The organism is Pseudoxanthomonas sp. LjRoot206 (genome assembly GCF_056175725.1).
This window is the reverse complement of record NZ_JBGFFI010000001.1, coordinates 167,629-222,774: the sequence shown is the minus strand read 5'-3', so window position 1 is coordinate 222,774 and position 55,146 is coordinate 167,629. Positions and strand designations below refer to the sequence as shown.

Here is a 55,146-nt window from a genome sequence, read left to right as displayed (position 1 = left end):
AGCAGCACGTACATGCCGCGGCGCTGCGATTTCAGCACGACCGCGCGGGTGCGAAGCGGTGCGACGGCGGCGAACAGTGCGGTCAGCGCGCCGCGCCGGTCCTCGTCGGTATTGGGCACGGCCAGCGCGCGCGCCAGCTGCGAGTACAGCCGGTTGAACGCGCGGCCGAACGGGTTCATCGGCCGCTCGACGTCGCACATCAGGATCAGCCGCAGCGTGTCGGTGTCGTTGCGCGCGTAGTGCGGATAGGTCTCGTCGAACACGAAGTCCTGGCCGTCGCGCCACGACAGCGCCTGTCCGTCGACGTCGATGAAGCAGGCATCGTCGTTCGGCGTGACCAGGCCCAGGTGGTAGCGCAACGAACACGCCAGCGGATCCGAGTGCAGCGTCAGTTCCGCGCCCGGCGGCAGCACCGAGAACATCGCCGCGCGGATGCCCGGCACCTGCGCCAGCAGCCACAGCGTTTCCGGGCACAAGCGCTGCGCCGACGCGTGCGGCGTGCCGTACCAGCTGAGGTAGAACTTCTGCCAGCCGCGCTTGTAGAACGTGCGGAAACCGAGGTCGTGGTAGCCGGCCGAGCCGGGCTGGCTGGTCGCTTCCAGCGCGCCGCTGGCGTACAGCGCCAGCGCCTCGCTGCGGATGCGCGGCCAGTGCGCGCGCAGGATGGAGATACCGTCGAGGTAGCGGCTGTCGATCACCGGCCGCCGTGCGAAACGGTGCGTGGCCAGGTACAGCAGGCAGTTGAACGGCGCGAACACCGGCCAGCTCTTGCGCAGGTAGTCGCCGACACCGGCATAGCGCCGCCGGCCGCGCCAACGGTAGACGTAGGCGATGGACGCGGCCGCATAGAGGGCGACCGCGGCCAGCGCGAGCGTGCTGACGTTCATGGGATATCCCGCAGGAAAAAAGGCGCGGACGGGGGCGCTTGCCTGACCCCCGCCGCGCAAAAAGGACCTGCACCGATGCGTATCCCGTGCATCGCATTCACACGCCTGTCTCCACCGCCGGCGTCTGCGGATGCCGGCGCGCGCCGATGACCGTGCGCACGCGGTCGATGGCGTCGTCGACCAGGCTGTAGACCACCGGCACCACCAGCAGGCACAGCACGGTGGAGGTGATCAGTCCGCCGATGACGACGATCGCCATCGGCGCGCGGAAACTCGGATCCGCGCCAATGCCGAGCGCGACCGGCAGCATGCCGGCGCCCATCGCCAGCGTGGTCATCACGATCGGCCGCGCGCGCTTGCGGCAGGCGTCGACGATGGCGTCGCGCAGCTCCATGCCGTGGTCGCGGCGCGCGATGACGATGTAGTCCACCAGCAGGATGGAGTTCTTGGTGGTGATGCCCATCAGCATGATCAGCCCGATCATCGACGGCATCGACAGCGAGGCGCCGGTGAGGAACAGCGCCAGGAACGCGCCGGGAATCGCCAGCACCAGCGCCACCAGCACGGTCAGCGGCTGCGCGAAGTCCTTCAGCAGCAGCACCAGCACGGCGTAGACGCAGAAGATGCCGGCCAGCATCGCGACGGCGAAACCGACCACCAGTTCGCCCATGACCTCGGCTTCGCCGGTGGCGGCGTGGGCCACGCCGCGCGGCAGGTTGCGCAGGCTGGGCAGCGCGTCGGCGGCGGCTTCGACATCGCCCAGCGGTTGTCCGTTGAGTTCGACGGCGAACTCGACGTTGCGCATGCGGTCGTAGCGCGTAAGTTCCGAGGGGCCGGTCAGCAGCTGCAGGTCGGCGACGCTTTCCAGCGGCACCGGGCCGCGCGCGCCGGGCACCGGCAGGCGGCGCAGCGTGTCGAGGTCGTCGCGGCCGCGGTCGGCCAGCCGCACCACCACCGGCACCTGCCGCTCGCTGAGGTTCAACTTGGCCAGGTCCTGGCGGTAGTCGCCGGCGGTGGCGATGCGCAGCGTCTCGGCGATGGCCGCCGAGGTTACGCCCAAGTCGGCGGCACGCGCGAAGTCGGGCCGCACCACCAGCTCCGGCCGCACCAGGCTGGCCGACGAGGTCACCGCGCCGACGCCGGCAATGCCGCGCAGTTCGCGTTCGACCACCGCGGCATGGCGTGCGAGTGCGGCGCCGTCCTCCGAGGTCAGCACCAGTTCGTAGCCCTCGTCGTCGCCACCGCCGACGCGGATGCGCGCGCCCGGCAGGTCGAGCAGATCCTCGCGCAGGCGGGCTTCGATCTGCTGCCGCGTGAGGTCGCGCTCGCCGCGCGGCGCCAGGTTGGCGGTGAGCGTGGCGCGGGTGACGGTGCCGGGCTGCGCGTCCTCGCCGGGTTCGCCGCCGCCGCTGCTCGCGCCGATAGCGGTGTAGACCGAGACCACCTCGGCGTGCGCGGCGATGAAGTCGCGCGCGCGTTCGGCCAGTGCGCGCGTGTCCTGCAGCGTGCTGCCCGGCGGCAGGGTCAGCGTCACCTGCGCCTGGTTGCCGTCGTCGGCGGGGATGAATTCGCCCGGCAACAGCGCGGCCACGCCGAGTCCCGACACCACCAGCAACGCGGCCGCCGCCGCCGTCGCCGCGCGATGGCGCAGGCAGACACCGACCAGATCCAGGTAGCGCGCCAGCCAGCGCGGCGGCGCGTGCACTTTCTTCGGCGCCTTCAACAGATAGGCCGCCATCGTCGGCGTCAGCATGCGCGCGACCACCAGCGAGAAGAACACCGCCACCGCCGCGGTCCAGCCGAACTGCACGAAGTACATGCCCACCTCGCCGCCCATCAGCGAGGTGGGCAGGAACACCGCGATCAGGGTGAACGTGGTGGCCACCACCGCCAGCCCGATCTCGTCGGCCGCTTCGGTCGCTGCGCGCATCGGCGTCTTGCCCATCAGCAGGTGGCGCTCGATGTTCTCGATCTCGACGATGGCGTCGTCCACCAGCACGCCGACCACCAGCGACAGCGACAGCAGCGACACCGTATTGAGGCTGAAGCCCATCAGGTGCATCACCGCGAAGGTCGGGATGGCCGACAGCGGCAGCGCCACCGCGGCGATCAGCGTGGCGCGGCCGTCGCGCAGGAAGCAGAACACCACCAGCACCGCCAGCGCCGCGCCCTCGTACAGCAGCATCATCGAGCCGTGGTAGTTCTCGGCGATGGGCGTCACGTGGTCCACCGCCTCGGCGAAGACGATTTCCGGATGCGCGGTGCGCAGCTCGTCGATCACCGCGCGCGAGGCCTCGGCCACGTCGAGTTCGCCGGCACCGCGCGAACGCAGCACGTCGAACGCCACCACCGGCCGCCCATCCATCAGCGCCAGCGAGCGCGGCTCGGCGACGGTATCGGTGACGTCGGCCACCTGGTCCACGCGCAACCGGCGGCCGTCGCTCAGGGACACATCCAGGCGCGCGATGTCCCGCGCCGTCTCGACCGTGGCGATGGTGCGCACGGACTGTTCGCGGCCGCCGACATCGACGCGGCCGCCGGAGGCTTCCTGCTGCAGTTCGCGCAGCTGCCGCGACAGGTCGGCGGCGGTGGCGTTGAAGGCCAGCAGGCGCACCGGATCGAGATCGACTCGCACCTCGCGGTCGACGCCGCCGACGCGCGACACCGCGCCGACGCCGGGCACCGCCAGCAGCTTCTTGCTGACCTGGCTGTCGACGAACCACGACAGCGCTTCGTCGTCGCGCGTCGCCGAGGACACGGTGTAGGTCAGCACCGGCGCGGAGGCGAGCTCGCGCTTGCGGATGATCGGGTCTTCCAGGTCGGCCGGCAGCATGGCGCGGGTGGCGGAAACGGCATCGCGCACGTCGTCCATCGCCTCCTGCACCGGCTTGCCGACCTGGAACTCGGCGGTGATCGTGGCGGTACCGTCGGTCAGCGTGGTGACGATGTGCTTCAGGCCCTGCACGTTGGCCAGCGAATCCTCGATCCGGCGCGCGACATCATTCTCCAGCTGCGCGGGCGAGGCGCCGGGCAGCGCGGCCGTCACCGTGATGACCGGGAAGTCGATGTCGGGGAAGTTCTGCACCTTCATCGCCAGGAAACCGCCGATGCCGGCCAGTGTCAGCAGGATGAACAGCAGCGTGGTGGCGACCGGGTTGTGGATCGACCAGGTGGAGACGTTGAGGTTCACGGCGCGCTCCGCGCCAGCGCTTCGGCATGGCTGCGCGCGGGCCCGGCCGCCGCGCCGCGCGGCACCTCGACCACGCGCACGGTGTCGCCCTCGCCGAGGAAGCCGAGGCCGGCCGCGATCACCGCATCGGTGGCAGCGAGGCCGGCGGTGATCTCGATGCGGTCGCCGACGCGGCGGCCGACGCGGACCTTCTTCGCGACGACGTCCGAGGCCGGCCCGACCTGCATGACGTAGTGGAAGCCATCGCGCAGCAGCACCGCGGCCTGCGGCAGCGTCAGCGTGGCGGCTTCGTCGACGTCGATGTGGCCGGTGACGAAGGCGCCGGCACGGATCGCATCGGAGCGCGGCAGGTCGACGTAGACCAGGCCGCTGTGGGTCTGCGTGTTGATGTCCGGCGCGACCATGCGCAGCGCGCCGCGCACCGGCGCGTGCCCCGGCAGCTGCAGCTGCACGGCCTGGCCCGCCGACAGCAGGTCGAGGTCGGCGACGGCGACCGTCGCGCGCCATTCCAGCCGGCCGTCCTTGATCAGGCGGAACAGCTCCTGCCCGGCCGGCACCACCGCGCCGACGGTGGCGCTGCGCGCGGTGATGATGCCGTCGCTGGACGCGAGCACGCGCGTATGCGCACGGCGCAGGCGATGGCGCTGTTCGGTCGCGCGGGCGCCGTCGAGGCGCGCCCGCGCCGCGTCGGCGGCGGCGAGGTACTGGCTGATCTGCTGCGCCGACATCGCCCCGGTGCCGTCCAGCTGGCGCGCGCGTTCGGCATTGGCCTGCGCGTCGGCCGACTCGGCGGCGGCCAGCGCCACCGCGGCGCGCGCCTCGGCGAGGTCGGCATCGACCAGGCCGGCGTCGAACGTGGCGAGGATCTGGCCGCGCCGCACCACGTCGCCGACGTTCACCCGCACCTCGGTCAGGCGCAGGCCGTCCGCTTCGGCACCGACGCTGGCCTCCTGCCAGGCGACGACGTTGCCGGTCGCCGGCACCTGCACGGGCAGCGTGGCCACCTGCGGTGTGGTCATGCTCACCGACAGCACCGGCACCGGCGTGGCGGTGGGGTCGGCCGTGTCGTCGCCGCCGGCGACGACGATGAGCGAAGCCACGGCGACGACGCCGATGACGGCCAGGACAACAGCGATGCGACCGCGCTTCATGGGGAAGGCATTCCTCTGACTCCGGTTCCGCAACGCGCATCGACGCGCCACGGCACACGCAGGACGGCGTGTGCGGGGCGGATGATGGCGGGGGGATGTCGTGGGAATGTCGCGCGGAGCCGACGTCGCCGGCGCGCGAAGCGGAGACTCAGTCGCGGAGTTTCAGCGTCGGGTTCTCATCGATCGTGCCGTCTTCGTTGACCACCACGTAGCGATCGCCTTCGCGGTTGAACAGCACGGGGATGGGGGTCTTGAACAACGGGCGGCGCACGAACTTCAGCCGCCAGTGGAAGGCTTCCATGGTCTGCACGGTGGCCTGCTGCGCGGGCGTCAGGCCGGCCAGCAGCGCGGCCTCTTCCATGGTCGGGGCGCCCTTGCGGCGCTCGGGCGTTCGGGGTGCGGTGCCGGCGGTGTCCGGCTCGGGGAGGTCACGGGGGCGTTGCGGATCCGACATCCGGTGGGGGTCTCCTGATGGCGTGGAAGAACACGCGCGCATGCCGCGCGCGCAGGGCTACACCCTGTATCGGCCGGCAGGAACACAACGTGAGGACGGCTTTTCGAAAGCCAGTCGGGGTTCAGCGATGTCGACGCCGCCGGCGTGTCAGACGCGCAGCTTCAGCGTGGGCTGCTCGTTGAGGGTGCCGTCTTCCTCGATGACGACGTAGCGCGTGTCGCCGCTGTCGAACAGCACGGGAATCGGCGCCTGGAACAGCGGACGGCGCACGAAGGCCAGCCGCCAGCGGAAGATCTCCATCGCTTCCAGCGTGGTCAGCTGGGCGGGCGTCAGGCCTGCGCGCATCGCGTCGGGATCCTGTGCCGGCGCGGGCTTGCGGCGCTCGGATGCGACCGGACGGCTGCCCGGCGCGGGGGCGGTCCAAGGTCCAGTGATGACGGCGGCACGGGCGGCGTTGCGGTACATGGGGAAACTCCAGCGATTACGGTCGACACCTGTCAGCGATAACGGCAAGTCGCGGCCGTCATTGAGCGTCGTGATGACCCATGCAAGGCGCATGCCGGAACGGATGGCGCCCTGCGGACAGGCGATGCGCGATCACGAACGCAGCTGCAGCGTGGGCCGTTCATCGATGCTGCCGTCCTCGCGGATCACCACGTAGCGGGTGCCGTCGCGGTTGAACAACACCGGGATAGGGGCCTTGAACACCGGCCAGCGCACGAACGCCAGCCGCCAGTGGAAGCTCTCCATCGTCTCCAGCGTGCCGAGCTGGGCACGCGACAGGCCGGAGCGCAAGGCGACCGGATCGTCTGCGGCCGCGTCGTCGCGGCGATCGATGAGGTCGACAGGCGACTCGGTGCCGTCGACGTCCAGGTCGGGGATATCGTGGGCCGGATCGTGTTGGGCGTGCATGGCGTACTACTCCGCGGAAGCTGGGCGCGCACGTGCCGTCGGCACGGAGGGCCGACGCAGCGCAATCGAAGGGATGGGACGACGGTCCTGGGCGGTGGCGCGGGATCTCCGGCCAGTCGCTGCCGCACAAAAAAGCCCCGCGCTCGCGGGGCTTCCTTTCGGTGCGGCGTGCAATCCCTGCACACCTCACTCTGTCGGGCTGTCCTGCGATAACAGGACAGCCCTGGCTGAACGTCCGTTCGGTTATGCGAACGGATCCTGCAGCACCATGGTGTGCTCGCGGTCCGGACCGGTGCTGACGATGGCGAGCGGGCAGCCCGAGAGTTCCTCCAGCGCGCGCAGGTAGGCGCGTGCGGCCGGCGGCAGCTTGTCCCACTCGGTGACGCCGTGGGTGTTCTCGTCCCAGCCCGGGAATTCCAGGTACACCGGCGTGCATTCTTCCCAGCCGCCCGCATCCAGCGGCGCGTATTCGGTGCGCTTGCCGCGGTACTCGTACGCGATGCAGACCTTCAGCTTCTCCATGCCGTCCAGCACGTCGAGCTTGGTGATGCACAGGCCGGAGATGCCGTTGATGGCGACGGCACGCTTCAGCGCGACGATGTCCATCCAGCCGCAGCGGCGCGGACGGCCGGTGGAGGCGCCGTATTCCTGGCCGCGGTCGCGGATGCCCTGGCCGATCGCGTCGTCCAGTTCGGTCGGGAACGGGCCGCCGCCGACGCGCGTGGCGTAGGCCTTGCAGATGCCCAGCACGTAGTCGATCGCGTCCGCGCCCACGCCGGTGCCGGCGTACGCGCCGCCGACCGTGGTGTTGGAGCTGGTGACGTAGGGATAGGTGCCGTGGTCGATGTCGAGCAGCGCGCCCTGCGCGCCTTCGAACAGCACGCGCTTACCCTGCTTGCGCAGGTCGTGCAGGATGCCGGCCACGTCGGACTTCATCGGCTGCACGTAGTCGCCGAAGGCGAGCGCTTCGTCGTAGGTCTTCTGGAAGTCGACGGCGTCGACGCCCAGGTACTTGGTCAGCACGAAGTTGTGGTAGTCCAGCGCGGTGCGCAGCAGTTCTTCCAGCTGCTTGGGGTAGTGCAGGTCGGCGACGCGGATGCCGCGGCGCGCCACCTTGTCTTCGTACGCCGGGCCGATGCCGCGGCCGGTGGTGCCGATGGCCTTGCCGCCGGCGGCCTTTTCGCGGGCCTGATCGAGGGCGATGTGGTACGGCATGATCAGCGGCGTGGCCGGCGAGATCTTCAGGCGCGAACGCACTTCCACGCCGGCGGTTTCCAGCTCGGCGATTTCCTTCATCAGCGCGGCCGGCGACAGCACCACGCCGTTGCCGATCAGGCACAGCGCGTCGGGTCGCAGGATGCCGGAGGGAATCAGGTGAAGAACGGTCTTCTTGCCACCGATGACCAGCGTGTGGCCGGCATTGTGGCCGCCCTGGAAGCGGACGACGGCACCGATTTCCTCGGTGAGCAGATCGACGATCTTGCCCTTGCCTTCATCGCCCCACTGGGCGCCGAGAACGACGACTGACTGACCCATGACGGGTAACTCCTCGATTGTTGGCGGCCATCGGGGCCGCCGGAAGGGGTCGCGCTGGTCCATGGCGCCGTTGCCGCCGGCAGGCTCCATCGGGGAGCCGCCCGCCACGCCGGGCCCAGACACGGAAAAAGCCGGCGGTCTTCCCACGCAGGGAGCCCGTCCGGCTTTTGTGCATTATCCGGGTTTCCGGGGACGGGGGCTACCCTGGAGGGCGTGGCGCGTTGGGTGTTCAGAAATGGGGTGAAGAGCGGCCCCTGATCCACCTTCGGCACCTTCTCCCCCGTCGGCACGAGGGGAAGGAGAAGCCCATGCCTGCGCTTCCCTTCTCGCTGCGAAGCGGAGAGAAGGTGCCCGGAGGGCGGATGAGGGGCGCTTTCCTATCCGCGTCCACGCCCTTTCCCGATCCCATCGACGCCAATCGCCACCGACGCTGTCTCCATTCCCTCGGAGACCCTCCATGCGCAGCACCCTGGACCACGAACGCGAGCACCGCCTGCGTCGCGAGCAGACCGACGCCGAACGGACACTCTGGCGGCAGCTGAGGAACCGTCGCCTGCTGGGATGGAAATTCCGTCGACAGCACAGGATCGGACCTTACTTTGCGGACTTCGTCTGCCTGGAGGCTGGACTGGTGATCGAACTCGACGGGAGCCAGCACCTCGATGGCGTCGCATACGACGCGGTGCGTACGGCTCGGCTGCGGCGCGAAGGCTTCGGGGTTCTGCGATTCTGGAACGACCTGGTGTTGCGCGAGACGGATGCGGTGCTGGCCGCCATCACCATCGCGCTCGCCCCTCATCCGCCTTCGGCACCTTGTCCCCGCACGCGGGGAGAAGGAGAAGCCAGCGCCGGCTCTCATCAATAAGGATTGTCGTGGCGGATAGGAAAGCGCCCCTCATCCGCCCTCCGGGCACCTTCTCCCCGTTGGCACGGGGAGAAGGAAAAGCCGGCCGCTGCCCTTCGCTTCTCCCTGCAAAGAAAGCCGGCCGTCGCTCTTCCCTTCTCCCTGCGGAGCGGGGAGAAGGTGCCCGGAGGGCGGATGAGGGGCGCTTTCCCGTCCGCTACCGGAAAGACACCAAAGGATCGGACAACAGGCCGACGGCGCGCTCAGGCACACCGCTTGATACGCGCGGTACTCAGCGCTTCAACGCCCATAGAAACGTCAGTCCGAAGATCAGGATGAACCCGCCCACCGCGCGCACCTGGCCGTCGGACATCCGCAGCAGTTGCACGACGGCGCGCTTCCAGCTGGCCGGCACGGCGAACAGCACCAGGCCTTCGAGGATGGCGACCAGGCAGAGGGCGGACCAGAGTTCGGACATGGGCGTGATTCCTGGCTCGCCGGCGATGGCGAGGCAATGAAGACGGAGGGCTGAAACGGCGCCGGCCGCCTCGTGGGCGGCCGGCGCGGAGGACACTCAGCGGTCGCTGCGCATGTACTGGAGGAAGGGATCGTCCTTGTCCAGCACGATCACACCCTGCCCGTCCTTGAACGAGGCCCGATAGGCCTCGAGGCTGCGCTGGAAGGCGTAGAACGAGGCGTCGCGACCGGCGGCCTCGCCGTAGATGCGGGCGGCTTCGGCATCGCCTTCACCGCGCAGCTTCTGCGCATCGCGCTCGGCCTCGGCCAGCAGCACCGCGACGTCGCGGTTGGCCTGCGCCATCACGATCCGCGCCTGTTCGGCGCCCTGTGCGCGCAGCGCACTGGCCACCTGCTTGCGCTCGGCGCTCATGCGGTCGTAGACCTGTCCGATGACTTCGCTGTCGGTGGGCAGGTCGATCTGCTTGAAGCGGATGTCGACGATCTGCATGCCCAGGGTCTTCGCGCCGGCGTTGATGCCCGGCAGCTGCTTCTCGATCAGCTCGTTGCGGTTGCCGGACACCAGCTGGGTCAGCGTGCGCGAGTTGATCTCGTTGCGCAGCGATTCCTTGATGATCGGCGCCAGGCGGTCGGTCGCCGTCTCCGGGTTGCCGCCGGTGGCGCGGTAGAAATCCGCCGCGTTGACGATGAAGCCGATGGCGATGAAGTCGACGCTGACGTCCTTGCGCTCGGAGGTCAGCGAACGCTCCGGCGGGAACTCGTTGGCGGTGAAGCGGCGGTCGAACACGCGCGCGGTTTCGACCAGCGGCAGCTTGAAGTGCAGGCCGGGGCCGATCTCGCTGCGCACCACGCGGCCCAGGTTGAGCACCAGGCCCACCTGCCCTTCGCGCACCACGTACACCGAGCCCATCAGGCCCAGCAGCACGGCCACGACGATACCGACGATCAGGGAATTCCTCATGGCTGCGCCTCCTCGCGGCGGGGGGTGCGCACGGAGCTTCTGGCGCTGGACGGGATGCTCTCCACCTGCGGCAGCACCTCGGTGGGGATGACGCCGGCCGGCGGCTGGGTCGGCGCCGGGGCATTGCCCATCGGCACGTAGAGCACCTGGCGGCCGTCGCTGCCGACGATCTTGCGGTTGCCGGCCAGCACCTGCTGGACGGTATCCAGCCACAGGCGCTTGCGGGTGACTTCCGGCGCGTTGCGGTACTCGTCCAGCAGCAGGCTGAAGCGGGTGGCGTCACCGGTGGCCTTGGCGATGGCGGCGGTCTTGTAACCCTCCGCCGCGGTGCGCACGCCCTGCGCCTGGCCGCGCGCCTCGGGCACGATCTTGGCCGCTTCGGCGCGGGCCTGGCTGACCACGCGCTCGTTTTCCTGCTGGGCGCTGTTGACTTCGTCGAAGGCCGGCTTGACCTGTTCCGGCGGACGCGCGTCCTGCAGGCTCAGTTCGGTGACGACCAGGCCGGTGCGGTAGGCCTCCAGCGAGCCCTGCAGCGCGGTGCTGGCGGCGGCGGACAGCGGGCCACGCGCATTCAGTGCGGCGTCGAGGTTGGAGCGGCCGATCACTTCGCGCACCGCGCTCTGCGCGGTCTGCTCGAGCACGCGGGTGGCGTCCGTGGTGCCGAACAGGAACAGCTTGGGATCGCCGACGCGGTACTGCACGTTGAACGACACGGTGATGATGTTCTCGTCGCGGGTCAGCACCGGCAGGCTGTTGCTGAAGGTGCGCACGCCGGTGGCGTTGACCTTGGTGACGCTTTCGATCGGCCAGGGGAACTTGAAGTTCGGGCCCGGCTGCATGGTGCGCGCGTACTGGCCGAAGCGCAGCACGACGCCGCGGTCCTGTTCGCCGATCAGCTGGAAGCTGGAGAACAGGGCCAGCAGGCCGATGCCCAGCAGGACCCAGCGCAGCGGATTGCCACCGCCGCCGACACCGCCGAACAGGCCGCGCAGGCGTTCGACCACGTCACCGATGCCGCCGCTTCCCTGCGGGTTGCGCGGCTTCCAGTTGTTGTTCCGGTTGCCGTTGTTGCCAGATCCGCCGCTGCCGCTGCCAGGGGTGTTCCAGGCCATGCCCACTCCATTCTGAAAGATTCGCGCGGCCGGGGCCGGCGCAGGTTTCGATTCTACTAGATAGGGGCGGCCCGGCCGGGAGGCAAGGCCGGGAGGTCATGGGCGCCGCCCTCCTGTAGAAGCGACGTCAGTCGCGACCGCGCAGCTTGGCGGGCAGGTCGTTGATCGTGGTGATGACACGCCCCGGTCGCGACTGACGTCGCTCCTACAGACAGCAGGCGGCGCCTCTACTGCCAGTCTTCCCGCTCCGCCTGCGGCAGCAGGGCTTCCAGCGGATGCCCGCCGGCCTGCGAGGCCAGGCGCTGGGCATCGGCCAGGGCGAGGTCGACGGTGACGCGCCAGCCGTTCTCGTCGAAGTCCTCCGCCAGCACCGCGCCGAGCGCGTGCAGGCGCGAGCGCAGGCGCGCGGAATTCGCCGGCAGGACCAGTTCGCCGCGCACGCGCTGGAAGCCCAGCCGCTGCGCCAGCGCGCCCTTCAGCAGGTCGATGCCGATGCCGTCGCGCGCCGACAGCCACACGCGCTCGCGGCCCATGCCGGCGCTGGGCGCATCGCCTTCGTCGACGCCGAGATCGGGCTGGTCGTGACGCGGCGCCGCGCCTTCGATGCGGTCTATCTTGTTGAACACCAGCATCTGCGGCAGGTCGCCGGCACCGATTTCCTGCAGCACTTCGTCGACCTGGGCGATGCGTTCCTCGCGGTGCGGATCGGCGGCATCGATGACGTGCAGCAGCAGGTCGGCCTCGCGCGCTTCGCTCAGGGTGGAACGGAACGCGGCGACCAGTTCGTGCGGCAGGTCGCGCACGAAGCCGACGGTGTCGGCCAGCACCACCGCGCCGCCGGGCAGGTCGATGCGGCGCACGGTCGGGTCCAGCGTGGCGAACAGCTGGTCGGCCGCGTAGGCCTCGGCGCCGGTCAGCACGTTGAACAGCGTGGACTTGCCGGCGTTGGTGTAGCCGACCAGGGCCACGCGCGGCAGTTCGCTGCGCACGCGGGCGCGGCGCATCTGGGTGCGCTGCACTTCGACTTTCTCGAGCCGCTTCTGCAGTTGCTCGACGCGTTTCTGCAGCAGGCGGCGGTCGGTTTCCAGCTGGGTTTCGCCGGGGCCGCGCAGGCCGATCGAGCCGCCGCGCTGGCGCTCCAAGTGGGTCCAGCCGCGCACCAGACGCGTGGCCATGTGGCGCAGTTGCGCCAGTTCCACTTGCAGCTTGCCTTCGTGGCTGCGCGCACGTTGGGCGAAGATGTCGAGGATCAGCCCGGTGCGGTCCAGCACGCGGCGCTGCAGGAGTTTTTCCAGGTTGCGTTCCTGGCCCGGCGACAGCGGGAAATTGACCAGGATCAGGTCGGCGCCGGTGGCATCGGCCGCCGCCTTCACTTCCTCCAGCTTGCCGCTGCCGATCAGCGTGGAGGGATTGGGGCGGTCGATGCGGGCGGTCAGCAGCGCGGCGATGGTCGCGCCGGCCGAGCGCGCCAGGTCGCTGAACTCTTCGGTGATGCCGTCGTCCGGACGGCCGCCGGCATGCGGCTGGATCAGCAACGCATGCTCGCCCTTGCGGGATCTTTCAAACAATGGGGTCGTGCCTCTTCAAGCGAGGCACGCATTATCACGCGGTTTCGTCGTCGCCGCCTTCCGCGTCCTCGTCACCCTGCTGCACGTAGCCGCCGCCCGGACCCACGCGCACGTTGCGCGCCGGCACCACGGTGGAGATGGCGTGCTTGTAGACCATCTGGCTGACCGTGTTGCGCAGCAGGACCACGAACTGGTCGAAGGATTCGATGGTGCCCTGCAGCTTGATGCCGTTGACCAGGTAGACCGACACCGGGACGCGCTCGCGCCGCAGTGCATTCAGGAAAGGATCCTGCAGGGATTGCCCCTTGGACATGACGTACTCCCGCCTTGCGTTCTTATAGTTAGGTATGTGCTGCCGTACCGGGCCGGCGAACTGCTCCCCTGCCGCCCGGAAGCCCCGATGTTACACAACATCGGCCCGCGGGGGCGTTGCCGAGTCAGGCAGCAGGTCCCACTTCCGGTCACTCCGGCACGTAAGGCTCACGAAGTCGGCAGGAACAGGGCCAGCGCCGCATCCAGTCGGGCACGATCCGTGGCCGGATCGAACCAGCGCGCATCGAGCCCGCCGCGCAGCCAGGTCAGCTGGCGCTTGGCGAGCTGGCGCGTGGCGGCGATGGCACGGTCGCGGAAGTCGGCGGCGCTGCCCTGCCCGTCCAGGTATTCCCAGGCCTGGCGATAACCCACGGCGCGCACCGCCGGCAGGTCGAGCGGTGCCGCCACGGCCTGCATGGCAGGCAATGCACGCAGGCGGCGGACTTCTTCCAGGAAGCCCTGCTGCAGCATCAGGTCGAAGCGCAGCGCGATGCGGTCGTGCAGGACGGCGCGATCACTCGGCGCCAGCACCAGCTTCAGCACGCGGAACGGCAGGCGCGCACCGCGGGCGTCCTGTTGCCACTGGCTGATCGGCCTGCCGGTCAGGCGGTACACCTCCAGCGCGCGCTGGATGCGCTGGGGATCGGTGGCATGGATGCGGGCGGCGGCAGCGGGATCGACCTGCGCCAGCTCCGCATGCAGCGCCGGCCAGCCGCGCGCCTGCGCCTGCGCACTGATGTCGGCGCGCACCGCGGCGTCGGCCGCCGGCATCGCGGCCAGGCCTTCGAGCAAGGCCTGGAAATACAGCCCCGTCCCGCCGGCCAGGATCGGCAACCGACCGCGCGCGGTGATGTCGTCCATTGCGCGCCGCGCGTCCTGCGCGAACTCGGCCGCGGAATACGTCTGCCACGGGTCGCGCACATCCAGCAGGTGATGCGGCACGCGCGCCTGTTCCTCCGCCGTGGGCTTGGCCGCACCGATGTCGAGACCGCGGTAGACCAGCGCCGAATCGACGCTGACGATCTCGCCGCCGAGACGTTCGGCCACGTCCAGCGCGAACGCCGTCTTGCCCGAGGCGGTCGGGCCCATGATGGCGATGGCGGAAGGGCGTGCGTCGAGCGGCATGCCGGCATTGTCGCATCCGCCCACGTCACCGCAGGCATTGCGTCAGCGCGAATCGAGGAACAACTTCAGCGCCGCGATTTCGTCGTCGGTCAGTACCTTGTAGCGGTACGCCGCGACGCCGCTCATCATGCCGGTCTTCGATTGTCCGCCCGCGGCAACTTCGCCGGTCCGCATCAACCGGGTGAACTGCTCCAGCGTGTAGGCCTTGGCGACGATGAGCGACGGCGCGGGATCGCCTTCCCAGCCGTTGAGGTCCCAGGCATGGCATTCGGTACACGTCGTCATCGCCAGGTGACGCCCCAGTGCGAGCGGCGGCGTGGGTGGCGTCGCAGGCGGACGGTTGCCGGCATCGGGCTGCATGTCGGGCAGCCACGGATGCGTGCCGTCTTCGGTCGCCTTCACCAGGCCATCGGACCACTTGCCTTCCGGCAACGCAGGGCTCTCGACGGCCGGCAGTGCGCGCAACCATGCGGTGATGTCGCGCACTTCGCGGTCACTGAGGTGCTGGAACATCTTGATCGGCATGCCCCACGGCACGTGCCCGTCGTGCGTGCGCCCTTCGCGCAACAGCGCCGTCAGCGTGTCATCGTCGTACAGCGCGCGTCGCCGGGTCAGGTTGGGCGCGACGATGCGGCCGAGTTCGGGATTCTCCTGGAACACCTTGCCGCCGCCATCGGCGCCGTGGCAGCCGTTGCAGCCCACCCGCGTGGCGACGCGCAGGCCTTCGACGGGATCACCCGGCGGAGGTGCCGGTGCGATGGCCACAGCGGCCGCCGTCGACGGCGGCGGTGCGGGATCGCATGCCGCAAGCGGCAGCAGCAACAGCAGGATGGCGATGCGCATGGCGCGGCTTCCCGCGGTCGACTCCCGGGCCAACGGACCGGATGCCGGCGCCGGCGACTCAGTCGTCGTCAGGCCAGCGGATCGCCGGCGTGGCGGCGGCCTTGCGGGGGGTCGGGATCGCGGCGACGGCGTTCCAGACCTTCAGCGCATCCACGGTGGCGGCCACGTCATGCACCCGCACGATCATGGCACCGCGTTGCGCCGCGATCAGGTGCGCCGCCACGGAACCGAAGATGCGCTCCGCGGGCACATCGCGTCCGGTGAGCTGGCCGATGCTGCGCTTGCGCGACAGGCCGGCCAGCACCGGCACGCCGAGTTCGACGAAGCGTTCGAGTTGCGCCAGCAGCTGCAGGTTGTGCGTGGTGTCCTTGCCGAAACCGAAGCCCGGATCGATGACGAGCCGCTTCTTCGGAATGCCCGCCATCTCGGCCGCGAAGATGCGCTCGGCGAGGAAGCGATGCACGTCGCCGACGACATCGTCATAGTCCGGCGCGGCCTGCATCGAGCGCGGCTCGCCCTGCATGTGCATCAGCACCACCGGCACGCCCAGCGTGGCAGCCGCATCGAGCGCGCCCTCGCGACGCAGCGCGTACACGTCGTTGATCATGCCCGCGCCCGCCTGCACGGCCGCGCGCATCACCTCGGGCTTGGAGGTGTCGATGCTGATCGGCACCTGCACGCGTGCGGCGAGTCGCTCGATCACCGGCAACACGCGGCGCAGTTCCTCTTCCAGCGATACCTCGTCGGCGCCCGGTCGCGTCGATTCGCCGCCGATGTCGAGCAGGTCGGCGCCTTCCTCCACCAGCGCCAGCGCATGCGCGACGGCGGCCTCGGTGGTGTCGTGCGCGCCGCCATCGGAGAACGAATCCGGCGTGACGTTGACGATGCCCATGACCTGCGGGCGATCGAGCTTGAGGATGCGACCGGCGCAGTCCAGCACGGGCGTGGTATCGAACATCACTTCTTCCCTTCCTGGTCGTCGCCGCGGGAGAACGCGCCCGAGCCGACCCCGAACGCGACGCCAAGCGCCAGGCCGATGGCGATACCCGCGCCGATGTTGTCCATCGCCGACCCGATCGCGACACCGATCGCGATGCCTGCTCCGATGCCGACCGGCAGCATCGGATGTTTCGGACGCTTGTCGTCGCCTGCCATGGAATCCCACGCAAAGAAAAAGGCCAGACATCAGTCTGGCCTTTCGTCATCACGCTGGCAACGCGTCTCAGGTCTGCGCGGCCGGTCCCCCGATCGGGGGCAGCGGGCGCGACTCGGGCTTGTCGTCGTCCTTGCCGTTCTTGCCCCAGCCCATCGGCGGCGGCGGCTCGCGGCCTTCCATGATGGCGTCGATCTGCGGCGCATCGATGGTTTCGTACTGCAGCAGCAACTGCGACATGGTGTGCAGCTTGTCCATGTTCTCCGTCAGGATCGTCTTGGTCCGGCCATAGGCGCGGTCCAGGATGATGCGCACGACTTCGTCGATCTTGCGCGCGGTCTCGTTGGAGACGTTCTTGTGCTGCGTCACCGAGCGGCCGAGGAAGACCTCATCCTCTTCCTCGCCATAGGCGATCGGGCCCATCTCGTCGCTCAGGCCCCACTTGGTGACCATGTTGCGGGCCATCTTGGTGGCACGCTCGATGTCGTTGGACGCGCCGGTGGTGACCTTGTCGGCACCAAAGATCAGTTCTTCCGCAACGCGACCGCCGTACAGCGAGCACAGCTGCGATTCGATCGCCACGCGGTTCAGCGAGTACTTGTCGCCTTCCGGCAGGTACATCGTCACGCCCAGCGCGCGGCCACGCGGGATGATGGTGACCTTGTAGACCGGGTCGTGCTCGGGCACCAGGCGGCCGACGATGGCGTGGCCGGCCTCGTGGTAGGCGGTGAGCGTCTTCTCGTCCTCGCTCATCGCCATCGAACGGCGCTCGGCGCCCATCAGGATCTTGTCGCGGGCGCGGTCGAAGTGGTCCATGCGGACTTCCTTCGCGTTCTCGCGTGCGGCGAACAGCGCCGCCTCGTTGCAGAGATTGGCCAGGTCCGCGCCGCTGAAACCCGGCGTACCACGTGCGATGACCATCGGCTCGACGTCGTCGGCCAGCGGGAGCTTGCGCATGTGCACGCGCAGGATCTGCTCGCGGCCCTTCACGTCGGGCAGGCCCACGACGACCTGGCGGTCGAAGCGGCCCGGACGCAGCAGCGCCGGGTCCAGCACGTCGGGACGGTTGGTCGCGGCGATCACGATGACGCCTTCGCCGCCCTCGAAGCCGTCCATCTCGACCAGCAGCTGGTTGAGGGTCTGCTCGCGCTCGTCGTGACCGCCGCCCAGGCCGGCACCACGATGGCGGCCGACGGCGTCGATCTCGTCGATGAAGATGATGCAGGGCGCGTGCTTCTTGGCCTGCTCGAACATGTCGCGCACGCGGCTGGCGCCGACGCCGACGAACATCTCGACGAAGTCGGAACCGGAGATGCTGAAGAACGGCACCTTGGCTTCGCCGGCGATGGCCTTGGCCAGCAGCGTCTTGCCGGTGCCGGGCTGGCCGACCATCAGCACGCCGCGCGGGATCTTGCCGCCGAGCTTCTGGAACTTGCCGGGGTCGCGCAGGAATTCGACCAGCTCGCCGACTTCCTCCTTCGCCTCGTCGCAGCCGGCGACGTCGGCGAAGGTGACCTTCACCTGGTCCTCGCCCTGCAGCTTGGCGCGCGACTTGCCGAAGGACATCGCGCCCTTCGCGCCGCCGCCGCCGCCCTGCATCTGCCGCATGATGAAGATCCAGAAGCCGATGATCAGCAGGACCGGCAGGAAGTTCAGCAGGATGGCCGTCAGGCTGATGCCGCTGGCGGGCTGCTCGCGGTCGATGGCGACGTTCTTGTCCAGCAGTGTGTCGATCAGCTTGTCGTCCTGCGGACCGTAGACGGTGCCGGACGAGCTGTCCTTGCGCTTGAAGTCGATCGCGTTGGTGGCGAGATTGCTTTCGTTGGTGAACTTCACCGACGCCACGCGACCGGATTCGACTTCCTGCAGGAACTCGGAATAGGTGATCGGGCCGCCCGGAGCGCTGGCGCCGCCCTTCGGCGAGAAGCTCTGGAAGACGACCATCAGCACGACGGCGACGACTACCCACAGCAGCAGATTCTTGGTCAGGTCGTTCATCCGCATCGGCTCCGCTGTTCCTTATTGCTCATACGCACGTTAGGCCACCTTACTTGATCTGGGCCCGCTTGCCCTGTCCCAGGGCGTACACCTCGGGCGAGCGCTTGCGGGACGCGTCCGGCTTGCGGATCGCCACCTTGTCATAGCGGCGGCGAAGCTCGCGGATGTAGTCGTCGGAGCCCGCCCCCTGGAACAGCTTGATCAGGAACGCCCCGCCCGGCTTCAGGTGGGCGTCGGCGAACTCCATCGCCAACTCCGCCAGATGCATCATCCGCGGCTGGTCCACCGCATCCACACCACTCTTATTGGGGGCCATATCGGACAGCACAAGGTCCACCGGTGCACCGTCCAGCATGGCTTCCAGTTGCGATAGGACGCTGTCCTCCCTGAAATCCCCATGAAGGAAGTCCACCCCGGCCAGCGGCGGCATGTCGAGGATATCCATCGCCACCACGCGGCCGCTGTCGCCCAGCGCCTGGCGGACGAACTGCGACCAGCCGCCCGGCGCGGCGCCCAGATCGACGACGACCATGCCCGGCTTGAGCAGGCGGTCGCGCTCCAGCAGTTCTTCCAGCTTGTAGGCGGCACGGGACCGGAGGCCCTCGGCCTGGGCCTTCTTCACGTAGGGATCGGAGAAGTGTTCCTTGAGCCAGCGCTGGCTGCTCTTGCTGCGGGTGGCCATGTCGGCAAGGTCTCCGGGCACGCTGCGACGGGAGCCGCCGGAGCCGTTCGTGGGGGTCGTCATGATACCCTGATCCCCCTTTTCGACCCGTACCGTGCCGCATGCCCGTAGCCCTGACCGCTGCCCAGACCCGCTTCCTGCGCGGCCAGGCCCACGACCTGAAGGCGCTGCTGCAGATCGGCAACAAGGGCGTCACGCCGGCCTTCATCGCCGAACTGGACGCCGTGCTGGAGCAGCACGAACTGGTCAAGGTCAAGGTCACCGGCGAAGACCGGGACGCGCGCGATGCCATGATCGACGACCTGGCCGCCCAGGCCGACGCCGCCCTGGTCCAGCGCATCGGCCATACCGCCGTGCTGTATCGCCCGAGCAAGGAACGCCGGCACATCGTGCTGCCGCGCGGCTGAGCCAGGCGCGCCAGCCGCCATGCAGCTGAACCACGAACTGCCCGATTACGCCTTCAGCCTGCGCTCCGCCGACGGCCACGCCGCCCGGGTGAACGACCGCACGCTGGCATCCAGCTTCATCCTGTCGCCGCAGCAGCTCGTCGAGGATTGGCCGGTGCGCGACAGCGCCGCGCTGACGCCGGACGACCTGGCGCCGCTGCTCGCCCTGCAGCCGGAAGTGATCCTGCTGGGGACCGGCGAACGCCAGGTCTTCCCGCCTGCCGCCGTCATGGCCGCCTGCCTGCGCCAGGGCGTGGGCCTGGAAGTCATGACCAACGCCGCCGCTGCCCGCACCTACAACGTGCTGGCCAGCGAGTCGCGCAAGGTCGTGGCCGGATTCCTGCTGGCACCGCGCTGACCCCATCGCGACGATGCGGCGCCTGTTCCTGCTGCTCGCCGCGCTCTCCGCCACCGCATGCACCGGCCCGTCGCCGGACGCCGCACAGCGCTACGAGCAGTGGCGACAGCGTGCCGACGCGAACGGCCTGGCCGACTACCAGCGCATGCTGACCGATGCCGGCGTCGGGGATGTCGTGCCGATGCATGCCCTGCTGCGCTCGAGCCGGCGCTGGCGGGCCTGCGACGCTCCCGAATTCCTGCTGCCGCCACAGGACCGCGTCACGGCGATCGTGCCAACGCTGCGCGTCGTGGCGCAGCTGCAGGCGATGGGCATCGTCACGGGCGCGAACGTGCGCTCGGGCTATCGCTCGCCCGACGTGAACCAGTGCTCTGGCGGAAGCAGCCGCAGCCGCCATGTCCTCAACAATGCGCTGGATTTCGACCTGTCCCACGACGGCCACGTGGCCGCGCTGTGCGACTTCTGGCGCCGGCAGGGGCCTGCGCTGAGGATGGGGCTGGGCTTCTACTCGCCGACAAAGATCCACATCGACACGGCCGGGCATCGCACCTGGGGCACCGACTATCGCCGCGGCACCTCGCTGTGCGTGCGTGCCACCGATCAGTCGGAGACGCGCGCCAGCCGCACCCGGACGCCGTAGTGGTCGGAGGGCCAGGCGCCGCTGGCGTCGGCCTGATCCAGGATGATGCTCGCAGCGACAACGCGGAAGACATCGCGCTGGGCGAACACATGGTCGATCCGGATCGGCGGATGGCCCAGGTGCGAATTGAGCGTGGTATGGGCCGGGGTGTTGGCGTTCTCGCCGGTGTGGGCCTGTTCGTAGGCTTCCACGAAGCGCGTGCGCAACGGCGCCAGTTCCGGCGTATCGGAGCGGGTATTGAAATCGCCACCGATGACGGACGCCGCGTCGCCCGCGGTCTCGTCCATCAGCGCCAGCAGTCCCGTTATCTGCTGACGGCGGATCGCGCCGCCCTCGGGTTTGTAGTGCAGATGGGTGGCGTAGACGTTCAATGGATGCCCATCGATCGTGGTCCGCACCCAGCCTGCCGTGCGGTAGTCGTCCAGCGGCGCCAGCTTCATCTCCCGCGACTGCTCGATGGCGCCCCTGACCAGGATGGCGTTGCCATAACGCCGGGCCTGGTCCGGCGCGTCGGCCGAGAAGAAGCGGTACCGATAGCCCAGGCGCGTGGCCAGCACCTGTGCCTGGTTCGGCAATGCGGTGTCCTGCAGCACTTCCTGCAGCACGATGACGTCGGGCGCCAGCGCTTTCAGCTCGGCCACGATCATGTCCTGCCGATGCGGCCAGTCCTGCTTGTCATGCCAGAGGTTGAGGGTGACGACATCGATCGTCGACGCGACGGGCGCGCTGCGTGGGCGTTGGCAGGCGGCCATTAGCAGCGCCATGACCAGCGCCACGGCCACGATGGCCGATGTGCGCCACATCGCGGAGGGCTGCGTCATGGCCTCAGCGCGCCGGCAGGTACTGCAGCGGATCCACCGGCTTGCCGTTGTGGCGGATCTCGAAGTGCAGCATTTCGCGCGAGGCGCCGCTGCTGCCCATTTCCGCGATCTGCTGGCCGGCCTTGACACTCTGACCTTCATTGACCAGTCGCTTGCGGTTGTGGCCGTACGCAGACAGCCAGGCTTCGCTGTGCTTGACGATGATCAGCTCGCCGTAGCCCACGAGGCCGGCGCCGGAATACACCACCACGCCGTCCGCGGCCGCACGCACGGCCTGGCCGCCGGTCCCGGCGATATCGACGCCCTGCTTGGTGGCATCACCGGCGACGAAGCGGCCGATCAGGTGACCGTCAGCCGGCCAGCGCCAGGAGAAACCGCTGCTCGCCGGCGCAGGCGTCGCCACGGGCCGGGTGACGGTTGCGGGCGGTGGCGTCGGGCGTGTCGTCGTGCTCGTCGCCGGCCTGCTGGGCGCGGTGGTGGTCGCCGTCGTCGCAGGACGGCTGCCGCCGCTGCCGGGGAACAGCTTGAGCGACTGCCCGGGATAGATGGTGTACGGCGCCGCCAGGTTGTTCCAGCGGGCCAAGTCGTTGACGTCCACGCCATTGCGGAACGCGATGCCGTACAGCGTGTCGCCGCGCTGTACGCGCACCGTCGCGCCGGGCTTGCCCTGCGATGTCTGCCGCGCAGGCGACGATCCGGAGGGTTCGCGCACCACCGTGGTAGAGCAGGCGCCGAGCACGGCCATGGCGATGCCGATAAGAAGGGCGCGCGTGATGCGATGGCCGGAGCGAAGCGTCGTGGTCATGCGTTCGGTCGTTTCCTCTCAGGGCTGGAGCCGCACGGCTCAGCCGGTCAATCGCTGGAACAGTTCGCGGGCAGCCACGCCGCCACCGCCGATCAGCACGCTGAAGTAGACGATCGTGCCGATGTTGGCCAGATGGCCCAGCAGGATCGCGCCCCCGTCGCGCTGGATGAATCCGATGGCATACAGCAGCAGCGCCAAGGCTGGCAGGGTATTGCTGAATGGCACGAATCCGAAAGGCGCCATCAGCAGCAGCGCCGCCAGGATGAAGGCGAGGTTGTTGATGACGCCCTGCCCTGGCCCGTCGACGAAAAAACGCAGCCGGTGCGGGCGGCTGATCTTCTCCATCCGGCGCACCCAGACCAGCCCCGACGTCAGCCCCGGACGCAGGCGATCGGCCGGCAGGGCCTTGTCCTTGATGCGCTTCGGCAACCACAGCGGGCGATCGAACAGGCGGCTGATGCCGACCAGCAGGATGGCCGCGCCGAACACGGTGCTCACGCCGGGGATCGACACCGGGATCAGGAACACCAGCGTCAGCAGGATGGTCAGCAGCAGCAGGCCTTCATCGCTGAAGACGTCCAGCAGTTCGCCCAGGCTGAGCTTGTCGGGTGGCAGTCGCTCGATGATGCCGGCAACCTGCTCGCCGAGCGATGCGGCGCTGTCGGGAAGTCCGTTGTCGTGCGGAGAATGCTTCACGTGGTTCAATCCAGGGTGCCGGACAGCAGCGGCACGAACACCACCGGCGCCAGCGTCGTTTCCTCGACGCTGCCGTCGGCGCACTTCACCAGCCGCACCAGCGACTGCGAACCGCTGCCACCGACCGGCGCGACGAGTTGCCCACCGACGGCGAGCTGTTCGACCAGCACCGGCACCAGCGCCGGCGCGGCGGCGGTCACGATGATGGCGTCGTAGGGGCCGTGTTCGGCCCAGCCGATACGGCCGTCGTCGTGCTTGCTGCGCACGTTCATGCCGAGCTGGCGCAGCCGCTTGCGTGCCTGCCGCAGCAGGTCGCCGATGCGCTCGACGGTGTAGACCTCCAGTCCCAGCACGGCCAGCACGGCCGCTTGGTAACCCGAGCCCGTGCCGATTTCCAGCACCTTCTTCGGCTCCGTCTCCAGCAGCACCTCGGTCATCCGCGCCACCACCCACGGCTGCGAGATGGTCTGGCTGTGCCCGATCGGCAGCGCGGTGTCTTCGTACGCGCGCGTGGCGAGTGCTTCGTCGACGAACAGATGGCGCGGCAGCGTGCGGATCGCGTTAAGCACGCGCTCGTCGGCGATGCCCGCCTCGCGCAGCCGCTCGACCAGGCGGTCGCGTACGCGCTGCGAAGTCATGCCCATGCCCACCGCTTCGGGCTGCAACCGCAACCGTGGCGTCATGCCGAGCCCTCGAGCGCGGCGGTCAGGCCGCCGACCCAGCCCGCCACCTTCTCCAGCGCCTGGTAGCGCGTCAGGTCGACGTGGATCGGCGTGATCGAGATGTGCCCGGTACGCACCGCATGGAAGTCGGTGCCCGGTCCTGCATCCTGCTCGCGTCCCGCGGGACCGATCCAGTAGACGGTGTGGCCGCGCGGATCCGGCTGCGGCACGCAGGGCTCGGAGCGGTGGCGGTTGCCCAGGCGCGTGACTTCGAAGCCACGCACGTCGCCCCATGCCAGGTCGGGCACGTTGACGTTGAGGATGGTGTCGGCAGGCAGCGGATCGGATTTCAGGCGCGCCACGATCTCCACGGCGGCGCGCGCCGCGGTTTCGTAATGTCTGGCGTCGTGGTTCTTGGTGACCAGCGACATCGCCACCGCCGGCAGGCCCAGGAAGCGGCCTTCCATCGCTGCCGACACGGTGCCGGAATAGATGACATCGTCACCCAGGTTCGCCGTGTTGTTGATGCCCGACACCACGATGTCCGGCTCGAACTCCAGCATGCCGGTCAACGCCAGGTGCACGCAGTCGGTCGGCGTGCCGGCGATGCTGCAGGTGTAGTGGTCGATGCGCTTCAGCCGGATCGGCAAGTCGAGCGTCAGCGAGTTGCTGGCACCGGAGCGGTCGCGGTCGGGCGCGACCACATACACTTCGTGGCCCGCGCTGCGCAGGCCCTCTGCCAGGATTCGGATGCCGGGGGCGTCGACGCCGTCGTCGTTGCTGACCAGTACGCGCATGGGTTTCCTCGGGAACGGCCCCATGATACCGGAACCGCGCCGAGGCTTCCCGCGCTTGCGTCACGTCGCGATGCCGCTACGCTGGTGGCATGTCCCGTTCCACGCCGCCCGATGACGATGATGCCGCGCTGTTCCGCGATGCGATCGGCGAGGTTCGCAGGCTGCAGGAAGCGCCCGCGCCGCCGCGCAAGGCGCCACCGCGACCTGCGGCGCGCATGGCCGAACGCGACGAGCACGACGCACGCAGCGAGTTCCAGCGTGGCCTGGACGCGCTCGACCTGCATGCGGCCGGCGATGTCCTGAGCTACCGCCGCGAAGCACTGTCGCCGCGTGCCTTCCAGCGCCTGAAGCGGGGTCAGTTCTCGGTGCAGGACGAACTGGACCTGCATGGGGCCACCGCCTTGCAGGCGGAAGGACTGCTGCGCCGGTTCCTGGCGGATGCGCATGCGCATGACCACGGGTGCGTGCGGGTGATCCACGGCAAGGGGCAGCGTTCGGAAGTCGATGCGCCGGTGCTGAAGAACCTGGTCGACCGGCTGCTGCGGCAGCGATCAGACGTGATGGCCTTCCACTCGGCACCACCCACGCAGGGCGGCACCGGCGCGGTGCTGGTGCTGCTGGCGCACCGTTGAGCAGGCGCGATTGAGCGCCGCGCCCCAGGTTTCCGCCACGCTTACTGCTGGCTGGTCGCCTTTTCCTCGATCCGGGGCGGATTCACCCATGTCAGGTGGATGCCGCGCCGCTTGGCGATCCGCTCCACGTAGGCGATGTACTGCTGCTCGGCGGTCAGTTGCTGCTGTGTCGGCGGCGGCGCGGAGGCGGTGCCGCCGGAACTGGCGCAGGCGGCCAGCAGGCCGCAGGTGGACACGACGACGGCAAGGCGAAGCATGGTGTTCATGGCGATCCCTCCGACACTGGGGAAGATGGTCCGGCCCCGCCGACGCCTTTCGACTACCGCCTAGCGTGCCTTATCCCGCTTATACGCCTGCGGTCGGACGCTTCCAGTGCCGTTAATCGCGTTCCGACGGACGGTCATCGCCATGGGATGCATCGGCGACCGAGCCCAGTTCGTGCAGCACGGCGGTGGCATAGCTTCCCGGCGGCAACGCGAAGCTCAGGCGCAGCGCATCGGCCGACACCCAGGACCACGACAAGCCATCAGGCCGCAGGCGCAGCGCGCGGCGTTCCTGCCGCAATCCTTCCTGCTCCAGGCCCTCCCGCAGTTTCTGCGCGTCATCACCCTGCAACGCGCGCATCTCGACGTCGCGCGCGTCCGCCTGCGTGCGCGGCTCTCCAGCGCCCCACAAGGGCCCGGTCGGATGGATGTCGAAATCCCCCAGCCGCTGCGCCAGCTGTTCGTTCCACGGCTCGGGCCCGAACACGCTGCGGCTGCCCGCCAGCATCCAGACCTCGCCCTCCATGCCCCGGTTCCAGCTGCCGTCCGCCAGCCGCGCCGCCAGTACGCGGTTGAACAGTTCGGAACGCGCTGCCGATATCAGGATCGAGCGCTGTTCGCGCCTGACCCGCCGTCCCGCGAACATCGCCAGCGCCGCCGGTACGTTGCCACCGTCGCGGCCGAAGCGCTGCTCGCCGAACCAGTTCGGCAGTCCGTGCGCCGCGATCTCGCGCAGCCGCGCCTCGATGTCGGCAACGTCACCGGACACGTCGCGCAGTATCAATTCGAACCGATTGCCGGCGAGCGCGCCGCGCGGCAACTTGCGCGCATGCCAGGTCGATTCCAGCACCTTCAGGTCATCGGTTGCCAGCGTCGCCAGGTCCGGTGCCACCTTGCGCGGCAGATGCACGCTGAAGCGCTGCCGGGTGACCGCATGACGATCCTTGAGGCCGGCGTAACCCACGCCCATCTCGGCGATCCCCGCCCACGCGGCGATGCGCCTGGCCGCGAACGCCGTGTTCATGCCGCGCTTCTCGACGGTCAGCAGCAGGTGCTCGCCTTCGCCGGACGGTTCGAAACCGGGCAGTTCCTCGACAACGAAATCCTCCGGCGCACTGCGCATGCGCGCGTTAAGCACCGGCGCGCCGAACGCGCGAGGCAACGCCTCGCTCATGCGCGCACCAGCAGTACCACGGCCTGCGCCGCGATGCCTTCGCCACGCCCGGTGAAGCCCAGCTTCTCGGTCGTGGTAGCCTTGATGCTGACCGCGTCGATGTCGAGGCGCAGGTCCTTCGCTACGCAGGCGCGCATCGCATCGACATGCGGCCCGACTTTCGGTCGCTCGCAGATCACGGTGACATCGACATTGCCGACGCGCCAGCCGCGCTCACCGATCAGCGCATCGCAATGACGGACGAAGGCACGGCTGTCGGCGTCCTTCCAACGATCGTCCGAGGGCGGGAAGTGCCGGCCGATGTCGCCCAGCGCCAGCGCGCCGAGCATGGCGTCGCAGAGCGCATGCAGCACCACGTCGCCATCGCTGTGCGCCAGCACGCCGCGATCATGCGGCACGCGCACGCCGCCCAGCATGACGTGGTCGCCGTCGCCGAAGGCGTGCACATCGAAGCCCTGGCCGATGCGGATGTTCAATGGGTCGGACATGTCGTTTCCGGTGGCGCGTCAGCGGTCGCGCTGCGCCCGTTCGTAGGCGAACCTGGCCAGGTCCGCCGGTGTGGTGATCTTGAAGTTGCTTTCGGAGCCTTCCACCAACAGTGGGCGCAGGCCGAGGCGTTCCATCGCCATCGCCTCATCGGTAACCTCAACGCCGTCGGCCGTGGCGGCCTCAAGCGCACGGGTCAGCTGCAGGCGCCGGAACAGTTGCGGGGTGAAGGCACGCCACAGGCGCTCGCGCGGTTCGGTGCCATCGATACCGCCATCGTCGCCGGCGCGCTTCAGGGTGTCGCGCACGGGCGCCGCGAGGATCGCGCCCACCGGATCGTTACGGCCGCGCTCGAGCAGCTGCGACAGGTCGGCCAACGACAGGTTCGGGCGCGCGGCATCGTGCACCAGCACGAAGTCGTCCGCGCGCACGTCGTCGGGCAATGCGCGCAGGCCGGCCAGCACGGAAGCGGCACGGCTGGCACCGCCGACGCAGGCGTGCACCGGCTTGCCGGCGAATTCGGTCCAGCGCGGCCAGTCGGGATCGTTCTCGGAGACCGGCACCACCGCGCCTTCCACGGCGTCGTGCGCGAACAGCGCCGTCAGCGTGTGCGCGATCAGCGGCACGCCGTCCACGACGAGGTACTGCTTGGGAAGTTCACCGCCGAAGCGGGTGCCCCGCCCGGCCGCAGGCACGACGGCCCAGATACGGGCCATCAGGGCGTCGGCTCCGCGCCGTCGGCATCGCCGCCCGCCGTGGCTTCGGGCGATGGCGGGACCGGTTCGACGACGCGGTAGAACTTCTCGCCCGGCTTGATCATGCCCAGCTCGCTGCGCGCGCGTTCCTCGACCGCCGATTCACCGGACTTGAGGTCTTCGACTTCGGCGGCCAGGGCGTCGTTGCGCTCCTGCAGGCCGGCGTTCTCGCGCTTCTGCAGCTCGACCTGCTGTTCCAGTGCGACGACCTGGCCCGAACTGCCGACGCCGAACCAGAACTTGTACTGCAGCCATCCCAGCAGCAGTACGAGCACCAGCAGGAGCCAGGGCGCCTTGCGCATGGATTACTTCTTCAGCGACACGAAGGCGTTGCGGCCGGCGTACCGCGCCTTGCTGCCGAGTGCTTCTTCGATGCGCAGCAGCTGGTTGTACTTGGCCACGCGGTCGCTGCGGCACAGCGAGCCGGTCTTGATCTGCGTCGCCGTGGTGGCCACCGCGATGTCGGCGATGGTGGTGTCCTCGGTTTCGCCCGAACGGTGCGACACGACGGCCGCGTAGTTCGCCTTGGCGGCCATGGCGATGGCTTCCAGCGTCTCGGTCAGCGTGCCGATCTGGTTGACCTTGATCAGGATCGCGTTGGCGGTGCCGGACTCGATGCCTTCCTTGAAGATCTTCGGGTTGGTGACGAACAGGTCGTCGCCCACCAGCTGCACCTTGCCGCCGATGCGGTCGGTCAACAGCTTCCAGCCGGCCCAGTCGTCCTCGGCCAGGCCGTCCTCGATGGTGATGATCGGGTACTGCGCGGCCCAGTCGGCCAGGAAGTCGACGAACTGCTCGCTGGTCAGGCGCTTGTTCTCGCCGACCAGGTGGTACTTGCCATTGTCGAAGAACTCGCTGGAGGCCACGTCCAGGCCCAGCAGCACGTCTTCACCGGCGGTGTAGCCGGCCTTGCCGATGGCTTCCAGGATGGTGTCCAGCGCCTCGACGTTGCTGCGGAAATCGGGAGCGAAGCCGCCCTCGTCGCCGACAGCGGTGCTCAGGCCATGGCCCTTCAGCACCGACTTCAGCGAGTGGAAGATCTCGGTACCGGCGCGCAGCGACTCGGCGAACGAATCGAAGCCGACCGGCAGCACCATGAACTCCTGGAAGTCCACGTTGTTGTCGGCATGCGCACCGCCGTTGATGATGTTCATCATCGGCACCGGCAGGCTGACGTCGTTGCCGTTGGCCAGGTGCTGCCACAGCGGGATCTTCTTCGATGCGGCCACCGCGTGGGCGTTGGCCATCGACACGCCGAGCAGCGCGTTCGCGCCGAGGCGGCCCTTGTTCTCGGTGCCGTCCAGGTCGATCAGGCGACGGTCCAGGCCTTCCTGGTCGGCCGCATCGAAGCCCTTCAGCGCGGTCGCGATCGTGGTGTTGACGTTCTCCACCGCCTTGCGCACGCCCTTGCCCAGGTAGCGGGTCTTGTCGCCGTCGCGCAGTTCGACCGCTTCCTTGGTGCCGGTCGAGGCGCCGGACGGCACCATGGCGCGACCGAAGGAACCGTCTTCCAGCGTGACCTCGGATTCGAGGGTCGGATTACCGCGGGAATCGAGGATTTCGCGGGCGTGAATCTGCTTTATGACCATGAATCTACCTTTTGGATGAATTCAACGAGCTCGGGGGACGGACTGCACTCACCTTCGGTAGCGAAGGACATGTAGTACCGGGCAATGCTGAGCGCGGCGAGCTGACGAGTGCGATTCCAATCCTCGCGCTGAGAGAGCGTAGCCAACGCTAGTAACGCGATCTGTACTTTTGTCTGCTCACTATCAGGAGACGAAATTTCGGCATCCAGTATACGAATCACCGTGTCCCCCGCAGGGAGTAGTGCTTTCGTACGGGACAGCAATTCCTTCTCCTTACCTTGACTCACGACGGCACGGGCTACCCGTGCAGACGCGGAGTTCTGGGTGCCTGGATCCGCGAGGTAACCGTTGATACATTTTGAGAGCACCATGTAACCGGTCGCAGCCTTGTAGAAGGCATCACTACTCTCGAGAGGAGCGTACTGTGAGTCGTCAGCGAGTGCGAGGCCCGAAAACGAGGCCCAAAGTACTGCACCCATCGCTAGACGAACTGCATGAAGCATCAGACCGAGCTCTCCAGGAACCCGTTCTTTTTGGTGATCGAGTCCAGCGCCAGCAATGTTTCCAGCAGCGCTTCCATCTTGTCCAGTGGCCACGCATTCGGGCCATCGGACAGTGCCTTCGAAGGATCCGGATGGGTCTCGGCGAACAGACCGGCCACGCCGACGGCGACCGCCGCGCGCGCCAGCACCGGCACGAATTCGCGCTGGCCGCCCGAACTGCTGCCCTGCCCGCCCGGCAACTGCACCGAGTGCGTGGCATCGAACACCACCGGGCACCCGGTGTCGCGCATGACGCTCAGCGAGCGCATGTCGCTGACCAGGTTGTTGTAGCCGAACGACGCGCCGCGCTCGCAGACCATGATGTCCTGGTTGCCGGTGGACTTGGCCTTGTCGACGACGGGCCTCATGTCCCACGGCGACAGGAACTGGCCCTTCTTGATGTTGACCGGCTTGCCGGCCGAACAGACCTTCTTGATGAAGTCGGTCTGGCGCACGAGGAAGGCCGGCGTCTGCAGCACGTCGACGACGGCGGCGACTTCGTCCATCGGCGTGTACTCGTGCACGTCGGTCAGCACCGGCACGCCGACCTGCTTTTTCACTGCGTCGAGCACCTTCAGGCCTTCTTCCATGCCGGGGCCGCGGAAGCTGGTGCCGGAGGTGCGGTTGGCCTTGTCGAAGCTGGACTTGAAGATGAAGTTCATCCCCAGCTTGCCGGTGATCTCCTTGAGGCGACCAGCGACATCGATCTGCAACTGCATCGACTCGATCACGCACGGGCCGGCGATCAGGAACAGGGGCTGGTCCAGCCCGACGTCGAATCCACAGAGTTTCATTGCTTCACCTTTGGTCAGAGCCCCTCTCCCACCGGGAGAGGGGTTGGGGTGAGGGTACGGCGGAATCAGGAAGGCTGGAACATCTTCACTCCGCCTCACTCTCACCCGCCCCTTCGTGGCACCTTCTCCCGGCGGGAGAAGGAACAAGCATTTACGCCCGCGCTTCCTTCAGCAGCTTGCCGCCGGCCTTCTTCTCGCGCGCGGCGCGGATAAAGCCGACGAACAGCGGATGGCCGTCGCGCGGGGTGGACAGGAATTCCGGGTGCGCCTGGCAGGCCAGGAACCACGGATGCACGCTGCGCGGCAGCTCCACCATTTCCACCAGCAGGTCGTCCATGGACTTGGCGGCGATCACCAGGCCGGCGTCTTCCAGCTGCGTGCGGTAGCGGTTGTTGAACTCATAGCGATGGCGATGACGCTCGGCCACCACGTCCTTGCCGTACAGGTCGCGCGCCAGCGTGCCCGGCTTCAGGCGCTGCTCCTGCAGGCCCAGGCGCATGGTGCCGCCGAGGTCGGAGCGTTCGTCGCGCTTCTCGACATCGCCCGCCGCGGTACGCCATTCGGTGATCAGGCCGATCACCGGATGCGGCGACTGCTTGTCGTTCTCGGTGCTGTTGGCATCGGCCATGCCGGCGACATGGCGCGCGTAATCGACGACCGCTGCCTGCATGCCGTAGCAGATGCCGAAGTACGGCAGTTTCTGTTCGCGGGCGAAGCGCGAAGTCAGCACCTTGCCCTCGAAGCCACGGTCGCCGAAGCCACCCGGCACCAGGATGCCGTCCACGCCCTGCAGCAGGGCCATGTCCGTACCTTCAAGCTCCTGCGCCTCGATCCACTTCAGGTTGACGCGCGTGCGCTGGCGCAGGCCGCCATGCTTGAGCGCCTCGCCGACGGACTTGTAGGCGTCCTGGTGGTCGACGTACTTGCCGACGACCGCGATGGTCACTTCATCCAGCGGATTGAGCGTGGCATCGACGGCGGCTTCCCACTCGGACAGGTCGGCCGACTGCGCGTTCTCGATGCGGAACTGGCGCAGCACGATCTCGTCCAGGCCCTGGCCGTGCAGGCCCATCGGGATGCGGTACAGCACGTCCACGTCCGGCACGCTGATCACGGCGCGCTCGGGGACGTTGGTGAACAGCGAGATCTTGCGACGCTCGGAATCCGGAATCGGCTGCTCGGAACGGCACAGCAGCACGTCGGGCTGGATACCGATCGAACGCAGCTCCTTCACCGAGTGCTGGGTGGGCTTGGTCTTCAGCTCGCCTGCAGCGGCGACGTACGGCACCAGCGTCAGGTGCATGAACAGCGCCTTCTCCGGACCGCGTTCGGTGCGGATCTGGCGGATCGCTTCCAGGAACGGCAACGATTCGATGTCGCCGACGGTACCGCCGATCTCCACCAGCGCCACGTCGAAGCCTTCGGTGGCTTCGTCGATGCAGCGGCGGATCTCGTCGGTGATGTGCGGAATGACCTGGACGGTCGCGCCCAGGTAGTCGCCACGGCGTTCCTTGCGGATCACGTTCTCGTAGATTCGGCCAGTGGTGACCGAATTCTTGCGGCTCAGGCGGGTGCGCACGAAGCGCTCGTAGTGGCCCAGATCCAGGTCGGTCTCGGCGCCGTCGTCGGTGACGTACACCTCGCCGTGCTGGAACGGGCTCATGGTGCCCGGGTCGACGTTGATGTAGGGGTCCAGCTTCATCATCGTGACCTTCAGGCCACGTGCTTCGAGAATGGACGCAAGCGAAGCGGCGGCGATGCCCTTGCCTAGCGAGGACACAACGCCGCCGGTAACGAAAATCAGGGGAGTCATGGGCGGGGCTCCGGAAAGCCATAGTCTACAGGCAACGCGTGTCGCCCGGAAGCGCGACACCCCGCCGGAGCGGGGTGTCGGTACGTCATTTGCGCGCCTGAAACCCTTGCACCGCAAGGGTCATGGCACGACAGCGAGGATCAGGGCTTGCGCTCTTCTTCCTCGTCGCCAGCCTTCTTCTGCTGGCCTTCGGCGGCCTTGCGCTGCTTGGCGGCGGCTTCGTTGGCCGCGCGACGACGCGCCTTGGCTTCCGGATCGGACGGATCACTGGTCTGGGACTGGTCCTGCTTCGGCTTGTCGGCATCCGTACCGGTACGGGACTGGGCAAACGCCTGGACCGCGAACAGCGCGCCGATGGCAGCGACGGACAGCAGCAACAGGTTGCGGGACTTCATGGCAATGCTCCTCGTGGATGGCGGGAATCTGGGGGCGCCGGCTGGCGTTCCCAAGGGCGTCCATGTCCGCGGCGCAAGCCTAGCGTCCGCTGCCCGGCCCCCGACTGAACATGGAAAAAAAGCCGTGCTGGCCGCACACTGCCGCCCGGTCCGAAAGTCCGGACAGGACGCAGGCGCGTCGCGCGCCCTGCGACGGCCCCGTGGCCGACTGTTCCCGCCCTTCGTCATTCTGCGGCGCCGCTGGCGTCGCGCCGTATCGAGAACGTGAAGACCCATGAGCAGTCGTTACAACGCCGCCGACATCGAAGTCCTTTCCGGCCTTGACCCCGTCAAGCGCCGGCCGGGCATGTATACCGACACCGCGCGTCCCAACCACCTGGCGCAGGAAGTCATCGACAACGCCGTGGACGAAGCGCTGGCCGGCCATGCCGGCAGCATCGAAGTCACCCTGCACAAGGATGGCAGCTGCGAAGTCAGCGATGACGGGCGCGGCATGCCGGTCGACATCCACCCGGAGGAGAAGATTCCGGGCGTGGAACTGATCCTCACGCGCCTGCATGCGGGCGGCAAGTTCAGCAACAAGAACTACACCTTCTCCGGCGGCCTGCATGGCGTGGGCGTCAGCGTGGTCAACGCGCTGTCCACGCTGGTGGAAGTCCACATCAAGCGCGAAGGCAGCGAACACCGCATCACCTTCCGCAATGGCGACCGCGCCACGCCGCTGGAAGTGGTCGGCAGCGTCGGCAAGAAGAACACCGGTACGCGCGTGCGCTTCTGGGCCGACCCGAAGTATTTCGACACCCCGAAGTTCAACGTGCGTGCACTCAGGCACCTGCTGCGCGCCAAGGCCGTGCTGTGCCCGGGCTTGAACGTCACCCTGTTCGACGAAGCCACCGGCGAACGCGACAGCTGGCACTACGAGGACGGCCTGCGCGATTACCTGCGCGGCGAGATGGCCGGTCGCGAGCTGCTGCCGCCGGAGCTGTTCGCTGGCCAGCTGAAGAAGGATAGCGAGATCGTCGACTGGGCCGTGGCCTGGGTGCCGGAAGGCGAGCTGGTGCAGGAAAGCTACGTCAACCTGATCCCGACCGCCCAGCACGGCACGCACGTGAACGGCCTGCGCAGCGGCCTGACCGATGCGTTGCGTGAGTTCTGCGATTTCCGCAACCTGCTGCCGCGCGGCGTGAAGCTCGCGCCGGAAGACGTGTGGGACCGCGTGACCTTCGTGCTGTCGCTGAAGATGACCGATCCGCAGTTCAGCGGCCAGACCAAGGAACGCCTGTCCTCGCGCCAGGCCGCCGGCTTCATCGAGGGCGCGGCGCACGACGCCTTCAGCCTGTGGCTGAACCAGCACGTCGACCTGGGCGAGAAGATCGCGCAGATCGCCATCGAGCGCGCCAGCGCCCGCCTGAAGACCGAAAAGCAGGTCGTCCGCAAGAAAGTCACCCAGGGACCCGCCCTGCCCGGCAAGCTCGCCGACTGCATCAGCCAGGACCTGTCGCGCACCGAACTGTTCCTGGTGGAAGGCGATTCGGCCGGCGGCTCGGCCAAGCAGGCGCGCGACAAGGATTTCCAGGCGATCCTGCCGTTGCGCGGCAAGATCCTCAACACGTGGGAAGTCGCCAGCACCTCGGTGCTCGCCTCCGATGAAGTCCACAACCTCGCCATCGCGATCGGCTGCGATCCGGGCAAGGACGACATCTCCGGCCTGCGCTACGGCAAGGTGGTGATCCTCGCCGACGCGGACTCCGATGGCCTGCACATCGCCACGCTGCTGACCGCGCTGTTCCTGCGCCATTTCCCCGCGCTGGTGCATGCCGGCCACGTATTCGTCGCCATGCCGCCGCTGTTCCGCGTGGACGTGGGCAAGCAGGTGTTCTACGCGCTGGACGAGGAAGAGAAGCGCCTGCTGCTGGAGAAGATCGAGCGCGAGAAGATCCGTGGCCAGGTCAACGTCACCCGCTTCAAGGGCTTGGGCGAAATGAACCCGTCTCAGCTGCGCGAGTCCACCATCCATCCGGACACGCGCCGCCTGGTGCAGCTGACTGTGGACGACGACCTGCAGACGCGCGGCCTGATGGACATGCTGCTGGCGAAGAAACGCGCGTCGGACCGCAAGTCGTGGCTGGAAGCGAAGGGCGATCTGGCGTCCCTGGAGGCGTGATCGAGGCACGTCTTGCGAGAGGCCGTTGAGACGCGTCCGGCGGTCCGGGTAACGGCACCCGGGCCGCACGGTTGAACACGCCGTTCACCGCCCCGGTGCGATAAGCGGGGCATGGCAGCCGACCGCGACACACACCCGTATACCTTCGGACTGGAAGAAGAGTATTTCCTGATCCGCCGCAACGGCCGGCGCCTGCGGCATATGCCGCGGCGCTTCTTCGCCGAGTGCCGCGAAACGCTGGGCGAACGTTTCGGCAGCGAGATGCTGCAGACGCAGGTCGAAGTGCAGACCGTTATACACGACGATACCCGCGCCGCCGAAGCGGACCTGCGCACGCTGCGTCGCACCGTCGGCGAGATCGCGCACCGGCATGGGCTCGGCATCCTCTCGGCCGGCACGCATCCGTCGGCGCAGTGGCGCGGACAGCGCAGCACGGACAAGCCCCATTACGACGAGGTGATGGGCGAACTGCAGATGCTCGGGCAGCGCAACCTGCTCTGCGGCCTGCACGTGCATGTTGAGCCGGCGGATCCCGCGCAGCGCGTCGCCTTGATGGCGCGCATGCAACCCTTCCTGCCGCTGTTGCTGGCGCTCAGCACCTCCTCGCCCTTCTGGATGGGACATGCCACCGGCCTGATGGGCTATCGGCAGACGGCCTACCAGGAAATCCCGCGCACCGGGCTGCCGCCCCTGTTCCGCAACCACGTCGAATACGAGCACTACGTGCAGCGCATGGTCGACTGCCGGGCAATCAAGGACGCAAGCTTCCTGTGGTGGGCGCTGCGACCGTCGCTCGCGTTCCCCACGCTGGAGCTGCGCATCACCGATGCATGTACGGACCTGTGCGATGCACTGGCCATCGCGCAGATCTACCGCTGCATGGTGCGGTACCTGGAACGAAGGCCCGCGCTGCATGCCGACCTGCAGGCGGGCGACCAGGCGATCGTCGCGGAGAACCTGTGGCGGGCACAGCGTTACGGCTTCGATGCCGGCCTGATCGATCTGGGCAGTCGCCGCCTGGTGTCGGTGCGGGAAATGCTGGAGAACACAGTGGAAGCGCTGGACGATGACGCCCGTGCGCTGGACTGCAGACTGCAGGTCGAGCGGGTATGGCGGATCCTGAAGGAAGGCACCAGCGCGCACGGGCAACTGGCGCGGTACCACGAACGCCGGCGGACGGGCGACAACCACGCCGACGCGCTATCGCACGTCGTGCACTGGCTTGCCGACGCGACCATGGCCGCCTGACGGACGGAATCAGCGCGCGACGGTCTTCTGCTGCGAGACCACGAACACGCCCGCCATCACCAGCACGGTGCCGGCGACCTGCCAGGGACCCATCGGTTCACCCAGCAACAGCAGGCTGAGCACGATGGTGGAGACCGGACCGATCATGCCGACCTGCGCGGCCAGCGCGGAGCCGATGCGCGCCACGGCCATCATCACCGCCAGCACGGGCAGTACCGTGCACAGCGTGCCGTTGAGCAGCGACAGCGCGTACACCTCCCACGGCAGCACCATCGCCTGCATCGGACGCAGCACGACGAACTGCACCAGGCACAGCACGCTGGCCACGCTGCTGGCATAGGCCGTCAGCCGCACCGCGCCGACGCGCGCGACCAGTTCACCACTGCCTACAAGGTACAACGCGTAGGCGAGCGCGCTGCCGAACACCAGCGCGCCACCGAGCATGATGTTCGAGCCGCCGACCTGCAGGTCGTGCCCGAACGCCAGCGCCACGCCCGCGTAACTGACCAGCAGCGCCAGGGCCTGCCGCCGCGAGATCCGCTTGCCGAACGCCAGCCAGCCGATCAACGCCACCAGCGTCGGAGTTAGGTACAGGATCAATCGTTCCAGCGTCGCGGTGATGTAGGCCAGGCCGGCGAAATCTAGGAAGCTCGCCAGGTAGTAGCCGAGGAAGCCGAGCAGCACGATCTTCAGGCGGTCCCCGCCCGACAGCGGTGCGCTGCGACGTGCCGCCCAGGCGCCCATCAGCAGGAAGAACGGGAACGCCACCAGCATCCGCAGCGCGAGCAGCGTCACCGCATCCGCACCGTAGCGATACCCCAGCTTGACGATGATCGCCTTGCCGGAGAACGCGATGGCGCCGAGCGCCGCGAGCATCAGGCCGGAGCGACTGACCGCGTGAAGACCCGGCCGCGGATGCGGCGCCTCCACTGCTTCGGCGGGCGCCACGTCGAGCGGTTGCGCCAGCTCGTCCTCCGCCTTCGGCTGTGTCATCGCGACGGCCTCACGCCAGCGTACGCTCCAGCAGGCGGCGGATCAGCGCCTGCGTGCGCGCCGCACGCTCGGGCAGGTAGGCGAACGTGTCTTCGTCCATGTAGTTCAGCTGCGCCAGTTCCAGCTGCACGGTCTGGATGCCGTTGGCGACGTCGGCGTAATGGCGGGTGATGTAGCCGCCACGGAAGCGCCCGTTGACCACGAAGCTGTACTCCAGCTGCGACGCCAGCTCGGTCTCCAGCGCCAACTGCAGGGCGGGCGAGCAGCTCGTGCCCGCGGCCGTGCCCAGGTTGAAATCCGGCAGGCGGCCTTCGAACAGGAACGGCACCTCGCTGCGGATGGAGTGTCCTTCCCACAGCACCGCCCGGCCATGCGCATCGCGGATGCGTGCGAGTTCCTGCTGCAACGCCTGGTGGTAGGGACGCCAGTACGCATCGACCCGCGTCGCGACCTCCTCGGGCGAGGGCTGCCGGTCCGGCAGGTACACGGGGTCGCCACTGAAACGCACGGTCGGGCACAGGCCGGTGGTGTTCTGGCCCGGGTACAGCGAGACGTCGTCTTCGGGCCTGTTCAGATCGACCACATAGCGCGAATACGCCGGCGCGATGATCGACGCACCCAGTTCGCGTGCGAACGCGTAGAGGTCGGCCACGTGCCAGTCGGTATCGGGCACCCGTCGCGCCTCCGGCGTCAGCCGCTCGGCGATGTCGTCGGGAAGCGCCGTGCCGTTGTGCGGCAGGCTGATGAACAGCGGCGCGGTGCCGCGATGCAGGGTGAAGGTGTCCATGCCGCCATTGTATCGCCGCGCCCGGCGGGCCCGGCTCACCGCATCAGCACGACTTCCTCGGCACTGGTGGGATGGATGGCGACGGTATCGTGCAGGTCGGCCAGGGTGATGCCCTTCTTCAGCGCCACCGCGAAGCCCTGCAGCATCTCGTCCGCGCCTTCGCCCAGCAGGTGCACGCCAACGACGCGCTTGTCCGCCCCCACCAGCACCAGCTTGAACAGGCTGCGCTGCGGCGAGTCGGCCAGCGCATGCAGCATCGGACGGAAGCGCGTGGTCAGCACCGTGACGTCGTCGCCGTGCCGCTCCCGCGCCTCGGTTTCGGTCAGGCCCACCTGCCCGACCGGCGGATGCGAGAACACCACGGTCGGAATCTGCGTGTAATCCAGGCGTGCATCGGGCTGTCCGCCGAACACGCGATCCATCAACCTGCGTGCCGCTGCGATCGCGACCGGCGTCAAGGCGGCCTGCCCGGTGACGTCGCCGACGGCGTGGATGCCGGCGACGTTCGTGTCCTGGTATTCGTTGACCTGCACGAAGCCCTTGGCGTCGAGCGCCACGCCGACCGCCTCCAACCCCATGTCGCGCGTGGCCGCACGACGACCCGTCGCGAAGATCACCTCGTCGAACCGCGCCGTGCGCGTACCGTCTTCGGCCAACAGCACCACGCCATTGTCGGGCGCGCGCTCCAGCGCCGCCACGGCATGCCCGAACTGCAGGCGCACGCCATGCTGGCGCATGTCGGCGGCCAGTTCGTCGGTGATCTGCGTATCGAAGCCATCCAGCAGTCGCGGCCCGCGCACGAACACCTCCACCTGGCTGCCCAGCGCCTGCAACACGCCCGCCAGCTCGACGGCCACGTAACCACCGCCGATGACCGCCACGCGCGGCGGCGCAGCGCACAGGCTGAAGAAATCGTCCGATACCTTGCCCAGCTCGGCACCCGGGATGGCCGGGCGCACCGGGTGGCCGCCGGTCGCGATCAGCAGATGCTCCGCGCTGAGTTGCACGCCATCGGCGTTGACCACCGTGTTGGTATCCAGCAGGCGGCCACGGCATGGCATCAGTACGACGCCGCTGCCGTCGAGCCGCTTCATGTAGCTGGCATGGATGCCGGCGATGTAGCGCTGGCGATGGACGATGAACTCCTTCCAGTCCAGCGTCGGCGCGACGGTATCGAACCCGAGCGACGATGCGAGCGCGATCTTCTGCGACAACTCCGCGGCCAGCCACATCGCCTTCTTCGGCACGCAGCCGACGTTGACGCAGGTGCCGCCGAGTTCCTTCGGCTCCAGCAGCGCGACCCTGGCGCCATGGGACGCGGCGCGGAACGCGCCGGCCAGCCCGCCGGAGCCGCCACCGATCACGATCAGGTCGAAGGCCTGCGGTTTCATGCGAATCGCTCCGGTCGGTACGGTGAAGGATCGAAGGCCGGGGTGCGGCCCGTCATCAGGTCGGCCATCAACTGCCCGGTCGCCGTGCTCATGCTGATGCCGAGCATGCCGTGGCCGGCGGCCATCCAGACATGCTCGTACCCCGGCGCGCGACCCAGCAGCGGCAGGTCGTCCCAGGTCATCGGACGCCAGCCGCACCAGCGCTCATGCACCTCGGCGCCGACCGGTTCGCGCAGGAACTCGCGCGCGCCGCGTTCCAGCGCCGCCAACCGGGTCTCGTTGAGCGCTGCGTCGTGCCCGGAAAACTCCATCGTGCTGCCGAGGCGGAAGCCACTGTCCCAGACCGTCACGCAGACGGAGCGATCCTTCAACACCATCGGATGCCGCGGCACGCGCGCGGGACGCGAATAGGTGATCGAGTAGCCCTTGCCCGGCTGGATCGGTGCCTTCAGACCCAGGGTGCGGGCGAACGCGGGCGTCCAGGCGCCGAGCGCGATCACCGCGTCGCGTCCATCGCGCCGGCCCTGCGGCGTCGTCAGACGCACGCCTGCCGTCGTGGTCTCCAGCCGGTCGACGCGACAGTGCTCTTCGATGACGCCGCCACGCGCGCGCACCACGCGGGCCAGTTCCGCCACGTAGCGGTCGGGGCGCAGGCATCCATCGCCTGGAAAGCGGATCGCGCCCCTGACGCCAGGCAGCATCGCGGGTTCTTCGTGTTCGTAGGTAGCCCCGTCGAACACCTGGGTGGCGACGCCGAACTCCGCCAGCACGGCAGCCTCGTCCACGTACTGCTGGAACTTGCGGTCGTCGCGGAACACGTAATCGAGGCCTTCCTCCTCGAATTCGCACGCGAGGCGATAGCGACCGACCCAGTCGGCCAGCCGCGCGCGCGCATCGTTGAGCAGCGCCGCGCGCGCCTGCGTGCTTTCTCGCCAGTCGCGCAGATTGCAGCGCGCGGCGAAGCGCAACAGCCAATGCCACAGCGCGGGATCGATGCGCGGCTTGAGATAGAGCGGCGCGTCCGGGGTGAACATCCAGCGCAGCGCCTGTGCGACCACCCCGGGTGCCGCCAGCGGTGGCGCGTGGCTGGGCGTGATGGTGCCGCAGTTGCCATGCGAGGCGCCGCCGCCCACCGTCGCGGCATCGAGGATGCGCACGCCACGACCGGCGTCGAGCAGTGCCAGGGCGGTCGCCAGGCCGATGGCGCCGCCGCCGATGATGAGGACGTCGTCGTGGGGGGATTTCACCCCCACAGTCTAGTCGCAATCAGCCGGCTCGAATCTTCAATGGCTGCGGTTTCAGGTACGTGGCCGACCGCCACACCCACTCCATCGGGCCGAACCGGAACCGCGACAGCCACAGGTGGCTGACGAGCACCTGCAGGCCGAACAACGCCAGCGCGAACACCGGATGCCACGCACGCGGCAGCTGTTCGAAGTAGCCGAGGCCGTAACCGTAGAAGATCCACGTGCACACCAGCGACTGCATCAGGTAGTTGGTCAGCGCCATGCGTCCGGCCGGCGCCAACAAGCCCAACGGTCGCTGCCACAACGGGGACGCCAGCGCCCGCATGACCCAGGCGATGTAGCCCAGACACATCAGCAGGTTGGCCAGCATCTGCAGGGTGAAGGCGGCCGACACCCGCAGGTTGAAGGTCGAGAAGTCCATCGTCGGCTCCAGCGCCACCGACCCCAGCATGGCCAGCAGGCCCACCGGCCACGCCACCCAGCGCAGGGTCGCGTACAGCCCTGGGAACTCCTTCGGTCGCGAGATCGCGCCGCTGCGTACGAACCATGCCCCCAGCAGGAACAGGCCGAACGCGATGAAGCCGAACATGGTGATGTTGCTGAGCGCCATACCCGTACTCTTCAGCCGCTGCCAGGTGGCATCGGCGTAGCTGCCGCTACCGTACGCGGTGCGTTCGCTGTCGATCAGCACCTGCATCTGCTTGCCGATCTCGCCCATGGCCTTGTCCCAGCCTTCGGTGCCACCCAGCAGCGAGCCCATGGCGCCCATGAGGAACATGAAGCCGATCGGCATGACGTAGGCGCCCAGGCCGAGCCACGCGAACCAGCGCGTCGGCAGCGGGCGGAACGCGAGCAGCAGGAATGAGCACAGCGCGTACATCATCAGGATGTCGCCAGCCCAGATGAAAAGCGCATGGACAATGCCGATCGTCAGCAGCACCAGGCCCCGCCGCCAGTACACGCCGGCGAACGGCCGACCCGCCTGCTCGGCGCGCTGCGACATGACGGCGAAGCCCATGCCGAACAGCAGCGAAAACAGCGTATAGAACTTGCCCTGCACCAGCACGTAGATCAGCAGGTCGACCGTGCGGTCCATCCCGGTCAGCGCGGGATCCAGGCCGGTGGCGGACGCCATCACCGGTCCTACGAAACCTTCCAGGTTCATCAGCAGGATGCCCAGTAGCGCGAAGCCGCGCAGCACGTCCATCGCCTCGATGCGCTCGGTCGCCGCGATGGGCGCCAGGTTCTCCGTGATCGTTGCCGTCATTCCCTTCCCCTGATTGGTCGCACCGATTAGACCATGCGCGATGCCGCTTCCGGCCTGCGAAAAGAAAACGGCCCGCTTGCGCGGGCCGTCCGGATCACGCGACGTCGCGCGACTCAGTGGTGGTGACCACCGTCGCCGTGCACGTGGCCGTGCTCGAGTTCCTCGGCACTGGCTTCGCGCACGTCCACGATCTCGACATCGAAGTGCAGGTCCTTGCCGGCCATCGGGTGGTTGAGGTCCACATCCACCACGCTCATGCCGACCTTCTGGATGGTCACCGCGCGCGGACCGAAGTTGGTCTGCAGCACGACCTGCTGGCCCGGGATCAGGCGCTGGTTGCCGAAGTGCTTCTTCGGCACGCGCTGGCTGAGGCCGTCGCGGCGCTCGCCGTAGGCATCGGCCGCCGCCACGTCCACGCCGAAGCTCTCGCCGGCTTCGCGGTCCTGCATGGCGTTTTCCAGGCCGGGGATGATGTTGCCGTGGCCGACCAGAATCGCCAGCGGCTCACGGTCCTTCGAGCTTTCGATCGGCTCCTGGCCGGCTTCGGACACGGTGTAGTGGAAACGGACGACGCTGTCTTTTGCGATTTTCATGCGGGACTCTGGACGGGGCCTGCCGGCCGGCAGGACGGGAGCGGCTTGTCGGCCGCAAGGGAATGCGGCGAAGATGCGCCGCGATGAAGGCCCGACATTATCCCGGCTTGTCCCTGCCCGCGCCACTTGCGCCATGGGCTGCGGCATTGCTCTGCACCTGCTTGCTGGCGCTCGCCGGCTGCGGCAGCTCGAAACCGCAGGCCCGCAAGTCTCCGCCGCCGCCTCCCGCCAGCCAGCGCGCCTGGCCTGTTGTCGAGGCCGACGACCCGGCCGCCGCCACCTCGGTACTGATGCGCGCGATCGGCCTGGTCGGCACGCCCTACCGCTACGGCGGCAATACACCGGAATCCGGCTTCGACTGCAGCGGCCTGGTCACCTATGTGTACCGGGACATGCTGGACCTGCGTCTGCCCCGCACGTCGCGCGAACTCGCGCAGGTGCAGGGCCCGAAGATCGAGACCCGCCGCCTGGCGCCGGCCGACCTGGTGTTCTTCGGCAGCAAGGGCAACGTCACCCACGTGGGCATCTATGTCGGGGAAGGCCGGTTCGTCCACGCCCCGAGTACCGGCGGCACGGTCCGCCTGGATCACCTGGACGGCCCCTACTGGCGGGACCACTACAGCGGGGCGAAACGCGTCCTTCGTTAGGAATCGGTCAGGTCTGTGACGGCGAGCGTTCACACTTAACGAATTAATAACGATTTATGAACCAAATCAGGCCGATCAGCCGGCATTATCGCCCCTGACTTGTTAAACCCTTCTCGCGCGTGACGACCGACGACCTGCCGCCAGGCCAGCCAGCCGCCACCCACCGCCTGCCGCGGAGGGTTACCCGACTCCTCATTAGCCTTGGCCTGTGCGCCATGGCGTCCGTTGTGCAGGCACAGACTGCGCCCGCCGACGTCGACGCCGCGTCAACCCCGGCCTCCGCCGATGTCGTGACCGTCCCGCCGGCGCCGGCCAGCAAGCCCGTCATCACCAGCGTCAAGGAAAAGGCGGCCGAAGCCGCCACCGCCACGCTGTCCGCCCTGCTCCCGCGCCTGGCCGCCAGCGACACGCTGCCGCTGGTGGATCGTTCCGCGATGGTCGCCGGTGACATCAGCAAGCTGCTGGCTGCCTACGACCTGAGCAAGGAGGGCGTGGTCGCCCAGGAACAGCAGGGCGGCAAGGTCCAAGCGGTTCTTCAGCGCGCGCTCGCCCTGATGGGCACGCCCTACCGCTGGGGCGGCACCTCGCCCGACAGCGGCTTCGACTGCAGCGGCCTGGTCGGCTACGTCTTCCGCACCGCGCTGGGCATCGAACTGCCACGCGTCTCCCGCGACATGGCCAGCAAGGCGGACGCCGAACTGGTCGGCGCGCGCGAGGAACTGCGCCAGGGCGACCTGGTGTTCTTCGGCCTGAAGGGTCGCATCAACCACGTCGGCATCTACGTCGGCGAAGGCCGTTTCCTGCATTCGCCGAGCAGCGGCAAGGACGTGCGCGTGGACAGCCTGATCACCGGCTACTGGGCCAACCGCTACCTGAGCGCCCGCCGCGTCGCGATGTAGTACGCCGCACCCGATTGCGTCTACCAGGAAGGCCGCCTCGTGCGGCCTTCTTGTTTTGCGCTGATCGCGGTGCGCCGCAGCTTGCGTCGGGCGACGCGTTACGGCCATTCTCCGGATGCGCGTCGATCATCGCGCATCACCTGTCCGTTGCGCCGAAGGGGAGTCGTACGCGATGCAGGCTTCACTGTTGACCAATCTGCTGTTGCCGCTGGCCCTGGGCATCATCATGCTCGGGCTCGGCCTGGGGCTGACGCTCGAGGATTTCCGCCGCGTCGCCCGCTATCCGCGCGCCGTGTTGATCGGACTGGCGCTGCAGACGCTGGTGCTGCCCTGGGTCGCGTTCGGCCTGGCGCTCGGTTTCGGCCTGCCCGCTGAACTGGCGGTCGGCCTGATGCTGCTGGCGGCGTCGCCCGGCGGCGCCACCGCCAACATCTACAGCCATCTCGCCCGGGGCGACGTGGCGCTGAACATCACGCTCACCGCGATCAACAGCCTGCTGTGCCTGCTGACGCTGCCGGTGATCCTCAACCTGTCGCTGGAGTACTTCCTCGGCGCCGGCCAGTACGTGCCGCCGCCGACCAAGAAAGTGGTCGAGGTCGCCGCGATCATCCTGCTGCCGGTGGCCATCGGCATGCTGCTGCGCGCGAAGGCCCCAGGCTTCGCGGCGAGGGCCGAGAAACCGATCCGCCTGCTCTCCGTGCTGGTGCTCGCCCTGCTGGTGGTGGCCGCGGTCGCGCAGGAATGGAGGACGCTGACCAGTTACTTCGCCATCGTCGGCCTGGCCTGCCTGCTGTTCAACCTCGCCAGCATGGGCTTCGGCTACACCGCGCCGCTGGCGTTGCGTCTGCCGAAGAAGCAGGCCATCGCCATCGCGATGGAGATCGGCATCCACAACGGCACGCTGGCGATCTTCATCGCGCTCAACGTGCTGCAGAACCCGACCGTCTCGGTGCCGGCCGCGGTCTACAGCCTGCTGATGTTCGTCACCGCGGCGATATTCGCCTGGTGGGTGTCGCGCGGCACGCGCGAGGCCAGCGCCTAACCGCTCGCCGCGGGTCCGCGCGCCACGTAGGCCATGCTGATGGAGGCGGGCGCGGTGTCGGCGAAGCCGAACTGCGCGTAGAGATGCTTCGCCTCGCCGTCGGCAACCAGCATCACGTAGGCCGACGGCGGCGCGTTGGCGCGCAGCCACGCATCCAGCGCCGCCATGATGCGCTTGCCCAGTCCCTGCCCTTGATGGTCGCGCTGCACGGCGATGTCCACGACGACGAACACGGTGCCGTTGTCGCCGACCACCCGGCCCATGCCGATCACCTCGTCGGCCTTGACCAGGCTGACGCCGTACAGCGTGTTCGCCAGGCCACGCTCGGCAGCCTCATGCGACTTGGGCGACAGGCCGGTCTCGACGCGGAGTCGCCGATAGGTCGCCGCATCCGGGAACGACTCGACCAGTGCGATCGTTCCGCCGCCGCTCATGGCGTCTGCGTGGTGTCGTCCGCGAGGCCTACGTTGGTGGACGCGCGTTCGTAGATCTCGCGATCCAGCAATCCGGTTTCCTTCGCCACCAGCACCGGCACCAGCATCTGGCCGGTGACGTTCGTCATCGTGCGCATCATGTCGAGGATGCGGTCGATCGCCACCAGCAGACCGATGCCTTCCAGCGGCAGGTTCGCCGCGCTCAACACCAGGGTGACCATCACCGTCGCCGTACCCGGCACGCCGGCCGTGCCGAAGCTGCCCAGCACCGACGCCAACAGGATGACGAAGTACTGGTTCATCGACAGGTCCAGCCCGAAGTACTGGGCCACGAAGATCGACGTCAGCGCCGGATAGATCGCGCCGCAACCGTCCATCTTGATGCTGGCGCCAAGCGGCACGGCGAAGGCGGCGTAATCCTTGTCCACGCCCAGGTTGTGGGTGACGCTGCGCAGCGCCACCGGCATCGAAGCGAAGCTGGACGAACTGACGAACGCCACCTGCATGCCGGGCGCCGCGCCGCGGAAGAACTTCCACGGGTTCAGCCCATGCGCGAGCAGGAGGCTGCCGTAGACCACCACGATATGGATGGCACAGGCGACATAAAGCGCACCGATGTAGCTGCCCAGCGGCAGCAGCTTCTCGAACCCGTAGGTGCCGACCAGCGAGCCGATCAGGCCGAACGTGCCAATCGGGGTCATCTCCAGCACGAAGCGCGTGACCTGCACCATGGTGTCGCTGGCTTCGCCGGCCAGCTTGCGCAGCCCGGCGCTGCGCTCGCCGAGCTTGACCAGCGCGAAGCCGAGCAGGCCGGCGAAAAAGATGACCTGCAGGATCTTGCCGTCGGTCAGCGCCTTGAACGGGTTGGCCGGCACGATGTCCAGCAGCACCTGCACCGGCGTGGGCACCTCGCGCACCTGGTAGTCCGGCGCCATCATCAGGCCGGTGAGGCCCTTGCCGGGCTGCACGATCCAGCCCACCGCCAGGCCCACGCACACGGCCAGCGCCGCGGTGGTGGCGAACCAGAGGAAGGTGCGTCCGCCGAGCGCGGCGACCGATTTCTGTCCGTGCAGGCTGGACACGGCATTGATCACCGCGAAGAACACCAGCGGCACCGCGATCATCTTGATCAGCGTGACGTAGAGATCGCCGAGCGGCTTGAGCCAGACGCCCGACGCCGGCCCCATCAGCCAGCCCGCCAGTGCACCCAGCACGAAGCCGGCGACGACGCGCTGCCAGAACGGGATCTTCAACCAGGCCGAGACCAGCTTCATCCGGACGACTCACACCAGTGGACGCGACACCTTAGCCCAAGGCCTTCCCGCCGGCGACCCTGCACGCGGAATGCCGGGTGTCATGAACAGGACACTGCCTGGACGGCATAATTACGCGCCTCGATCGTCGTTGGTGCTTGAAGAGCGTCTGTGATCCGGCACGACTGAGGACGGCGCCCACCCTGGCGTCATGAAGATGAGCAACACCCGCCCCAACAAGGACACTCGATGCACCGGCTTCCCCCGTTCCTGATCACGCTGCTGGTTGTCTCGCTGACCGGCTGCGCCAGCACCTCGCCTTCCGCCACGGCCCGCGACAGCGCAGTCCACGTCGATGTCCCGACCGTCGCGCACCCGCAGGGCGAGACGCCGCAGTGGTGGTATCGGAATGGTGCGGCGAAGGCCGCGGCGAACGGCGCGATGCAGGGTCGCGCAAAGAACGTCATCGTCTTCCTCGGCGACGGCATGAGCCTGACCACCGTGGCCGCGGCACGCATCTTCGAGGGCCAGCGCAAGGGCACGCCCGGCGAGGAGAACCTGCTGAGCTGGGAGCGCTTCCCGCATACCGCCTTCAGCAAGACCTACAACACCGATTCGCAGACGCCGGACTCCGCCGGCACCATGACTGCCATCGCCAGCGGCGTGAAATCGCATATGGGCGCCATCGGCGTCTCCGCAGGCCGCAAGGGCGAATGCACACCGGACGGCAGCAAGGACCTGCTCAGCTGGCTGGCGCTGGCGGACAGCGCCGGCCTGTCCACCGGCATCGTCACCACCGCACGTATCACCCATGCGACGCCGGCGGCGACGTACGCGCACGTCTCGCACCGCGACTGGGAGAACGACAGTGATCTGCCGCCGGAAGCCGTCGCAGCGGGCTGCAAGGACATCGCGCAACAGCTGCTGGCCGCGTCCCGCTTCGGTAAAGGCCCCACCGTCGCGCTGGGGGGCGGCCGCGGCGAATTCCTGCCGGTCGACGTGCGCGACCCCGAAGAGGACGACAAGGTCGGCCAGCGCCTGGACGGCCGCAACCTCGTGGACGAATGGAAGCAGGCGCATCCGCAGGGCGCCTACGTCACCAATACCCAGCAGCTCGAAACCGTGGGCAACGCACCGCAACTGCTGGGCCTGTTCGAGTACGACCACATGCAGTTCGAACACGACCGCCGCAAGGATGCGCAGGGCGAGCCGTCGCTGGCCGACCTGACCCGCATCGCCATCCGTACCCTGTCGCGCAACCGCGACGGCTTCGTGCTGCTGGTGGAAGGCGCGCGCATCGACCACGCCAACCACTACGGCAACGCGTATCGCGCGCTCGACGAGACCGTCGCGATGTCGGATGCGGTGCAGGCCGCGGTGGATGCGACCTCGCGCGACGACACGCTGATCGTGGTCACCGCCGACCATTCGCATACGCTCAACTTCGTCGGCTACCCGGTGCGCGGCAACCCGATTCTCGGCAAGGTGCGCGGCCAGGGCGGCGAAGACGACACGCCCGGCGACCTCGCCCGCGACCAGAACGGCCAGACCTTCACCACGCTGAGCTACGCCAACGGCCCGGGCTACACCGGCGCCAGCAACCGCCAGCCCGCCGGCCCGAAACACTTCCTGCACGCACCGAGCAGCGTCGAGCCCTCGGAAGGTCGCCCCGACCTGAGCCACGTCGACACCGAGCACCCCGACTACCTGCAGGAAGCGCTGGTGCCGCTGAAGTCGGAATCGCACGGCGGCGAGGACGTCGGCATCTGGGCCGTCGGCCCCGGCAGCGACGCGGTGCGCGGCACCGTCGAGCAGAACACGATCTACCACTTCATCGTGCAGGCCACGCCAGCGTTGCGCACGCGCCTGTGCGCTGCAGGCACGTGCGATGCGAATGGCGTGCCGGTGGAGCTGCCGAAGCCGGCGGACTTCGAGAAGAAGTGACCCCGCGGGGTCAGGAATTCCCCTGTAGGAGCGCGCCATGCCCGCGATGCTTTTCCCGCTGTCGAGGAAGAGCATCGCGCCCATGGGGCGCTCCTGCATAGAGCGGGGAGACTGACTCAGCTGGTGCCTTGGCCGAGGCGGCCGAAGAAGACGTGATACATCTGGCGCCAGATCGCAGTGCACCTGGATTCCGCCGCCTGAAAGACCGCTCGTCAGAACGGCTTCGCCAACACCAGCCACACGATCGCGATCAAGGCGAACAGCGGCAGTTCGTTGAACCACTTCAATGCCGTCGGCGACGGCAGCGACTTGCCCTTCGCCACCCCCTTCAACCAGCGCCCGGTCACGATGAAGTGCGCCAGGATCAGCGCGACCAGCGTCAGCTTGGCGTGCAGCCAGCCGCCGCTGATACCGAAGTAAAACCAGAGCACCCCGCCCAGGACCACCGCGATGCCGAACATGCTGTGGCCGAAGCCGTAGAGCCGGCGACCCATCAGCAACAGGCGCGCCTGCACGTCGGCCTGCACGGTCGTCTCGGCCAGGTTGACCAGGATGCGCGGCAGGTAGAACACCGTCGCCATCCAGGCGATGACGAAGACGAGATGGAAGGTCTTGACCCACAGGTAAAGGCTGGCTGTGTCCACGCTGGCCCGCTCCGCCGTTCGAATGGTGATGCGGGATTCTCCGCTACCGTCGCAAGGACTGTCCAACAGCAGGAATGCCAAGGTTCCGTCGTTCCAGCGTAAGCTGGAACCCACTTTGATTTCGACGCTGCTCTGACAATCGAGGAGAGCAGCGGCATAATGGATCCCAGCGTGCGCTGGGATGACGAGCAACCGCCTCCTGCCTCCCTATTTCTGCGCAGCCCAATGACCAAGCAGTACGACGCCGACTATTTCCAGCGCTGGTACCGCGACGGCGACATCGGCGGTGCGCCGCGCCTCGCGCGCAAGATCGCGCTGGCCGTCGCGGTAGCCGAGTACCACCTGGAGCGTCCTATCCGTACCGTGCTCGACATCGGCTGCGGCGAGGGCGCATGGCGCGCGCCGTTGCTGAAGCTGCGGCCGAAGCTGCATTACCTCGGCTTCGACGCCAGCGAGTACGCCGTCAGGCGGTTCGGGCGCACGCGCAACCTGCACTACGCGCGCTTCGAGGACTTCCAGTACCTGCGCCCCTGCGAGCCGGCCGACCTGCTGGTGTGTTCCGACGTGCTGCACTACGTGCCGACACGCGAACTGAAACGCGGACTGCCCGGCCTGGCCGAATTGTGTGGCGGCGTGGCGTTCCTGGAGACTTTCGCCAAGGAAGACGAGTTCGAGGGCGATCATGACGGCTTCCAGCCGCGCAAGGCCGCCTGGTACCGGCAGGCCTTCAACGGCGAGGGCTTCCAGTCCATCGGCAACCATTGCTGGCTGGGGCCGCGCTTGGCGGGCGACGTGGCGGTACTGGAGGCGGCGGATTATCGGCCGATAACCTGAACAGGCCACGCGCGGCGGCCCTGCCTTTGGGGTATGCTGCGGCGCAGCACCGCGCACCAAAAGTGGGATTCCGGACCGCCATGACCCTGTACCAACTGCACGAACTCGGACGCGCATGGATGGCGCCGCTGGCCTATATGGCCGAAGCGAACGCCCGCATCTTCTCCGCCCCGACCAGTTGGCTGTCCAACGTCCCGGGTGCCGAGCGCATCGCCGCCAGCAACGAACTGATCTACCGCATCGGCAAGGATTACGAGAAGCCGGCGTGGGAGATCCACGAGGTCGAAGTCGAAGGCCGCACCGTGCCGGTGGTCGAGCAGGAGATCGTCAGGAAGCCGTTCTGCCGCCTGCTCCGCTTCAAGCGCTACACGGACAACGCCGGCACCATCACCGCGTTGAAGGACGACCCCACCGTGCTGGTGGTGGCCCCGCTGTCCGGCCACCATGCCACCCTGCTGCGCGACACCGTGCGCACGCTGCTGCGCGACCACAAGGTCTACGTGACCGACTGGGTCGATGCACGCATGGTGCCGGAATCCGAAGGCGCCTTCAGCCTCGACGACTACGTCGCCTACGTGGAGGAGTTCATCCGCCACATTGGCGCCGACAACCTGCACGTGATCAGCGTCTGCCAGCCGACCGTACCGGTGCTGGCCGCCGTGTCGCTGATGGCCGCGCGTGGCGAAACGACGCCGCGTTCGCTGGTGATGATGGGCGGCCCGATCGATGCGCGCCGCAGCCCTACCGAGGTCAACAGCCTCGCCACGCGCAATCCGCTGTCGTGGTTCGAGAACAACGTCATCCATTCGGTGCCGACGCCCTACCCCGGCGAAGGCCGCCGCGTGTATCCCGGCTTCCTGCAGCACGCCGGCTTCATCGCGATGAATCCCAGCCGCCACTTCATGTCGCACTGGGATTTCTACGCCGACCTGGTGAAGGGCGACCAGCAGGACGCCGAATCGCACCGCAAGTTCTACGACGAGTACAACGCCGTGCTCGATATGCCGGCCGAGTACTACCTGGACACCATCCGTACCGTGTTCCAGGAGTTCCTGCTGCCGCGCGGCCAATGGAAGGTCAACGGCGAACTGGTGAAGCCGGCCGCGATCAAGAAAACCGCGCTGATGAGCATCGAGGGCGAGCTCGATGACATTTCCGGCCAAGGCCAGACTGCGGCGGCGCACGACCTGTGCACCGGCATCGCGAAGGCCCACCACAAGCACCTGACCGTCGAGGGTGCCGGCCACTACGGCATCTTCAGCGGTCGTCGCTGGCGCGAGCAGGTGTATCCGCAGGTACGCGACTTCATCGCCAAGTACGCCGACTGACATCGCGTCAGTCCAAAAGAGAAAGCCGCCCGAGGGCGGCTTTCTTCGTTCCTGGGCCTACGGGTTCACACCACCGGCGTACGCACCAGCAGGTGCTTGGCCAGCCAGCCGTGGAACAGGCCGACGACGCGCGCCAGATGCAGCGTGGCGAACAGCAGGACGAAGCCGATGACGGAGAACAGCGGCAGCAGCAAGGGCGCTTCCGTCACCAGGTTCCAGTCGCCGAAGCTGAAGACGTAACCGGACGGCAGGAAGAAAGCCACCGGCGCTGCGATCAGTCCCAGCGACAGCGCCAGCAAGGTGATGGCAACCGAGAAGTACAGGATACCCAGCGGATGCATCAGCAGCAGGTACAGCGCCGCCGTCCACGTGCGGCCGTCGGTGAACAGTTCCTTCAGGCGCGTCATCCAGGGCTTGTCGCGTTGCGTGTACAGCGGGCGACGCGGCATGCGCTCGCCGAGCAGCACCTCGACCACGCGACCTTCCACCAGCGACAGCAGTCGCACCGACATCAGGAACAGCAGCAGCAGCGGGATGCCGATGATCAGGATCAGCAGGCCGATCGACAGGCTGGCGCCGGTGACGACCCAGGTGAAGTAGAACGTACCCGTGACGACCGACAGCAGCATGTAGAAGAGTGCGCCATAGGTGCGAGGATCCGCGGCGACACCGAAGAACCGGCCCAGTATCGACGTGCGCTTCCGCGGCACCGGCGGACGCAGTGCCTTCGCCACGGTGACCTCGGTTTCGCGGTAGATGTCGGCGACCTCGTCAGGCGCGCCGTAGCTGCCGGCGACCGAGGCGATCACCTCGGCTTCGGACTTGCCGGGGTTTTCCGCCAGCTCCGAGCGCAAGTATTCCTCCGCGTCGTAGACGGCGTCCTGGATCATGGCCTTGTCGGCGCCGGCCAGGGCCGCACGCAGCTGGTCCAGGTACTCGGGGATGGTGGTGGGCAGGCGGCTGCCCGGGGCGGTGGTGGTGTTCATGCAGGAATCCCCTCAAGCACGGAATCGACGGAATCGCGGGTGGCGCGCCAGGCGGCGGCCCAGGACTGCAGGGTCTGCCGGCCTGGCTCGGTGATGCGGTAGTAACGGCGCGGTGGCCCGGCGACAGAGGGCTCAACGAAGCTGTCCAGCAGCCCCCCGCCCTCCAGGTTGCGCAGCACCGGGTACAGCGCGCTCTGCTTGCCGCTGAGCACGCCGTCGCCGACGCGCTCCAGCTGCTTGGCGATCAGGTAGCCGTACAGCGGCTCGCCGGCACGGGCCAGCACCGCCAGCAGCGCCAACGACACGGTGCCGGCGCTGAGCTCTTTCTGGAACTTCTTCAGGTGGATGTCGGGTTCGTTCATCGCTTCCCACTCCGCGGGACCCCCGCTAGGTTGGAGACGATGCTATTGCGAACTTTGATATAGCGAATGTGCCAGTAGTCATCCGCCCGACCGGCAGGGGCGCTGGCGCACGCACCCTCATCGCATCGGGGTGCGCGTCGCCAACCACCGCGCCGCCCACAGCAGCATCGGCAGGGCCAGTGCCCACGCGGTCGCGAGCCACATCCATCCCCGCCACGCAGGCATGACGAATTCCGCAGCCTGCCATCCCCGCGCCGCCGCGAGATAGGCCAGCGGGCCGCCGATGCCGCCGAGCAACGCGCCCGCCCATAGATGGGGTTGCAGCGCCCGCATGCCGGTGTTGAGCGTGACCGCCAGCGATGCCCACAACGCCAGGATCCATGGCGGCGCCATCAGGCCATCGAAGGTCGCGGCGCGGTAGACCACCCAGCCCTGCGCCGACGCTACGCCGTCGACCACCAGTCCGCACAACAGCGCCAGCATCACCAGCCGGACTTCGTCCCCGCGCCGAGCGACGCTCGACAGGTGCAGGCAGACGAACACGGCGGCGGCCAGCACGCCGGGCCACGCGAGGCCGCGTCCGGCAGCGATGACGGCGATGAACCAGACGATCTGGTTTCCCAGCAGGTTGAGGATCAGGCGTTTCGATTCGGGACGCATCGCGTCGTACCAGGGGGACGTGACACCGGTACGCGATGCCGTGACGCGTGGATGCGGGCACGCGCCCGCGGACCGCTACTTGACCCGTCGCTTCTCGAGCTTGCGCGCCAGCGTGCGCCGGTGCAGGCCCAGCCGGCGGGCGGCCTCGGAGATGTTGAAGTCGCTGGCGGCCAGCGCCTCGTGGATGTGCTCCCACTCCAGCGTCTTGATCGACGTGGTGCGCTCGGTGAGCTCCACGTCGGTGTCGCCACCTGCGCGCTGGAAGGCGGCCTCGATGTCGTCGGTGTTGGACGGCTTGGCCAGGTAGTGGCGGGCACCCAGCTTGATCGCCTCCACGGCGGTGGCGATGCTGGCGTAGCCGGTCAGCACGATGATGACCATCTCCGCATCGAAGGCATGCAGGTGCTTCACGCTGGACAGGCCGGACGCGCCACCGGCGAGCTTGAGGTCGACCACCGCATGCGTCGGTGCGAAGTCCTGCAGCAATGCCGGCATGCCTTCCTCGCCGGCGAGGTGGCGCACCTGGTAGCCGCGGCGTTCGAACGATCGGACCAGCGTGCGCGCGAACGCGGCATCGTCCTCGACGATCAGCAGGCGGCGATCACTCTTGCTCATCATCATCGCTGTCCTCCTCGATGGCGATCGCCGACAGCGGCAGCGCCAGCGTGACCACGGCGCCGCCCTGCGGCCGGTTCTTCGCCCTCAGGCTACCACCCAGCGTGCGCGCGACATTCACCGACAGGAACAGGCCCAAGCCGCCGCCCGGCCGGCCCTTGCTGGTGTTGTAGGGCGTGCCCAGACGCTGCAGGACATCCGGCACGAAGCCCGTGCCGGCGTCGCTGATCTCGATCACCAGCGTGTCGCCGTCGCAGCGCGCCTCCATCGCCACCCACTGCGGCGACGATTCCAGCGCATTGTCCAGCACGTTGAAGACCATCTGCCGCAGGCCGACGTCCGAGACGATGTCCGGGTCCACGTCGCAGCGGTTGCTGTAACGGAAGGATGGCGGATTGCGCGCCTCGCGCCACTCGTTCGCCAGCTCGTCGAGCATGGCGTGCAGCGTGGTCTCGGTCGGCGCCTCGGCGCGAGGCCCGCCTGCGGCGAGCAGGATGTTGGTGACGATCGATTTGCAGCGCGCCACCTGCGCCTGCATTTCCAGCACGTCGTTGTGCAGCTCGCCGTCGGAGGCCATCGTCGGCAGGTGCTGCCAGTCGCCCAGGATCACCGACAGCGTGGACAGCGGCGTGCCGAGTTCATGCGCCGCGCCCGACGCCAGCAGGCCCATGCGGACGATGTGCTCTTCCTCCACCGCCCGCTGGCGCAACTCGGCCAGGCGCGCGTCGCGCTCGCGCAGGATGCCGCCGATGCGGGTGATGAACACGACCAGCAGGCCGGCGATCAGCAGGAAGCACACCAGCAGTCCCTGCACGTAATGGTCGGCCAGCCCGCGTGCCGGCTCCACCGCCAGCTTCAGCGGTGCCGGCACTGCCGCCAGTCCGACCACGCACAGCGCCGCCGCGGCGGCGATCACCCAGCTGCCTGGCGAACGC

The 55,146-nt window shown here is 68.2% G+C and carries 58 protein-coding genes and 1 pseudogene (2 of these 59 cut by a window edge); 13 read left to right on the top strand and 46 right to left on the bottom strand.

Translation table 11 applies throughout. From position 1 onward, the window contains the following. The 7 genes from AC04MD_RS01110 to AC04MD_RS01080 all read right to left on the bottom strand — a co-directional run. On the bottom strand, positions 1-887 hold the 5' portion of the coding sequence (locus AC04MD_RS01110) for an aspartyl/asparaginyl beta-hydroxylase domain-containing protein (RefSeq protein WP_475495500.1). It extends 100 nt beyond the left edge of the window; the window shows 887 of its 987 coding nt (coding positions 1-887); its start codon is at positions 885-887; its stop codon lies off the left edge, out of view. 97 nt (positions 888-984) lie between these two features. Continuing rightward, positions 985-4,077: an efflux RND transporter permease subunit gene (locus AC04MD_RS01105; protein WP_475495499.1), complete on the bottom strand. Its 3,093-nt coding sequence runs from the start codon at positions 4,075-4,077 to the stop codon at positions 985-987. Next, positions 4,074-5,228, bottom strand: coding sequence for an efflux RND transporter periplasmic adaptor subunit (locus AC04MD_RS01100; protein ID WP_475495498.1), 1,155 nt, complete (start codon positions 5,226-5,228; stop codon positions 4,074-4,076). Before AC04MD_RS01100 ends, AC04MD_RS01105 begins: the two co-directional genes overlap by 4 nt. A 148-nt stretch (positions 5,229-5,376) precedes the next feature. After that, the gene (locus AC04MD_RS01095; protein ID WP_475495497.1) at positions 5,377-5,682 is read right to left on the bottom strand and encodes a hypothetical protein; all 306 of its coding nucleotides are present in this window, start codon (positions 5,680-5,682) and stop codon (positions 5,377-5,379) included. A 147-nt stretch (positions 5,683-5,829) separates the two neighbouring features. Beyond that, positions 5,830-6,147 (bottom strand): hypothetical protein, encoded by a 318-nt coding sequence (locus tag AC04MD_RS01090; protein WP_475495496.1) that lies wholly within the window; start codon positions 6,145-6,147, stop codon positions 5,830-5,832. Positions 6,148-6,279: 132 nt separating this feature from the next. Next, positions 6,280-6,594, bottom strand: coding sequence for a hypothetical protein (locus AC04MD_RS01085; protein WP_475495495.1), 315 nt, complete (start codon positions 6,592-6,594; stop codon positions 6,280-6,282). Positions 6,595-6,837: 243 nt separating this feature from the next. Further along, positions 6,838-8,130, bottom strand: coding sequence for an adenylosuccinate synthase (locus AC04MD_RS01080; RefSeq protein WP_475495494.1), 1,293 nt, complete (start codon positions 8,128-8,130; stop codon positions 6,838-6,840). A 457-nt stretch (positions 8,131-8,587) separates the two neighbouring features. On the opposite strand from AC04MD_RS01080, the gene AC04MD_RS01075 reads away from it, so the two are divergent. Then, the gene (locus AC04MD_RS01075) at positions 8,588-8,995 is read left to right on the top strand and encodes an endonuclease domain-containing protein (protein ID WP_475495493.1); all 408 of its coding nucleotides are present in this window, start codon (positions 8,588-8,590) and stop codon (positions 8,993-8,995) included. Between the two features lie 271 nt (positions 8,996-9,266). Here AC04MD_RS01075 and AC04MD_RS01070 read toward each other — a convergent pair whose 3' ends face one another. The 11 genes from AC04MD_RS01070 to rlmE form a co-directional block, all read right to left on the bottom strand. After that, entirely contained in the window at positions 9,267-9,452 is a 186-nt protein-coding gene (locus AC04MD_RS01070) for a DUF2065 domain-containing protein (protein WP_475495492.1), read from the bottom strand. A 96-nt stretch (positions 9,453-9,548) separates the two neighbouring features. Continuing rightward, positions 9,549-10,412: a protease modulator HflC gene (gene hflC, locus AC04MD_RS01065; protein WP_475495491.1), complete on the bottom strand. Its 864-nt coding sequence runs from the start codon at positions 10,410-10,412 to the stop codon at positions 9,549-9,551. Further along, entirely contained in the window at positions 10,409-11,524 is a 1,116-nt protein-coding gene (gene hflK, locus AC04MD_RS01060; protein ID WP_475495490.1) for an FtsH protease activity modulator HflK, read from the bottom strand. The genes hflC and hflK overlap by 4 nt, the downstream gene beginning before the upstream one ends. Positions 11,525-11,751: 227 nt before the next feature. Next, a complete protein-coding gene (gene hflX / locus AC04MD_RS01055; RefSeq protein ID WP_475495489.1) occupies positions 11,752-13,092 on the bottom strand; it encodes a ribosome rescue GTPase HflX in 1,341 nt (446 codons plus the stop codon). 34 nt (positions 13,093-13,126) lie between these two features. After that, the gene (hfq, locus tag AC04MD_RS01050; RefSeq protein WP_062355623.1) at positions 13,127-13,405 is read right to left on the bottom strand and encodes an RNA chaperone Hfq; all 279 of its coding nucleotides are present in this window, start codon (positions 13,403-13,405) and stop codon (positions 13,127-13,129) included. Positions 13,406-13,572: 167 nt separating this feature from the next. Further along, the gene (miaA, locus tag AC04MD_RS01045; RefSeq protein ID WP_475495488.1) at positions 13,573-14,529 is read right to left on the bottom strand and encodes a tRNA (adenosine(37)-N6)-dimethylallyltransferase MiaA; all 957 of its coding nucleotides are present in this window, start codon (positions 14,527-14,529) and stop codon (positions 13,573-13,575) included. Positions 14,530-14,571: 42 nt separating this feature from the next. Further along, the gene (locus tag AC04MD_RS01040; protein WP_475495487.1) at positions 14,572-15,372 is read right to left on the bottom strand and encodes a c-type cytochrome; all 801 of its coding nucleotides are present in this window, start codon (positions 15,370-15,372) and stop codon (positions 14,572-14,574) included. Between the two features lie 58 nt (positions 15,373-15,430). Beyond that, a complete protein-coding gene (folP, locus tag AC04MD_RS01035; protein ID WP_475495486.1) occupies positions 15,431-16,330 on the bottom strand; it encodes a dihydropteroate synthase in 900 nt (299 codons plus the stop codon). Next, positions 16,330-16,527, bottom strand: a complete 198-nt coding sequence (locus AC04MD_RS01030; protein ID WP_475495485.1) for a glycine zipper domain-containing protein — start codon at positions 16,525-16,527, stop codon at positions 16,330-16,332. Before AC04MD_RS01030 ends, folP begins: the two co-directional genes overlap by 1 nt. A gap of 67 nt (positions 16,528-16,594) precedes the next feature. Next, positions 16,595-18,523: an ATP-dependent zinc metalloprotease FtsH gene (ftsH, locus tag AC04MD_RS01025; protein ID WP_475495484.1), complete on the bottom strand. Its 1,929-nt coding sequence runs from the start codon at positions 18,521-18,523 to the stop codon at positions 16,595-16,597. A 49-nt stretch (positions 18,524-18,572) separates the two neighbouring features. Then, positions 18,573-19,205, bottom strand: coding sequence for a 23S rRNA (uridine(2552)-2'-O)-methyltransferase RlmE (gene rlmE / locus AC04MD_RS01020; protein ID WP_475496145.1), 633 nt, complete (start codon positions 19,203-19,205; stop codon positions 18,573-18,575). 101 nt (positions 19,206-19,306) lie between these two features. Here rlmE and yhbY point away from each other — a divergent pair, with 101 nt between their 5' ends. The 3 genes from yhbY to AC04MD_RS01005 are packed head-to-tail and all read left to right on the top strand — an operon-like array spanning position 19,307 to position 20,649. After that, complete coding sequence (gene yhbY, locus AC04MD_RS01015) at positions 19,307-19,612, top strand: ribosome assembly RNA-binding protein YhbY (RefSeq protein ID WP_475495483.1); 306 nt, start codon at positions 19,307-19,309, stop codon at positions 19,610-19,612. A 19-nt stretch (positions 19,613-19,631) separates the two neighbouring features. After that, the gene (locus AC04MD_RS01010) at positions 19,632-20,009 is read left to right on the top strand and encodes an Mth938-like domain-containing protein (protein ID WP_475495482.1); all 378 of its coding nucleotides are present in this window, start codon (positions 19,632-19,634) and stop codon (positions 20,007-20,009) included. Between the two features lie 13 nt (positions 20,010-20,022). Then, entirely contained in the window at positions 20,023-20,649 is a 627-nt protein-coding gene (locus AC04MD_RS01005; RefSeq protein ID WP_475495481.1) for a D-Ala-D-Ala carboxypeptidase family metallohydrolase, read from the top strand. Here the strand turns inward: AC04MD_RS01005 and AC04MD_RS01000 are convergent. The 5 genes from AC04MD_RS01000 to surE are packed head-to-tail and all read right to left on the bottom strand — an operon-like array spanning position 20,610 to position 24,430. Continuing rightward, a complete protein-coding gene (locus tag AC04MD_RS01000; RefSeq protein WP_475495480.1) occupies positions 20,610-21,470 on the bottom strand; it encodes an endonuclease/exonuclease/phosphatase family protein in 861 nt (286 codons plus the stop codon). The genes AC04MD_RS01005 and AC04MD_RS01000 overlap by 40 nt on opposite strands. Before the next feature lie 4 nt (positions 21,471-21,474). After that, positions 21,475-22,275 (bottom strand): peptidoglycan DD-metalloendopeptidase family protein, encoded by an 801-nt coding sequence (locus AC04MD_RS00995; protein WP_475495479.1) that lies wholly within the window; start codon positions 22,273-22,275, stop codon positions 21,475-21,477. A 39-nt stretch (positions 22,276-22,314) separates the two neighbouring features. Continuing rightward, positions 22,315-22,971: an exopolysaccharide biosynthesis protein gene (locus AC04MD_RS00990; protein ID WP_475495478.1), complete on the bottom strand. Its 657-nt coding sequence runs from the start codon at positions 22,969-22,971 to the stop codon at positions 22,315-22,317. A 5-nt stretch (positions 22,972-22,976) separates the two neighbouring features. Next, positions 22,977-23,654, bottom strand: a complete 678-nt coding sequence (locus AC04MD_RS00985; protein ID WP_475495477.1) for a protein-L-isoaspartate(D-aspartate) O-methyltransferase — start codon at positions 23,652-23,654, stop codon at positions 22,977-22,979. Next, a complete protein-coding gene (surE, locus tag AC04MD_RS00980; RefSeq protein ID WP_475495476.1) occupies positions 23,651-24,430 on the bottom strand; it encodes a 5'/3'-nucleotidase SurE in 780 nt (259 codons plus the stop codon). The genes AC04MD_RS00985 and surE overlap by 4 nt, the downstream gene beginning before the upstream one ends. A gap of 89 nt (positions 24,431-24,519) precedes the next feature. Here surE and AC04MD_RS00975 point away from each other — a divergent pair, with 89 nt between their 5' ends. Continuing rightward, positions 24,520-25,062, top strand: coding sequence for a Smr/MutS family protein (locus AC04MD_RS00975; protein ID WP_475495475.1), 543 nt, complete (start codon positions 24,520-24,522; stop codon positions 25,060-25,062). A gap of 41 nt (positions 25,063-25,103) precedes the next feature. Here the strand turns inward: AC04MD_RS00975 and AC04MD_RS00970 are convergent, their stop codons facing one another. From AC04MD_RS00970 to AC04MD_RS00930, 9 genes are all read right to left on the bottom strand, one after another. After that, positions 25,104-25,328 (bottom strand): hypothetical protein, encoded by a 225-nt coding sequence (locus AC04MD_RS00970; protein WP_475495474.1) that lies wholly within the window; start codon positions 25,326-25,328, stop codon positions 25,104-25,106. 112 nt (positions 25,329-25,440) lie between these two features. Further along, on the bottom strand, positions 25,441-26,499 hold the full coding sequence (truD, locus tag AC04MD_RS00965) for a tRNA pseudouridine(13) synthase TruD (protein WP_475495473.1): 1,059 nt from the start codon (positions 26,497-26,499) through the stop codon (positions 25,441-25,443). Beyond that, positions 26,496-26,987: a 2-C-methyl-D-erythritol 2,4-cyclodiphosphate synthase gene (gene ispF / locus AC04MD_RS00960; protein ID WP_475495472.1), complete on the bottom strand. Its 492-nt coding sequence runs from the start codon at positions 26,985-26,987 to the stop codon at positions 26,496-26,498. Before ispF ends, truD begins: the two co-directional genes overlap by 4 nt. A gap of 18 nt (positions 26,988-27,005) precedes the next feature. Further along, positions 27,006-27,701, bottom strand: coding sequence for a 2-C-methyl-D-erythritol 4-phosphate cytidylyltransferase (gene ispD, locus AC04MD_RS00955; protein WP_475495471.1), 696 nt, complete (start codon positions 27,699-27,701; stop codon positions 27,006-27,008). Next, positions 27,701-28,042, bottom strand: coding sequence for a cell division protein FtsB (ftsB, locus tag AC04MD_RS00950; RefSeq protein WP_475495470.1), 342 nt, complete (start codon positions 28,040-28,042; stop codon positions 27,701-27,703). Before ftsB ends, ispD begins: the two co-directional genes overlap by 1 nt. A 3-nt stretch (positions 28,043-28,045) precedes the next feature. Then, the gene (eno, locus tag AC04MD_RS00945) at positions 28,046-29,329 is read right to left on the bottom strand and encodes a phosphopyruvate hydratase (RefSeq protein ID WP_475495469.1); all 1,284 of its coding nucleotides are present in this window, start codon (positions 29,327-29,329) and stop codon (positions 28,046-28,048) included. Positions 29,330-29,831: 502 nt separating this feature from the next. Further along, positions 29,832-30,665, bottom strand: a complete 834-nt coding sequence (gene kdsA, locus AC04MD_RS00940) for a 3-deoxy-8-phosphooctulonate synthase (protein ID WP_475495468.1) — start codon at positions 30,663-30,665, stop codon at positions 29,832-29,834. A gap of 151 nt (positions 30,666-30,816) precedes the next feature. Continuing rightward, positions 30,817-32,478: a CTP synthase gene (locus AC04MD_RS00935; protein WP_475495467.1), complete on the bottom strand. Its 1,662-nt coding sequence runs from the start codon at positions 32,476-32,478 to the stop codon at positions 30,817-30,819. A 140-nt stretch (positions 32,479-32,618) separates the two neighbouring features. Continuing rightward, positions 32,619-32,873: a hypothetical protein gene (locus tag AC04MD_RS00930; RefSeq protein WP_475495466.1), complete on the bottom strand. Its 255-nt coding sequence runs from the start codon at positions 32,871-32,873 to the stop codon at positions 32,619-32,621. A gap of 274 nt (positions 32,874-33,147) precedes the next feature. Here AC04MD_RS00930 and parE point away from each other — a divergent pair, with 274 nt between their 5' ends. Beyond that, the gene (parE, locus tag AC04MD_RS00925; protein WP_475495465.1) at positions 33,148-35,037 is read left to right on the top strand and encodes a DNA topoisomerase IV subunit B; all 1,890 of its coding nucleotides are present in this window, start codon (positions 33,148-33,150) and stop codon (positions 35,035-35,037) included. 111 nt (positions 35,038-35,148) lie between these two features. Continuing rightward, complete coding sequence (locus tag AC04MD_RS00920) at positions 35,149-36,285, top strand: carboxylate-amine ligase (RefSeq protein WP_475495464.1); 1,137 nt, start codon at positions 35,149-35,151, stop codon at positions 36,283-36,285. A 9-nt stretch (positions 36,286-36,294) separates the two neighbouring features. On the opposite strand, the gene AC04MD_RS00915 is transcribed toward AC04MD_RS00920, so the two are convergent. The 6 genes from AC04MD_RS00915 to AC04MD_RS00890 all read right to left on the bottom strand — a co-directional run bounded on the left by AC04MD_RS00915 (position 36,295) and on the right by AC04MD_RS00890 (position 42,563). Continuing rightward, positions 36,295-37,278: a DMT family transporter gene (locus tag AC04MD_RS00915; protein ID WP_475495463.1), complete on the bottom strand. Its 984-nt coding sequence runs from the start codon at positions 37,276-37,278 to the stop codon at positions 36,295-36,297. 10 nt (positions 37,279-37,288) lie between these two features. After that, a complete protein-coding gene (hutG, locus tag AC04MD_RS00910) occupies positions 37,289-38,065 on the bottom strand; it encodes an N-formylglutamate deformylase (RefSeq protein ID WP_475495462.1) in 777 nt (258 codons plus the stop codon). A 35-nt stretch (positions 38,066-38,100) separates the two neighbouring features. Continuing rightward, entirely contained in the window at positions 38,101-39,462 is a 1,362-nt protein-coding gene (gene gorA / locus AC04MD_RS00905; protein ID WP_475496144.1) for a glutathione-disulfide reductase, read from the bottom strand. Further along, positions 39,453-40,703 (bottom strand): NAD(P)/FAD-dependent oxidoreductase, encoded by a 1,251-nt coding sequence (locus AC04MD_RS00900; protein ID WP_475495461.1) that lies wholly within the window; start codon positions 40,701-40,703, stop codon positions 39,453-39,455. The genes gorA and AC04MD_RS00900 overlap by 10 nt, the downstream gene beginning before the upstream one ends. Positions 40,704-40,722: 19 nt before the next feature. Then, on the bottom strand, positions 40,723-41,970 hold the full coding sequence (locus AC04MD_RS00895) for a DUF418 domain-containing protein (RefSeq protein ID WP_475495460.1): 1,248 nt from the start codon (positions 41,968-41,970) through the stop codon (positions 40,723-40,725). A gap of 113 nt (positions 41,971-42,083) precedes the next feature. Continuing rightward, positions 42,084-42,563 (bottom strand): FKBP-type peptidyl-prolyl cis-trans isomerase, encoded by a 480-nt coding sequence (locus tag AC04MD_RS00890; protein ID WP_475495459.1) that lies wholly within the window; start codon positions 42,561-42,563, stop codon positions 42,084-42,086. An 83-nt stretch (positions 42,564-42,646) separates the two neighbouring features. Between AC04MD_RS00890 and AC04MD_RS00885 the strand changes: the two genes are divergently transcribed. The 3 genes from AC04MD_RS00885 to AC04MD_RS00875 all read left to right on the top strand — a co-directional run bounded on the left by AC04MD_RS00885 (position 42,647) and on the right by AC04MD_RS00875 (position 45,151). Then, the gene (locus AC04MD_RS00885) at positions 42,647-43,210 is read left to right on the top strand and encodes a C40 family peptidase (protein WP_475495458.1); all 564 of its coding nucleotides are present in this window, start codon (positions 42,647-42,649) and stop codon (positions 43,208-43,210) included. 119 nt (positions 43,211-43,329) lie between these two features. Next, positions 43,330-44,109, top strand: a complete 780-nt coding sequence (locus AC04MD_RS00880; protein WP_475495457.1) for a C40 family peptidase — start codon at positions 43,330-43,332, stop codon at positions 44,107-44,109. A 187-nt stretch (positions 44,110-44,296) separates the two neighbouring features. Next, positions 44,297-45,151, top strand: coding sequence for a bile acid:sodium symporter family protein (locus tag AC04MD_RS00875; protein ID WP_475495456.1), 855 nt, complete (start codon positions 44,297-44,299; stop codon positions 45,149-45,151). On the opposite strand, the gene AC04MD_RS00870 is transcribed toward AC04MD_RS00875, so the two are convergent. Both AC04MD_RS00870 and AC04MD_RS00865 read right to left on the bottom strand, forming a co-directional pair. Beyond that, positions 45,148-45,585 carry a GNAT family N-acetyltransferase gene (locus AC04MD_RS00870; RefSeq protein WP_475495455.1) on the bottom strand — a complete coding sequence of 146 codons (438 nt, stop codon included), beginning with the start codon at positions 45,583-45,585 and terminating at the stop codon, positions 45,148-45,150. The genes AC04MD_RS00875 and AC04MD_RS00870 overlap by 4 nt on opposite strands. Then, a complete protein-coding gene (locus tag AC04MD_RS00865) occupies positions 45,582-46,859 on the bottom strand; it encodes a dicarboxylate/amino acid:cation symporter (protein ID WP_475495454.1) in 1,278 nt (425 codons plus the stop codon). The genes AC04MD_RS00870 and AC04MD_RS00865 overlap by 4 nt, the downstream gene beginning before the upstream one ends. A 228-nt stretch (positions 46,860-47,087) precedes the next feature. Between AC04MD_RS00865 and AC04MD_RS00860 the strand changes: the two genes are divergently transcribed. Then, a complete protein-coding gene (locus tag AC04MD_RS00860; protein WP_475495453.1) occupies positions 47,088-48,782 on the top strand; it encodes an alkaline phosphatase family protein in 1,695 nt (564 codons plus the stop codon). A 212-nt stretch (positions 48,783-48,994) separates the two neighbouring features. Here the strand turns inward: AC04MD_RS00860 and AC04MD_RS00855 are convergent, their stop codons facing one another. Then, on the bottom strand, positions 48,995-49,426 hold the full coding sequence (locus AC04MD_RS00855; RefSeq protein WP_475495452.1) for a CopD family protein: 432 nt from the start codon (positions 49,424-49,426) through the stop codon (positions 48,995-48,997). A 225-nt stretch (positions 49,427-49,651) separates the two neighbouring features. Here AC04MD_RS00855 and AC04MD_RS00850 point away from each other — a divergent pair, with 225 nt between their 5' ends. After that, complete coding sequence (locus AC04MD_RS00850; RefSeq protein ID WP_475495451.1) at positions 49,652-50,260, top strand: class I SAM-dependent DNA methyltransferase; 609 nt, start codon at positions 49,652-49,654, stop codon at positions 50,258-50,260. 80 nt (positions 50,261-50,340) lie between these two features. After that, positions 50,341-51,579 (top strand): annotated as a pseudogene (locus tag AC04MD_RS00845) (polyhydroxyalkanoate depolymerase); the annotation flags it as partial. 74 nt (positions 51,580-51,653) lie between these two features. Here the strand turns inward: AC04MD_RS00845 and AC04MD_RS00840 are convergent. From AC04MD_RS00840 to AC04MD_RS00820, 5 genes are all read right to left on the bottom strand, one after another. After that, positions 51,654-52,574, bottom strand: coding sequence for a sensor domain-containing protein (locus AC04MD_RS00840; protein ID WP_475495450.1), 921 nt, complete (start codon positions 52,572-52,574; stop codon positions 51,654-51,656). Beyond that, positions 52,571-52,936: a PadR family transcriptional regulator gene (locus AC04MD_RS00835; RefSeq protein WP_055941558.1), complete on the bottom strand. Its 366-nt coding sequence runs from the start codon at positions 52,934-52,936 to the stop codon at positions 52,571-52,573. Before AC04MD_RS00835 ends, AC04MD_RS00840 begins: the two co-directional genes overlap by 4 nt. Before the next feature lie 117 nt (positions 52,937-53,053). Continuing rightward, positions 53,054-53,596, bottom strand: a complete 543-nt coding sequence (locus AC04MD_RS00830) for a DUF2878 domain-containing protein (RefSeq protein WP_475495449.1) — start codon at positions 53,594-53,596, stop codon at positions 53,054-53,056. Positions 53,597-53,671: 75 nt separating this feature from the next. Next, positions 53,672-54,211: a response regulator transcription factor gene (locus AC04MD_RS00825; protein WP_475495448.1), complete on the bottom strand. Its 540-nt coding sequence runs from the start codon at positions 54,209-54,211 to the stop codon at positions 53,672-53,674. Continuing rightward, a protein-coding gene (locus AC04MD_RS00820; RefSeq protein WP_475495447.1) for an ATP-binding protein crosses the window boundary here: on the bottom strand, positions 54,198-55,146 show its 3' portion. It continues 434 nt past the right edge of the window; only the last 949 of its 1,383 coding nucleotides appear in the window; its start codon lies beyond the right edge, outside the window; its stop codon occupies positions 54,198-54,200. The genes AC04MD_RS00825 and AC04MD_RS00820 overlap by 14 nt, the downstream gene beginning before the upstream one ends.

Excerpts from the sequence above, each read along its gene's own strand:
- hfq (WP_062355623.1), bottom strand. The coding sequence starts at position 13,405 with ATGTCCAAGGGGCAATCCCTGCAGGATCCTTTCCTGAATGCACTGCGG.
- folP (WP_475495486.1), bottom strand. The coding sequence starts at position 16,330 with ATGTTCGATACCACGCCCGTGCTGGACTGCGCCGGTCGCATCCTCAAG.
- AC04MD_RS00985 (WP_475495477.1), bottom strand. The coding sequence starts at position 23,654 with ATGACGCCACGGTTGCGGTTGCAGCCCGAAGCGGTGGGCATGGGCATG.
- ispF (WP_475495472.1), bottom strand. The coding sequence starts at position 26,987 with ATGTCCGACCCATTGAACATCCGCATCGGCCAGGGCTTCGATGTGCAC.
- rlmE (WP_475496145.1), bottom strand. The coding sequence starts at position 19,205 with ATGGCCACCCGCAGCAAGAGCAGCCAGCGCTGGCTCAAGGAACACTTC.
- AC04MD_RS01095 (WP_475495497.1), bottom strand. The coding sequence starts at position 5,682 with ATGTCGGATCCGCAACGCCCCCGTGACCTCCCCGAGCCGGACACCGCC.
- AC04MD_RS01080 (WP_475495494.1), bottom strand. The coding sequence starts at position 8,130 with ATGGGTCAGTCAGTCGTCGTTCTCGGCGCCCAGTGGGGCGATGAAGGC.
- AC04MD_RS00835 (WP_055941558.1), bottom strand. The coding sequence starts at position 52,936 with ATGAACGAACCCGACATCCACCTGAAGAAGTTCCAGAAAGAGCTCAGC.
- AC04MD_RS00830 (WP_475495449.1), bottom strand. The coding sequence starts at position 53,596 with ATGCGTCCCGAATCGAAACGCCTGATCCTCAACCTGCTGGGAAACCAG.
- AC04MD_RS00915 (WP_475495463.1), bottom strand. The coding sequence starts at position 37,278 with ATGACACAGCCGAAGGCGGAGGACGAGCTGGCGCAACCGCTCGACGTG.
- AC04MD_RS00935 (WP_475495467.1), bottom strand. The coding sequence starts at position 32,478 with ATGACTCCCCTGATTTTCGTTACCGGCGGCGTTGTGTCCTCGCTAGGC.
- AC04MD_RS00860 (WP_475495453.1), top strand. The coding sequence starts at position 47,088 with ATGCACCGGCTTCCCCCGTTCCTGATCACGCTGCTGGTTGTCTCGCTG.
- eno (WP_475495469.1), bottom strand. The coding sequence starts at position 29,329 with ATGGTCATAAAGCAGATTCACGCCCGCGAAATCCTCGATTCCCGCGGT.
- ispD (WP_475495471.1), bottom strand. The coding sequence starts at position 27,701 with ATGGCCCGTATCTGGGCCGTCGTGCCTGCGGCCGGGCGGGGCACCCGC.
- ftsB (WP_475495470.1), bottom strand. The coding sequence starts at position 28,042 with ATGCGCAAGGCGCCCTGGCTCCTGCTGGTGCTCGTACTGCTGCTGGGA.
- AC04MD_RS00870 (WP_475495455.1), bottom strand. The coding sequence starts at position 45,585 with ATGAGCGGCGGCGGAACGATCGCACTGGTCGAGTCGTTCCCGGATGCG.
- AC04MD_RS00920 (WP_475495464.1), top strand. The coding sequence starts at position 35,149 with ATGGCAGCCGACCGCGACACACACCCGTATACCTTCGGACTGGAAGAA.
- hflC (WP_475495491.1), bottom strand. The coding sequence starts at position 10,412 with ATGAGGAATTCCCTGATCGTCGGTATCGTCGTGGCCGTGCTGCTGGGC.
- AC04MD_RS01005 (WP_475495481.1), top strand. The coding sequence starts at position 20,023 with ATGCGGCGCCTGTTCCTGCTGCTCGCCGCGCTCTCCGCCACCGCATGC.
- AC04MD_RS00890 (WP_475495459.1), bottom strand. The coding sequence starts at position 42,563 with ATGAAAATCGCAAAAGACAGCGTCGTCCGTTTCCACTACACCGTGTCC.
- hflK (WP_475495490.1), bottom strand. The coding sequence starts at position 11,524 with ATGGCCTGGAACACCCCTGGCAGCGGCAGCGGCGGATCTGGCAACAAC.
- kdsA (WP_475495468.1), bottom strand. The coding sequence starts at position 30,665 with ATGAAACTCTGTGGATTCGACGTCGGGCTGGACCAGCCCCTGTTCCTG.
- AC04MD_RS01075 (WP_475495493.1), top strand. The coding sequence starts at position 8,588 with ATGCGCAGCACCCTGGACCACGAACGCGAGCACCGCCTGCGTCGCGAG.
- AC04MD_RS01030 (WP_475495485.1), bottom strand. The coding sequence starts at position 16,527 with ATGGCAGGCGACGACAAGCGTCCGAAACATCCGATGCTGCCGGTCGGC.
- AC04MD_RS00995 (WP_475495479.1), bottom strand. The coding sequence starts at position 22,275 with ATGACCACGACGCTTCGCTCCGGCCATCGCATCACGCGCGCCCTTCTT.
- AC04MD_RS01010 (WP_475495482.1), top strand. The coding sequence starts at position 19,632 with ATGCAGCTGAACCACGAACTGCCCGATTACGCCTTCAGCCTGCGCTCC.
- AC04MD_RS00895 (WP_475495460.1), bottom strand. The coding sequence starts at position 41,970 with ATGACGGCAACGATCACGGAGAACCTGGCGCCCATCGCGGCGACCGAG.
- AC04MD_RS00825 (WP_475495448.1), bottom strand. The coding sequence starts at position 54,211 with ATGAGCAAGAGTGATCGCCGCCTGCTGATCGTCGAGGACGATGCCGCG.
- ftsH (WP_475495484.1), bottom strand. The coding sequence starts at position 18,523 with ATGAACGACCTGACCAAGAATCTGCTGCTGTGGGTAGTCGTCGCCGTC.
- AC04MD_RS00970 (WP_475495474.1), bottom strand. The coding sequence starts at position 25,328 with ATGAACACCATGCTTCGCCTTGCCGTCGTCGTGTCCACCTGCGGCCTG.
- parE (WP_475495465.1), top strand. The coding sequence starts at position 33,148 with ATGAGCAGTCGTTACAACGCCGCCGACATCGAAGTCCTTTCCGGCCTT.
- AC04MD_RS00930 (WP_475495466.1), bottom strand. The coding sequence starts at position 32,873 with ATGAAGTCCCGCAACCTGTTGCTGCTGTCCGTCGCTGCCATCGGCGCG.
- hutG (WP_475495462.1), bottom strand. The coding sequence starts at position 38,065 with ATGGACACCTTCACCCTGCATCGCGGCACCGCGCCGCTGTTCATCAGC.
- AC04MD_RS01090 (WP_475495496.1), bottom strand. The coding sequence starts at position 6,147 with ATGTACCGCAACGCCGCCCGTGCCGCCGTCATCACTGGACCTTGGACC.
- miaA (WP_475495488.1), bottom strand. The coding sequence starts at position 14,529 with ATGCCGCTCGACGCACGCCCTTCCGCCATCGCCATCATGGGCCCGACC.
- AC04MD_RS01085 (WP_475495495.1), bottom strand. The coding sequence starts at position 6,594 with ATGCACGCCCAACACGATCCGGCCCACGATATCCCCGACCTGGACGTC.
- yhbY (WP_475495483.1), top strand. The coding sequence starts at position 19,307 with ATGCCCGTAGCCCTGACCGCTGCCCAGACCCGCTTCCTGCGCGGCCAG.
- truD (WP_475495473.1), bottom strand. The coding sequence starts at position 26,499 with ATGAGCGAGGCGTTGCCTCGCGCGTTCGGCGCGCCGGTGCTTAACGCG.
- AC04MD_RS01000 (WP_475495480.1), bottom strand. The coding sequence starts at position 21,470 with ATGACGCAGCCCTCCGCGATGTGGCGCACATCGGCCATCGTGGCCGTG.
- AC04MD_RS01070 (WP_475495492.1), bottom strand. The coding sequence starts at position 9,452 with ATGTCCGAACTCTGGTCCGCCCTCTGCCTGGTCGCCATCCTCGAAGGC.
- AC04MD_RS00975 (WP_475495475.1), top strand. The coding sequence starts at position 24,520 with ATGTCCCGTTCCACGCCGCCCGATGACGATGATGCCGCGCTGTTCCGC.
- AC04MD_RS00885 (WP_475495458.1), top strand. The coding sequence starts at position 42,647 with ATGAAGGCCCGACATTATCCCGGCTTGTCCCTGCCCGCGCCACTTGCG.
- AC04MD_RS01040 (WP_475495487.1), bottom strand. The coding sequence starts at position 15,372 with ATGCGCATCGCCATCCTGCTGTTGCTGCTGCCGCTTGCGGCATGCGAT.
- AC04MD_RS00865 (WP_475495454.1), bottom strand. The coding sequence starts at position 46,859 with ATGAAGCTGGTCTCGGCCTGGTTGAAGATCCCGTTCTGGCAGCGCGTC.
- AC04MD_RS01100 (WP_475495498.1), bottom strand. The coding sequence starts at position 5,228 with ATGAAGCGCGGTCGCATCGCTGTTGTCCTGGCCGTCATCGGCGTCGTC.
- surE (WP_475495476.1), bottom strand. The coding sequence starts at position 24,430 with ATGCGCGTACTGGTCAGCAACGACGACGGCGTCGACGCCCCCGGCATC.
- AC04MD_RS00840 (WP_475495450.1), bottom strand. The coding sequence starts at position 52,574 with ATGAACACCACCACCGCCCCGGGCAGCCGCCTGCCCACCACCATCCCC.
- AC04MD_RS00850 (WP_475495451.1), top strand. The coding sequence starts at position 49,652 with ATGACCAAGCAGTACGACGCCGACTATTTCCAGCGCTGGTACCGCGAC.